This window comes from Pseudomonas sp. PDM16 (assembly GCF_014851865.1).
Lineage (GTDB): Bacteria > Pseudomonadota > Gammaproteobacteria > Pseudomonadales > Pseudomonadaceae > Aquipseudomonas.
Genome location: NZ_JACVAM010000005.1, coordinates 393,848 through 449,597, shown reverse-complemented (window position 1 = coordinate 449,597; position 55,750 = coordinate 393,848). Strand labels below are relative to the sequence as shown.

Annotated in this window: 55 protein-coding genes, 2 tRNA genes and 1 pseudogene (2 of these 58 cut by a window edge); 18 read left to right on the top strand and 40 right to left on the bottom strand. The window is 62.6% G+C overall.

The features are described 5' to 3' along the window. The 3 genes in view from IB234_RS19285 to IB234_RS19275 are tightly spaced (at most 54 nt apart) and all read left to right on the top strand, a layout consistent with a single transcriptional unit that may run on beyond the window. Window positions 1-305 carry the 3' portion of a triacylglycerol lipase gene (locus IB234_RS19285; RefSeq protein WP_192320941.1) on the top strand. It extends 634 nt beyond the left edge of the window, so only the last 305 of its 939 coding nucleotides appear in the window; its start codon lies beyond the left edge, outside the window; it ends in the stop codon at window positions 303-305. Window positions 306-359: 54 nt separating this feature from the next. Further along, window positions 360-1,382, top strand: a complete 1,023-nt coding sequence (locus IB234_RS19280) for a lipase secretion chaperone (RefSeq protein WP_192320939.1) — start codon at window positions 360-362, stop codon at window positions 1,380-1,382. A 40-nt stretch (window positions 1,383-1,422) separates the two neighbouring features. Then, window positions 1,423-1,647, top strand: coding sequence for a DUF2970 domain-containing protein (locus tag IB234_RS19275; RefSeq protein WP_192320937.1), 225 nt, complete (start codon window positions 1,423-1,425; stop codon window positions 1,645-1,647). A gap of 3 nt (window positions 1,648-1,650) precedes the next feature. On the opposite strand, the gene IB234_RS19270 is transcribed toward IB234_RS19275, so the two are convergent. Further along, complete coding sequence (locus tag IB234_RS19270) at window positions 1,651-2,739, bottom strand: ABC transporter substrate-binding protein (protein ID WP_192320935.1); 1,089 nt, start codon at window positions 2,737-2,739, stop codon at window positions 1,651-1,653. Window positions 2,740-3,190: 451 nt separating this feature from the next. Between IB234_RS19270 and IB234_RS19265 the strand changes: the two genes are divergently transcribed. Together IB234_RS19265 and IB234_RS19260 are read left to right on the top strand one after the other, a co-directional pair. Beyond that, window positions 3,191-4,849 carry a nitrite/sulfite reductase gene (locus tag IB234_RS19265; RefSeq protein WP_192320932.1) on the top strand — a complete coding sequence of 553 codons (1,659 nt, stop codon included), beginning with the start codon at window positions 3,191-3,193 and terminating at the stop codon, window positions 4,847-4,849. Beyond that, a complete protein-coding gene (locus IB234_RS19260; RefSeq protein WP_192320930.1) occupies window positions 4,833-5,330 on the top strand; it encodes a DUF934 domain-containing protein in 498 nt (165 codons plus the stop codon). Before IB234_RS19265 ends, IB234_RS19260 begins: the two co-directional genes overlap by 17 nt. Window positions 5,331-5,384: 54 nt before the next feature. On the opposite strand, the gene pabB is transcribed toward IB234_RS19260, so the two are convergent. Beyond that, complete coding sequence (pabB, locus tag IB234_RS19255; RefSeq protein ID WP_192320928.1) at window positions 5,385-6,728, bottom strand: aminodeoxychorismate synthase component I; 1,344 nt, start codon at window positions 6,726-6,728, stop codon at window positions 5,385-5,387. A 269-nt stretch (window positions 6,729-6,997) separates the two neighbouring features. On the opposite strand from pabB, the gene IB234_RS19250 reads away from it, so the two are divergent. The 3 genes from IB234_RS19250 to IB234_RS19240 all read left to right on the top strand — a co-directional run bounded on the left by IB234_RS19250 (window position 6,998) and on the right by IB234_RS19240 (window position 8,666). Continuing rightward, window positions 6,998-7,732, top strand: a complete 735-nt coding sequence (locus IB234_RS19250) for a hypothetical protein (RefSeq protein WP_192320926.1) — start codon at window positions 6,998-7,000, stop codon at window positions 7,730-7,732. A gap of 14 nt (window positions 7,733-7,746) precedes the next feature. Next, on the top strand, window positions 7,747-8,304 hold the full coding sequence (locus IB234_RS19245; protein ID WP_192320924.1) for a hypothetical protein: 558 nt from the start codon (window positions 7,747-7,749) through the stop codon (window positions 8,302-8,304). Window positions 8,305-8,459: 155 nt separating this feature from the next. Then, entirely contained in the window at window positions 8,460-8,666 is a 207-nt protein-coding gene (locus IB234_RS19240) for a hypothetical protein (protein ID WP_192320922.1), read from the top strand. A 72-nt stretch (window positions 8,667-8,738) separates the two neighbouring features. Here IB234_RS19240 and IB234_RS19235 read toward each other — a convergent pair whose 3' ends face one another. The 8 genes from IB234_RS19235 to IB234_RS19200 all read right to left on the bottom strand — a co-directional run bounded on the left by IB234_RS19235 (window position 8,739) and on the right by IB234_RS19200 (window position 15,678). Beyond that, a complete protein-coding gene (locus IB234_RS19235; RefSeq protein WP_192320920.1) occupies window positions 8,739-9,572 on the bottom strand; it encodes a hypothetical protein in 834 nt (277 codons plus the stop codon). Window positions 9,573-10,310: 738 nt separating this feature from the next. Then, complete coding sequence (locus IB234_RS19230) at window positions 10,311-11,060, bottom strand: hypothetical protein (RefSeq protein WP_192320918.1); 750 nt, start codon at window positions 11,058-11,060, stop codon at window positions 10,311-10,313. Window positions 11,061-11,586: 526 nt separating this feature from the next. After that, a tRNA-Cys gene (locus IB234_RS19225) sits at window positions 11,587-11,660 on the bottom strand. A 43-nt stretch (window positions 11,661-11,703) separates the two neighbouring features. Further along, window positions 11,704-11,779 (bottom strand) — tRNA-Gly (locus tag IB234_RS19220). Between the two features lie 65 nt (window positions 11,780-11,844). Further along, window positions 11,845-12,405 (bottom strand): CDP-diacylglycerol--glycerol-3-phosphate 3-phosphatidyltransferase, encoded by a 561-nt coding sequence (pgsA, locus tag IB234_RS19215; RefSeq protein WP_192320916.1) that lies wholly within the window; start codon window positions 12,403-12,405, stop codon window positions 11,845-11,847. A 33-nt stretch (window positions 12,406-12,438) separates the two neighbouring features. Beyond that, on the bottom strand, window positions 12,439-14,274 hold the full coding sequence (gene uvrC / locus IB234_RS19210) for an excinuclease ABC subunit UvrC (protein WP_192320914.1): 1,836 nt from the start codon (window positions 14,272-14,274) through the stop codon (window positions 12,439-12,441). A 69-nt stretch (window positions 14,275-14,343) separates the two neighbouring features. Beyond that, the gene (uvrY, locus tag IB234_RS19205) at window positions 14,344-14,988 is read right to left on the bottom strand and encodes a UvrY/SirA/GacA family response regulator transcription factor (protein WP_192320912.1); all 645 of its coding nucleotides are present in this window, start codon (window positions 14,986-14,988) and stop codon (window positions 14,344-14,346) included. A 411-nt stretch (window positions 14,989-15,399) separates the two neighbouring features. Next, entirely contained in the window at window positions 15,400-15,678 is a 279-nt protein-coding gene (locus tag IB234_RS19200) for a lipoprotein (RefSeq protein WP_192320910.1), read from the bottom strand. A 132-nt stretch (window positions 15,679-15,810) separates the two neighbouring features. Here IB234_RS19200 and IB234_RS19195 point away from each other — a divergent pair, with 132 nt between their 5' ends. Both IB234_RS19195 and IB234_RS24000 read left to right on the top strand, forming a co-directional pair. Further along, the gene (locus IB234_RS19195; RefSeq protein ID WP_192320908.1) at window positions 15,811-16,806 is read left to right on the top strand and encodes a patatin-like phospholipase family protein; all 996 of its coding nucleotides are present in this window, start codon (window positions 15,811-15,813) and stop codon (window positions 16,804-16,806) included. A 175-nt stretch (window positions 16,807-16,981) separates the two neighbouring features. Continuing rightward, window positions 16,982-17,398, top strand: a pseudogene (locus IB234_RS24000) (response regulator); the annotation flags it as partial. A 110-nt stretch (window positions 17,399-17,508) separates the two neighbouring features. Here IB234_RS24000 and IB234_RS19185 read toward each other — a convergent pair. From IB234_RS19185 to sdhC, 16 genes are all read right to left on the bottom strand, one after another. Then, window positions 17,509-19,077 (bottom strand): YdgA family protein, encoded by a 1,569-nt coding sequence (locus tag IB234_RS19185; RefSeq protein WP_192320906.1) that lies wholly within the window; start codon window positions 19,075-19,077, stop codon window positions 17,509-17,511. A gap of 193 nt (window positions 19,078-19,270) precedes the next feature. Continuing rightward, entirely contained in the window at window positions 19,271-20,344 is a 1,074-nt protein-coding gene (locus IB234_RS19180; RefSeq protein ID WP_192320904.1) for an AI-2E family transporter, read from the bottom strand. A gap of 53 nt (window positions 20,345-20,397) precedes the next feature. After that, window positions 20,398-21,198 carry a DUF4892 domain-containing protein gene (locus IB234_RS19175; protein ID WP_192320902.1) on the bottom strand — a complete coding sequence of 267 codons (801 nt, stop codon included), beginning with the start codon at window positions 21,196-21,198 and terminating at the stop codon, window positions 20,398-20,400. Window positions 21,199-21,206: 8 nt separating this feature from the next. Next, complete coding sequence (locus tag IB234_RS19170) at window positions 21,207-21,860, bottom strand: glutathione S-transferase family protein (protein ID WP_192320900.1); 654 nt, start codon at window positions 21,858-21,860, stop codon at window positions 21,207-21,209. 49 nt (window positions 21,861-21,909) lie between these two features. Continuing rightward, the gene (locus IB234_RS19165) at window positions 21,910-22,773 is read right to left on the bottom strand and encodes an alpha/beta hydrolase (protein ID WP_192320898.1); all 864 of its coding nucleotides are present in this window, start codon (window positions 22,771-22,773) and stop codon (window positions 21,910-21,912) included. Beyond that, window positions 22,770-23,588, bottom strand: a complete 819-nt coding sequence (locus IB234_RS19160; protein WP_021699804.1) for an alpha/beta fold hydrolase — start codon at window positions 23,586-23,588, stop codon at window positions 22,770-22,772. Before IB234_RS19160 ends, IB234_RS19165 begins: the two co-directional genes overlap by 4 nt. Window positions 23,589-23,744: 156 nt before the next feature. Then, window positions 23,745-25,058, bottom strand: a complete 1,314-nt coding sequence (gene brnQ / locus IB234_RS19155) for a branched-chain amino acid transport system II carrier protein (protein ID WP_192320896.1) — start codon at window positions 25,056-25,058, stop codon at window positions 23,745-23,747. A 286-nt stretch (window positions 25,059-25,344) separates the two neighbouring features. After that, window positions 25,345-26,232, bottom strand: coding sequence for a succinate--CoA ligase subunit alpha (gene sucD, locus IB234_RS19150; protein WP_021699802.1), 888 nt, complete (start codon window positions 26,230-26,232; stop codon window positions 25,345-25,347). Next, complete coding sequence (gene sucC / locus IB234_RS19145; protein ID WP_192320894.1) at window positions 26,232-27,398, bottom strand: ADP-forming succinate--CoA ligase subunit beta; 1,167 nt, start codon at window positions 27,396-27,398, stop codon at window positions 26,232-26,234. Before sucC ends, sucD begins: the two co-directional genes overlap by 1 nt. A 188-nt stretch (window positions 27,399-27,586) precedes the next feature. Continuing rightward, a complete protein-coding gene (lpdA, locus tag IB234_RS19140; protein WP_192320892.1) occupies window positions 27,587-29,023 on the bottom strand; it encodes a dihydrolipoyl dehydrogenase in 1,437 nt (478 codons plus the stop codon). A gap of 69 nt (window positions 29,024-29,092) precedes the next feature. Further along, the gene (gene odhB, locus IB234_RS19135; protein ID WP_192320890.1) at window positions 29,093-30,313 is read right to left on the bottom strand and encodes a 2-oxoglutarate dehydrogenase complex dihydrolipoyllysine-residue succinyltransferase; all 1,221 of its coding nucleotides are present in this window, start codon (window positions 30,311-30,313) and stop codon (window positions 29,093-29,095) included. Between the two features lie 73 nt (window positions 30,314-30,386). Next, entirely contained in the window at window positions 30,387-33,218 is a 2,832-nt protein-coding gene (locus tag IB234_RS19130; protein WP_192320888.1) for a 2-oxoglutarate dehydrogenase E1 component, read from the bottom strand. A gap of 245 nt (window positions 33,219-33,463) precedes the next feature. Continuing rightward, the gene (locus IB234_RS19125; RefSeq protein ID WP_192320886.1) at window positions 33,464-34,183 is read right to left on the bottom strand and encodes a succinate dehydrogenase iron-sulfur subunit; all 720 of its coding nucleotides are present in this window, start codon (window positions 34,181-34,183) and stop codon (window positions 33,464-33,466) included. 11 nt (window positions 34,184-34,194) lie between these two features. Further along, window positions 34,195-35,970, bottom strand: coding sequence for a succinate dehydrogenase flavoprotein subunit (gene sdhA, locus IB234_RS19120; protein WP_192320884.1), 1,776 nt, complete (start codon window positions 35,968-35,970; stop codon window positions 34,195-34,197). A 3-nt stretch (window positions 35,971-35,973) separates the two neighbouring features. Next, window positions 35,974-36,342, bottom strand: a complete 369-nt coding sequence (sdhD, locus tag IB234_RS19115) for a succinate dehydrogenase, hydrophobic membrane anchor protein (RefSeq protein ID WP_192320882.1) — start codon at window positions 36,340-36,342, stop codon at window positions 35,974-35,976. Next, entirely contained in the window at window positions 36,336-36,722 is a 387-nt protein-coding gene (gene sdhC, locus IB234_RS19110) for a succinate dehydrogenase, cytochrome b556 subunit (RefSeq protein ID WP_192320880.1), read from the bottom strand. The genes sdhD and sdhC overlap by 7 nt, the downstream gene beginning before the upstream one ends. A 348-nt stretch (window positions 36,723-37,070) precedes the next feature. Here sdhC and gltA point away from each other — a divergent pair, with 348 nt between their 5' ends. Next, window positions 37,071-38,360, top strand: a complete 1,290-nt coding sequence (gene gltA, locus IB234_RS19105; protein WP_192320878.1) for a citrate synthase — start codon at window positions 37,071-37,073, stop codon at window positions 38,358-38,360. Between the two features lie 53 nt (window positions 38,361-38,413). On the opposite strand, the gene IB234_RS19100 is transcribed toward gltA, so the two are convergent. The 3 genes from IB234_RS19100 to IB234_RS19090 are packed head-to-tail and all read right to left on the bottom strand — an operon-like array spanning window position 38,414 to window position 41,608. Next, entirely contained in the window at window positions 38,414-39,019 is a 606-nt protein-coding gene (locus IB234_RS19100) for an START domain-containing protein (RefSeq protein WP_192320876.1), read from the bottom strand. Window positions 39,020-39,078: 59 nt separating this feature from the next. Beyond that, window positions 39,079-39,330 carry a YkgJ family cysteine cluster protein gene (locus IB234_RS19095; RefSeq protein ID WP_192320874.1) on the bottom strand — a complete coding sequence of 84 codons (252 nt, stop codon included), beginning with the start codon at window positions 39,328-39,330 and terminating at the stop codon, window positions 39,079-39,081. Between the two features lie 58 nt (window positions 39,331-39,388). Continuing rightward, window positions 39,389-41,608 carry an alpha-glucosidase gene (locus IB234_RS19090; protein ID WP_192320872.1) on the bottom strand — a complete coding sequence of 740 codons (2,220 nt, stop codon included), beginning with the start codon at window positions 41,606-41,608 and terminating at the stop codon, window positions 39,389-39,391. Between the two features lie 95 nt (window positions 41,609-41,703). Here IB234_RS19090 and IB234_RS19085 point away from each other — a divergent pair, with 95 nt between their 5' ends. Then, window positions 41,704-42,045 carry a DMT family protein gene (locus tag IB234_RS19085; protein WP_192320870.1) on the top strand — a complete coding sequence of 114 codons (342 nt, stop codon included), beginning with the start codon at window positions 41,704-41,706 and terminating at the stop codon, window positions 42,043-42,045. An 81-nt stretch (window positions 42,046-42,126) separates the two neighbouring features. Here the strand turns inward: IB234_RS19085 and IB234_RS19080 are convergent, their stop codons facing one another. Then, the gene (locus IB234_RS19080; protein WP_192320868.1) at window positions 42,127-42,999 is read right to left on the bottom strand and encodes an NAD(P)-dependent oxidoreductase; all 873 of its coding nucleotides are present in this window, start codon (window positions 42,997-42,999) and stop codon (window positions 42,127-42,129) included. A gap of 145 nt (window positions 43,000-43,144) precedes the next feature. Between IB234_RS19080 and IB234_RS19075 the strand changes: the two genes are divergently transcribed. The 3 genes from IB234_RS19075 (at window position 43,145) to rhtA (ending at window position 44,976) form a co-directional block, all read left to right on the top strand. Continuing rightward, the gene (locus IB234_RS19075) at window positions 43,145-43,687 is read left to right on the top strand and encodes an exonuclease domain-containing protein (protein WP_192320866.1); all 543 of its coding nucleotides are present in this window, start codon (window positions 43,145-43,147) and stop codon (window positions 43,685-43,687) included. Between the two features lie 68 nt (window positions 43,688-43,755). Further along, complete coding sequence (locus IB234_RS19070; protein WP_192320863.1) at window positions 43,756-44,037, top strand: pyrimidine/purine nucleoside phosphorylase; 282 nt, start codon at window positions 43,756-43,758, stop codon at window positions 44,035-44,037. A gap of 81 nt (window positions 44,038-44,118) precedes the next feature. After that, window positions 44,119-44,976 carry a threonine/homoserine exporter RhtA gene (gene rhtA / locus IB234_RS19065; RefSeq protein WP_192320861.1) on the top strand — a complete coding sequence of 286 codons (858 nt, stop codon included), beginning with the start codon at window positions 44,119-44,121 and terminating at the stop codon, window positions 44,974-44,976. Here rhtA and IB234_RS19060 read toward each other — a convergent pair whose 3' ends face one another. Genes IB234_RS19060 through IB234_RS19035 form a run of 6 tightly spaced genes read right to left on the bottom strand, consistent with a single transcriptional unit; the run spans window position 44,977 to window position 50,453 of the window. Further along, window positions 44,977-46,083 (bottom strand): saccharopine dehydrogenase family protein, encoded by a 1,107-nt coding sequence (locus tag IB234_RS19060; RefSeq protein WP_318652054.1) that lies wholly within the window; start codon window positions 46,081-46,083, stop codon window positions 44,977-44,979. It lies immediately after the preceding gene. A 10-nt stretch (window positions 46,084-46,093) separates the two neighbouring features. Further along, window positions 46,094-47,860: an ABC transporter transmembrane domain-containing protein gene (locus IB234_RS19055; RefSeq protein ID WP_192320857.1), complete on the bottom strand. Its 1,767-nt coding sequence runs from the start codon at window positions 47,858-47,860 to the stop codon at window positions 46,094-46,096. Continuing rightward, window positions 47,857-48,297 (bottom strand): thiol-disulfide oxidoreductase DCC family protein, encoded by a 441-nt coding sequence (locus tag IB234_RS19050; protein ID WP_192320854.1) that lies wholly within the window; start codon window positions 48,295-48,297, stop codon window positions 47,857-47,859. Before IB234_RS19050 ends, IB234_RS19055 begins: the two co-directional genes overlap by 4 nt. Window positions 48,298-48,352: 55 nt before the next feature. Next, entirely contained in the window at window positions 48,353-48,925 is a 573-nt protein-coding gene (locus IB234_RS19045; protein ID WP_192320852.1) for a DUF1287 domain-containing protein, read from the bottom strand. 2 nt (window positions 48,926-48,927) lie between these two features. Next, the gene (locus IB234_RS19040; protein WP_192320850.1) at window positions 48,928-49,326 is read right to left on the bottom strand and encodes a GFA family protein; all 399 of its coding nucleotides are present in this window, start codon (window positions 49,324-49,326) and stop codon (window positions 48,928-48,930) included. 14 nt (window positions 49,327-49,340) lie between these two features. After that, window positions 49,341-50,453: an ATP-NAD kinase family protein gene (locus tag IB234_RS19035; protein WP_192320848.1), complete on the bottom strand. Its 1,113-nt coding sequence runs from the start codon at window positions 50,451-50,453 to the stop codon at window positions 49,341-49,343. A 116-nt stretch (window positions 50,454-50,569) separates the two neighbouring features. On the opposite strand from IB234_RS19035, the gene IB234_RS19030 reads away from it, so the two are divergent. Continuing rightward, a complete protein-coding gene (locus IB234_RS19030; RefSeq protein ID WP_192320846.1) occupies window positions 50,570-50,746 on the top strand; it encodes a PA1571 family protein in 177 nt (58 codons plus the stop codon). Between the two features lie 23 nt (window positions 50,747-50,769). Here IB234_RS19030 and pdxB read toward each other — a convergent pair whose 3' ends face one another. Next, complete coding sequence (gene pdxB / locus IB234_RS19025) at window positions 50,770-51,900, bottom strand: 4-phosphoerythronate dehydrogenase PdxB (protein WP_192320844.1); 1,131 nt, start codon at window positions 51,898-51,900, stop codon at window positions 50,770-50,772. 127 nt (window positions 51,901-52,027) lie between these two features. On the opposite strand from pdxB, the gene IB234_RS19020 reads away from it, so the two are divergent. Further along, on the top strand, window positions 52,028-53,434 hold the full coding sequence (locus IB234_RS19020; RefSeq protein ID WP_192320842.1) for an MATE family efflux transporter: 1,407 nt from the start codon (window positions 52,028-52,030) through the stop codon (window positions 53,432-53,434). Here IB234_RS19020 and IB234_RS19015 read toward each other — a convergent pair. The 3 genes from IB234_RS19015 to rlmM all read right to left on the bottom strand — a co-directional run bounded on the left by IB234_RS19015 (window position 53,392) and on the right by rlmM (window position 55,337). Then, a complete protein-coding gene (locus IB234_RS19015; RefSeq protein WP_192320840.1) occupies window positions 53,392-53,844 on the bottom strand; it encodes a gamma-glutamylcyclotransferase family protein in 453 nt (150 codons plus the stop codon). The two genes, IB234_RS19020 and IB234_RS19015, sit on opposite strands and share 43 nt — an antisense overlap. A 36-nt stretch (window positions 53,845-53,880) precedes the next feature. Next, complete coding sequence (gene tusA / locus IB234_RS19010; RefSeq protein WP_192320838.1) at window positions 53,881-54,120, bottom strand: sulfurtransferase TusA; 240 nt, start codon at window positions 54,118-54,120, stop codon at window positions 53,881-53,883. Between the two features lie 167 nt (window positions 54,121-54,287). Next, the gene (gene rlmM / locus IB234_RS19005; protein ID WP_192320836.1) at window positions 54,288-55,337 is read right to left on the bottom strand and encodes a 23S rRNA (cytidine(2498)-2'-O)-methyltransferase RlmM; all 1,050 of its coding nucleotides are present in this window, start codon (window positions 55,335-55,337) and stop codon (window positions 54,288-54,290) included. Window positions 55,338-55,467: 130 nt separating this feature from the next. On the opposite strand from rlmM, the gene acnA reads away from it, so the two are divergent. After that, window positions 55,468-55,750, top strand: the 5' end (the start) of a protein-coding gene (gene acnA / locus IB234_RS19000) for an aconitate hydratase AcnA (protein WP_192320834.1). Its footprint extends 2,459 nt past the window's final position; the window shows 283 of its 2,742 coding nt (coding positions 1-283); the start codon lies at window positions 55,468-55,470; its stop codon lies off the right edge, out of view.

The following is a 55,750-nucleotide window of genomic DNA, read 5'->3' as shown; positions in this document are numbered from 1 at the left end:
CGGAGACGGTCAACCTGAACGGCAACAGCATCCGCCTCTACTCCATGAGCGGCACTTCCCCGCTGACCAACGTGCTGGACATCTCCGACCCGCTGTTCACCGTCACGTCGCTGGCCTTCACCGAGTCCAATGACGGCGTCACTGGCCGCTGCTCCAGCCACTTCGGCAAGGTCCTGAAAGACAACTACACCATGAACCACCTGGACGTGACCAACCAGGTCCTGGGTCTGGTGTCGCTGTTCGAGACCAACCCGAAGACGCTGTTCCAGAGCCAGGCCAACCGCCTGAAGAACCTCGGTCTGTAGTCGTACGCGGGCATGGCGCCCCTCCCACGCCATGCCCGTCTCGAGGAACCCTCCATGTCCAGCAAGCTCATCCTGGCCGCACTGGCCGCGGGCACGATGGTGGTCGGCGGTACGCTGCTGCTCTATCGCCCACAGCCACTTCCCACCCCGACTTCTGAATCCGCCCCCCTCATCGCCAGCCTGCCGAGCGATGAACGCAGCCGCGAGGCCAGCGCCCTCAACCAGCAACTGCGAGCGGCACCGACCACAACCCTGGTTGATCCAGGCCCGCTACCGCCATCGCTACAAGGTGCCAGTCACGGCGTGACCCTGGCCACGGATGAGCTGGGCAACCTTGTACTGCAATCCGACCTGCTGCACCTGTTCGATTTCTACCTGGCCGGTCGCGAGGAAGAAGGCCTGGACAAGGTGCTGACCCGCATCCACCAGGACCTGGCCGCCCAGCTGAAGGGGCCAGCATTGGATCAGGCGCGCAACCTGCTGCGACGCTACGTGGACTACCGCATCGCCCTGCAAAACCTGCCGGAAGCCGATGGAGCCCTGGAGCCCGCGGCTCTGCGCCAGCGCCTGGACGCGCTCAATGCCGTTCGTCAGCAGTATTTCAGCGCCGAGGAATACGCGGTGTTCTTCGCCCGCGACAACGCCGAGGACGAGTACATGGTGCAGCGCCTGGCACTGGGCCAGCAGAGTCTCAGCGAGGAACAGCGGCAGCAGGCCGTAGACGAACTGGATCTGCAACTTCCGGACGAAATCCGCGATGCCCGCGCCGCCAGCACCCGCCATGGCGATCTGTATGCAACCACCCAGACCATGCAGGCACGCGGCGCCAGTGCCGAGGAGATTCGCCAGCTACGTGAACAGGAACTGGGCAGCGAGGCCGCCGATGCCCTGGCCGAACTGGATCGCCAGCAGGCCGCCTGGAAACAACGCCTCGCCGACTACGCCAGCGAGCGCAATCGCCTGCGCGCCACCGGACTCAGCGACACCGACCTGCAGGCAGCGGTCGCCGAGCTGCAGGCCAGTCGCTTCGATGAACTGGAACGCAAACGGGTGCAGGCACTAGATGCGGAGCTGTGAATCCCACCGCCTGGGCTAAGCTCAGCGCAGGAGGTGTCCAATGGACCTACAGAACGATGACGACGAAAAGCCGCTGACCTTCCGCGAGATGCTGCAGAGCGTCCTGGCAGCAGCCTTCGGTGTGCAGAGCGGTAAGAACAGGGCACGCGACTTCAGCCGCGGCAAGCCGAGCCACTTCATCCTGCTCGGCGTGCTGTTCACTTCGATGTTCGTGGTGGTGCTGTTCGCTCTGGTCAGGCTGGTGCTGCACCTGGCCGGAGTCTGAGGCTCAGCGCAGCAAGGCATCGATGGAGCAGGAGTACGCCTTCATCGCCGGATGGCGGGTGGCGCTGAAACGACGGAAGTCCAGGTGCAGGTCAGGCTTGGACAGACGGGCCCTCAGCACCTTGGCCTCGCGCGCGTCGACCAGCCGGAAAAGGCGCGCTACCTGCGCCGCTCCGCCCCGTTTAGCAAAGTCTTGACCCGCCTCGTAGTCGAACAGCATCACCAGCGCACAACCGCCGAGAATGAAGTGCCCGGTTGCCAGCGCCGCCAGCTTGCCCTCGGCCTGCGCCTGAAGAATCTGAGTGGAGTTGTTCAGCGCCGTGTAACGCAGATGCCGATTCTGCTCCTGAGCCGCCTGCATGGCACCGAGAGCCATCTCGTCATTGGCCGACCAGACCATCGTCACCGCGGGATAACGCGGCAGCAGCGCACGCGCCTGCTCATAAGCCCGCTGGTGCTTCCACTCGCCATAGAGCAGTTGGCGCAGCCTCACCTGAGGGTGTTCGCCCAACGCCCGCAGCAGGCCTGCCTCGCGCAGCGACGCCGAAGGGGTGTTCTTCACACCAGAGAACGCCAGCAGCTCCTCGCCAGGCTTGGCCTGCGCCAACAGCGCACTGCCCATCAGGTAGCCAGCCTCCTCGTCATTGGTTACCAGGCTACCGATCCAGTTGCCGTACTTCTCCCGCGGGCCACCCACCAGGCGCTGCTGCTCTTCGGTCAACGTGCTATGGAGAGCGAATAGGCGGATGCCGGTATCGCCCAGTTGACGCAGGATCTCCGGCCCCAGGTACTGCTCGTTGGCGAACAACAGATAGTCAGGCCTGGTCGGTCGCTGCAGCACGTCATGCACATTGCGCATGATGGTGTGGTTGTCGCGCTCGCCGTAGAGCACTTCCAGGTCCATGCCTAGATCGCTGGCGGCATCTTTCATGTAGTCGCTGTAGGCAACCCAGAACGGCTCGCTGGAGAAGCCGGGATTGAGGAAAACCACTGACGTGGCCTGAGTGCCAGCGCAGAAAAGGCAGAGAAAGAAGAACAGGAAGAAACGCGAAAACACGTTGAAGAGTCCAGGCTCGGCATGATCGCGGCGCATTATATAGCGCATCGACGGACCAAGCGGCCCCCTCCTCCCGCGTCAGCCTGCAAGAAAGGCCGGTTCCGGTCACCCGTGCCAGGCCTTTCTCGACTTATGAATCGGCTACTGATGGCTGACCCAGAAGACAGCTGTGCTGACCACCAGCAAGATCAGCATGAATATGGCCCAAGCGTCGACGACGCTGTCCTTGTCATCCGAAGTACTCGGCTCGGTCATGGCGGTCCCCTTTGTTGTGGTTATGGGTGCCACCAGAGTTAAGACCAGCCTCGCCCCAGGCTCAAGTCAGTCCGCTTATCTACTTTAGCTATGTACTTATATGGAAACTTCATTTTTTCGAATATTCACGAACTGATATCTTTGCCCGGCCCTGATAAAGAGCGCGTTTACCGTGCGCGCGAAAAAGCCAATTTCTGCCTGATGAAGCAGTAGCCTGACCCACAGGACCCCTATGTACGTATACGACGACTACGATCAGCGGATCGTCGAGGACCGCGTCAAGCAGTTCCGCGACCAGACCCGCCGCTACCTGGCCGGCGAACTCTCCGGTGAGGAGTTCCGCCCCCTGCGCCTGCAGAACGGCCTTTATATCCAGCGTTACGCGCCCATGCTGCGCGTTGCCGTGCCTTATGGACTGCTGTCGTCCAAGCAGGTGCGCATGATGGCCAAGATCGCTCGTGACTACGACAAGGGCTACGCCCACATCAGCACCCGCCAGAACGTGCAGTTCAACTGGCCGGAGCTGGAAGATGTACCGGACATCCTGGCGGAGCTGGCGACCGTGCAGATGCACGCGATCCAGACCAGCGGCAACTGCATCCGCAACACCACCACCGACCAGTTCGCCGGCGTGGCCAAGGACGAGATCCTCGACCCGCGCCCCTGGTGCGAAATCATCCGCCAGTGGTCGACCTTCCACCCCGAGTTCACCCACCTGCCTCGCAAGTTCAAGATCGCCGTCAACGGCGCCGTGAGCGACCGCGCCGCCATCGAGGTGCACGACATCGGTCTGGAAGCGGTGAAGAACGACGCCGGCGAGCTGGGCTTCCGCGTCTCCGTCGGCGGCGGCCTGGGCCGCACCCCGATCGTTGGCAGCTTCATCAACGAGTTCCTGCCGTGGCAGCACCTGCTCGGCTACCTCGACGCCATCCTACGCGTGTACAACCGCTATGGCCGTCGTGACAACAAGTACAAGGCGCGCATCAAGATCCTGGTCAAGGCGCTGACTCCGGAAGTCTTCGCCGAGAAGGTGAATGCCGAGTTCGCTCACCTCAAGGATGGCCCGACCACCCTGACCGAGACCGAAGTCGCCCGCGTCGCTGCTCATTTCGTCGACCCGGCCTACGTCGCCCTGGCCGACCAGGATGCCGAGCTGGCCGCCCTGGACGCTGAACACCCTGGGTTCGCTCGCTGGCGGCAACGCAACACCTTCGCCCACAAGAAGCCGGGCTACATCGCCGTCACCCTGTCGCTGAAGCCCACCGGCGTAGCGCCAGGCGATGTCACCGACAAGCAGCTGGACGCCATCGCCGACCTGGCCGATCGCTACAGCTTCGGTGAGGTGCGCAACAGCCACAACCAGAACATCATCCTCGCCGACGTCGAGCAGCAGCAGCTGTTCACCCTGTGGGGCGAGCTGCGCGAGCAGGGCTTCGCCACGCCAAACGTGGGCCTGCTGACCGACATCATCTGCTGCCCGGGCGGCGATTTCTGCTCGCTGGCCAACGCCAAGTCGATCCCGGTGGCCGAAGCCATCCAGCGCCGCTTCGACGACCTGGACTACCTGTTCGACATCGGTGACATCGACCTGAACATCTCCGGCTGCATGAACGCCTGTGGTCACCACCACGTCGGCCACATCGGCATCCTCGGCGTGGACAAGAAGGGCCAGGAGTTCTACCAGGTGTCCCTCGGCGGCAGCGCCGGCCGCGAGGCCAGCCTGGCGCAGATTCTCGGTCCATCCTTCGCCCAGGACGACATGGCCGACGTGATCGACAAGCTGATCAAGGTCTACGTCGAAACCCGCACCGAAGAAGAAACCTTCCTCGATACCTTCCGCCGCGTCGGAATCGACCCGTTCAAGGAGCGCGTCTATGCAGCGAATCATTAAGAACGGTCAGGTGATCGATGAAACCTGGCACCTGCTGCCGCAGGACGCCACACTCGATACCATCAGCAACTGCGACGACCTGATCGTGCCGCTGGCCCTGTGGCGCGAGCACGCTCACGCCCTCAAAGCCCGCGACGGAGGTCTGGGCGTATGGCTGGAGGCCGGCGAGGAAATCGAGGAAATCGCCGATCAGTTGGACAGCTTCCAGGTCATCGCACTGAACTTCCCCGCCTTCACGGACGGCCGCCACTGCTCCAGCGCCTACCTGTTGCGCAACCGCTATGGCTACAAGGGTGAAGTGCGCGCCATCGGTGACGTGCTGCGCGACCAGTTGTTCTCCTACCAGCGAGTTGGCTTCGACGCCTTCGCCCTGCGTGCGGACAAGGACCCGATCGATGCGCTGAAGGCCTTCGAGGAGTTCGGCGAGGTCTACCAGGCCTCCACCGACCAGCCACTGCCGCTGTTCCGCCGCCGCGCCTGAGTCTGATTCGGTCCGCCGGATGCCCTCCGGCGGGCTGGACCGAGCCCCTCCGCATTACAGTGACTCCAGCGCCTCCAGCAGAACCCTCACCTTGGTGATGGACTCCTGGTACTCCAGGTACCATTCCGAGTCGGCGACAATACCTCCACCTCCCCAGCAGCTGACGACGCCTTCGCTGATCAACAGGCTGCGAATGGCAATCGAGCTGTCCAGCTCACCTCGTACGTCCAGATAGAGCAGCGATCCGCAGTAGACCGCTCGGCGCGTCGGCTCCAATTCGTCAATGATCTGCATCGCGCGAATCTTCGGCGCACCGGTAATGGAGCCACCAGGAAAGCTGCTGGCGACCAGATCCAGAGCGTCCCTGTCCGGACTCAGCTCCCCCGTCACGGCACTGACCAGGTGGTGCACATTGGGATAGCTCTCAAGCACGAACAGCTCAGGCACTCGCACCGAGCCGGTGCTGCAGCTGCGCCCCAGATCATTTCGCAACAGATCGACAATCATCAGATTCTCGGCACGGTCCTTGGCACTGGCCAGCAGCTCCTCCGCGTTTGCCCGATCCTCCACAGGGTCGCCCCCACGCGGGCGCGTACCCTTGATAGGCCGAGTCTCCACCCGCCCCTGGCTGACTCGAAGGAACCGCTCCGGAGACAGGCTGAGAATCGCCCCGCCCCCCTCCAGCGCTTGATAGCCCGAAAAGGGCGTTGGACAGGCCAGCCTGAGCGCCAGGTAGGCACTCCAGGCATCCCCTTCGCACGCAGCCTGAAAGCGCTGGGCGAAATTCACCTGGTAGCAGTCGCCAGCGGCTATGTATGCCTGGATACGCTCTATGGCATTTCGATACTCATCCTGATCGAGGTCGGCGCGAAAGCCATGCTTCAGCGAGAACGCCGCTGCCGTTGGCGCCGCTCCTGACTCGAACAGCCCGATCAGGCGTTCTCGCTCGGAAGGCTCCAAGCGCGGGTGGAAAACCAGCTGGCTGGTCCGACGCTCATGATCGCTGACCAAAGCCCAGCCATAGAGACCAAAGCGCGCGTCGGGCAGACTCAGGTCATCGATTGCTTTCCCCGGCATTTGCTCGAGACGGCGACCAAAGTCATAGGCCAGGTAACCAATCAATCCACCGGTGAAGGGCAACTCGATATCGGTGGGCGCATCGGCCCGCTCCAAGGCAATCAGACCGTCGCGCAGGCGCTGAAAGAACAACTGCCCACTCTCCCCTTGCTCGGGCGCATATACCTCGATAGGCCAGGCACTGAGCAGGTCATACCGCCCTCTTTCCGCCTGCGGGCGACCGGCATCGAGCAGCACCGCACCTGGCTCGTCGCGAACAAGGGAAAAGTAGGCGGCGGGATTGGCCTGATAAGCCAGGGGATGAACGCGGCAGATGCTCATGCTGAAGAGTCGAAAGCTGGGGTCGCGATTGTAGAAGCACGAGCTCCCATGAAAAAGCCCCGCCGAAATTTTCAACTGGAGGCTAGGCAGAGCTGCATTGAGCCTGGCACGCCCGTGCCTGCCACTATCAGCTAAGACGCTGGCATCGCTCAGCCGCCGCCACCCTGGAACATGTGAGTAGCGATACTGCGGAGGCGCTGTCACATTTTTACCGCATGCCCGCTCGCCACACGTAGAATCATGGCATTTCACCATCACAGGAATCAGTCGTGAGCCGGTTTGTTACAGGGATAGTACTTGTCTTCTCCATATTCCTTGGCGGCTGCGCCGCTGGCAACAGGATCGACTACCGAGCATCGGTGCCGTCCATATCGCTCCCCCCTTCCGTAGAAAAGAAAGGAATCGAGGTACTGGTACTCGACCAACGCCCCTATGTGATCTCGGGAAACAAGAAACCGAACTTCGTAGGCGTGATGCGAGCGCTGGCCTATGTCCCATACAACATCACCACCGTCAGTGGATTCGACCTGGCCAGCGATCTCGAACAGGCAACGATGACGGCACTAAGGCGAGACTATCTCACCGCCAAAGCCGTGCTCCCAGGCACCTATAAAGCCAGCAGCCCTGACCACCTGATGCTGCGCATGACCTTGAGAGACTGGAAGAGCGATGCCTACATGCGCGTCCGCTTCGACTATGACGTAACCGCCGAGGTGATCGATCATAGCGGCGCCGTTCTGGCCTCGAAGACCGCCAAACATCGTGGTGCCATCAACCACGTCATCGTGGCCGGCACCGCGGTGCTCCAGGAGCTTCTGAGCGATGAGCAGATGGCTGCTGCGCTAGCTGGCAGACGCCCCATCGAGCCGACAACGCCAGCAGCCCATGCGACTACCCCACAAAAAACCCGCCCCAGCTATGACGAGTGCATGCGGCGCGTGCTGAAGATCACCGACAAACAGCTTCGCTTGCAGTCCATGAGTACCTGCGACGCAGCCATTTGACCTGGAAGGAATTCATGAAACTGATACGAATCGGGGTTGCGGCCGCAGCGGCATTCACCCTTGCAGGCTGCGCCCCCAAAGCCAGCGTACAGAAATGGGAAGGCTCCATGCCTGCATTACCGCCCTATATGGGGCCCGTATGCCTTCTGCCCGGACCGCTGCCTGAAGGGACCGAGTACACCTTTCTGGGGCGGGCCGTTGGCAACATGTACACATACGGCAGCTTTGCAACAGTGGAAAACACCCTGGCGGACAAAGTTCGTACGGTGGGTGCCGACACGGTGTACGACAAACGGATGAAGATGAAAATAGCCCCAATACCGTGGGGGGCCGCAAGACCGCAGATATGGGGAATGGCTGTTCGCCTCAAGGCCCCCGAGAAATTCGATTGCGTCGCAAGCGGTGGCCGGCTATTTGGAAACGGTCAGCGTTTACCTGTGCAGAAACCAGCCGACGTCGCAACGCCAGTTCTCTCTGGCTCCAGCTATGACGACTGCATGAGGCGGGTTCTACGAATATCTGACAGTGATCTGCGTCTGCAGGCCATTGAGGCCTGCGACGCTGCACAATAGACAACTCGATCAAAAGCCCGCGGAATGCGGGCTTTTGATGATAGCGGCATCGAGATATGAATGACTGCGAGACGGATCGGATATCACGCATAAATGGGGACGGTGTAAGCGTCCACTAGCGAAATGGACGATTAAGACAACATAGGCAAGGACGCATGAAACTGATCATAAAAACACTCGGCTATGTAGGTGCTGCAGCATTCCTCATAGTTATCCTGGGCTTTGCCTTCGGCATGGGCCCCAAGTGCCCTGATGGAACTACATATAACTCTTTTCCAGCGGTCGTCATTGCTTTCCAAGCAAGCAGCGGCAACATCTGCGGTCACCGTACCAAGGCGCTACGACTCCCCCATAAGGCCTGATAAACAAAGGAATCATTAGGCAGCCTAAGTATCTCGCGCTCCAAACATCGACGCCCAACAGTTGGACACAGATTAATAACGGGCTCTTTCGCCATTATTAGCCAGCTGTTGTCGCCAGTGATCCTGAACATTAACAGGTGCTGGCGGAATGTAATCGGCACCACGAGGGAGTGTCTTGGCCGCGCGCCTGTAGGAAAGGTCCGCTCCGATATCAATGGTCTTTGCGTAGTTGTCACGATTGAAGACAAGCCCTCTGCTCCACCACTCGGCCTCTGTCAGCGAGATATGAGCATTGGCAATATCAATAGCGCCGCTTACCAACGCATTTGAGCCGTTAAGAACTTTCTCCAAGTAGTCAGCTTGCTCGGCATTCAAACTATCGCCATCTAGAAGAACGATCCTGCTCTCGGCATTGATACTGAAGCCAAATGACTTGCTCGCGATGTCAGGCCGGTGCTGACCAATTCGCTCCATAAGGCCGTCATAGGCATGATCCAGCTTCTCTGTGGTAGTGCGCAGCTCAGCGGTAGCCCCATCTATAACCTGAAGGCGCTCATCTATTTCCCGGTACATCCTAGTTAGAGGGTCCTCATTGAGGCTATCCAGCAATGCTTTGCTTTCTTCCTCGCTGAGTACATTCGGGTTATCGATCTTCACACCCTGTGAGATGACCAAGCTCTCAGAGTTGGCTTTCTGACTTTTTATGAGCTCTGCTTGTCTCTCGAATTTTAATTTATCGTAAGCCTCTTCACTAATTCGAACATTGCTGGTTTCTATTGTTACCTCTTCCTTTGTAACCTCGTCCACACCAACAGTTCTCTCTACATCTATCTCAGTCGCTCGCAGCAACTTATTTGACGCGGGGTCAACTACAGAGAAGGAGGTGAACTTGGGTATGCTTACCATACAACGGATCTTCCCCTGATCGCCTTACAGTTGTGCAGGCTGTATTTGGATTTCGGCCAGCTAACAGGCATCGCGCTTACGATGCTACGAATCAAGCCATCTAACACTTCGCTTGTTGTTTAGCGGCGCCAGCCTCGTAACCTTTAGCGGTACAGCTCAATAAATAGCCTTGGCGATCATGCCTGTGCTCGTCCCGATGGTGGTGCGGCGAAGGTGAGGATCGCCGTCACGATGCCGAGGATGACTCCCCACTCGGTCAGCGTCGAAGGAAACCTTACTATCCGGCGACGAGTTCCGTTTTTACGTTCAGAACTGAGGATGTCCAGAAAGACACTCAGAGAGTTTTTGGGCCTTTCAGACGAAACCATAAAAAATGGGAGTCTGAAGAGAACGCCGTACATAAGGCCTCTGATGAGGCTATACGGAGCTTATTTTTAGAAATCATGAAAGAGTCAAGCACCATTAAGGATCTACTTGTCCTGATCAATCACATTGAAAAAACGCAGTAAGAATTACGATTTAAAGATACAAATAGAGGCTGAAAGGAAGATAAGCAGTGCGCTTAGGCCTCCGAAGCCAGGATTGAAGCCCCGCCCTCCGCGGGGCTTTTCATTTCTGCCGTGCAACCGTGTGCACCGGCTTTACCGAAACGCCACCTGCCACAGCTCATCGAGCCGCCAACAAAAAGCCCGACACTGCGGCCGGGCTTCGATCTGGGCGGTCAGGATGGTCTGATACTCAGTTCTTCACCATCTCCTGGCCGGTAGCCGTCATGGTGTATCGGGCGGCGGAGGCAATGCCCTCAAATAGCTCGACCTTAAAGGTAAAGGTGGCGCCCTGCTTCGCCTGAGCCAGGAAGTCTGGACCAAGCTCGCCGATAGTGTAGTTCTTGCTGGCAGTCAGCGCATTCTTGATGATAGTCGTCGTGCCGCCGTGCAGGCTCGATGTGGTGGTGATCGTATAGTTGCGGCCTACGCCAACGTAGTTGCTGTTCAGCTTCACCCGCAGCTCGCCCGGCTTACCAGCGGGTCGCGCCAGCTCTACCCATACGTGCTGGTAGTAGGTAACCGAGTCGGGCACCGTGCCACTCTGATTGCAAATGTTGAGGCGACCATAGGGCTTAGTGAAGAAGCCGGCGGGGCGAACCACCGGCGCCGAGCATGCGACAAGGCCATCCACTACCTGCTTGATAGTGACCTTGCTTTGCTTCCCCGGAACGGCTTGTACCTTCACGCCGGCATAAGGCGGGATGAGTCCTTCCAGCTGGTGGGCGGCAATAATCACAAGGCCGTTGTAAGGCGTAGACCACCTTGCGTACTTGCCATTGGGGCATGAAGACCCGGCAATGATCCCATCCTCAATCAGCAGGTAGCCCTGGCCTCGAAGGTTCAGGTTCTCGCACACGACCTTCGTATCCGCAGACGCGTGTCCAGATCCGAGTAAAACACCCACGGCGGCAGCAAGCATGGGAAGAAAACGGAATTTCATAAACGCTCCTTGTAAAAAATGGCATCGGCATCCGATGCCGGCGAAAAAATGTAACAGCGCGTGAAGCAGCGAACTAGAGCTTTCGCACAGTCAGGCTGCGGTCTTCTCATTGATGGGCGCCGGTTCACGATCGCGCACGTCAGAAATCGTTAGCACGAGGTCACCGGGGCATGTGCCAGCCAGCGGATGATTACCCTGAACTCACTTCATGGCTGCCCTCCCTGCGTGGCACTGACCTAAAGTCCGCTTTTGGGAGCTCTTTCGGTTCTTAGAACAGCACCTCCTCCTCTGCCGCCCGTAGCGCCCCTCTTCCACCACCTGCTCTCCATCCACCGAAGCCCCCACCTCAGCGTCACAGACTCTTCGTCGTTGAACTCCATCTCGATACCGGCGCATCGGCGAGGTCATGAACCCGACGAAGTAGCCGGGCAGTTGCGGAAACGATCCAGATAGTTGCGGAAACTGGGGGCTTTTCTAGAGGCAAAGAAAAAGCCCCGCAGACTAGAGTCTGCGGGGCTTTTCATAGTGGAGGCCGATACCGGAATCGAACCGATGTACGCGGATTTGCAATCCGCTGCATAACCACTCTGCTAATCGGCCTCAAACGAAGACGCCGCTTACCGCGGCGTCAACGTCAACAAATTGGAGCGGGAAACGAGACTCGAACTCGCGACCCCGACCTTGGCAAGGTCGTGCTCTACCAACTGAGCTATTCCCGCGTCTTGGTGACGGGCGCCATTCTATAGAATCGTAACGCCGCGTCAACCCCTTGATTCAAAAAAGCTTATTTCTTTTCAGTATGAATGCTCAGGTGCGGCCAGGCGGCCAACAGATACTGCAGCATCGACCAAAGTGTCAGACCGGCGGCGATGATCAACAGAACGTAGCCAGCGCCCACCCACATGGTCAACTGCGGTGGATTACCGAGCAATATGACCAACGCAACCATCTGCGCTGCGGTTTTCCATTTACCCAGGTTGGATACAGCTACATGGGCGCGCGCACCGAGCTCCGCCATCCACTCCCTCAACGCGGAGACGACGATCTCGCGCCCGATGATGATGACCGCCGGTAGGGTCAGCCAGAGGTTGGCGTGCTCTTCCACCAACAGCACCAACGCCACCGCTACCATCAGTTTGTCTGCCACCGGATCGAGGAAGGCGCCAAAGGGGGTGCTCTGCTCCCAGCGCCGAGCCAGATAGCCATCGAACCAGTCGGTGACAGCAGCCAGGGCGAATACCGCACTTGCCGCCCAGTAGCTCCAGGAAAAGGGCAGATAGAAGAACAGAATGAAGACGGGAATCAGAGCGACGCGCAGCAAGGTGAGCAGATTGGGGATATTCATCAGGACCACTGGCCAGCGAGTTGAGCGCGCATTCTACTCGCTGTGCAGGGCAGCATAAATCGACTCGGCGAGCTTTTTGCTGATGCCAGGTGCCTTGGCAATCTCGTCGATGCTGGCGCGATTGAGCTCCTGCAGTCCACCGAAGTGCTTGAGCAGCTCTCGTCTTCGTTTCGGACCGATGCCTGCCACATCCTCTAGGCTCGACGTGCGCCGCGCCTTGCCTCGACGAGCCCTATGCCCGGTGATGGCGAAGCGATGCGCCTCATCGCGGATCTGCTGAATCAGGTGCAGCGCAGGCGAATCGGCAGGCAGTGTGAACTCATGGTCGGCATCATTGAGATACAACGTCTCAAGCCCCGGCTTGCGCGTCACACCCTTGGCCACTCCCAGGAGGATCAGCTCCGGCACCGCCAGCTCCTGCAGCACCTCGCGCGCCATGGCCAGCTGCCCCTTACCGCCGTCGACCAGGAGGATGTCAGGCAGTTTGCCATCGCCGTCCTTCAGCTTGCTGAAGCGTCGGGTCAGAGCCTGGTGCATGGCCGCGTAGTCATCGCCGGCGGTGACACCTTCGATGTTGTAGCGACGGTAATCGGACTTTAGCGGCCCCTCCGGCCCGAATACCACGCAGGAAGCGACCGTAGCCTCGCCGCTGGAATGGCTGATGTCGTAGCACTCCAGACGCTGTAGCGGTTCGTCCAGATCCAGAGCCTCGGCAAGCGCATCGAAACGGGCGGCGACATGCTGCCGATTGACCAGGCGCGCGCCCAGCGCCTGCTCCGCATTGGTTACAGCCAGCTGCTGCCAGCGCGCACGGGTGCCACGCACTCGATGGCTGATGGCGATCTCGCGGCCTCGCAGCTCGGCGATCGCTGTGGCCACCGTCGGTAGATCATCGTGGGTGGTATTGACGATAAGCTCGCCGGGCAGGTCGCGCTCGTGACTGGAGAGGTAGTACTGGGCAAGAAAGGCCGATAGCACCGCGCCGCCCTCCTCCTCGATTCCCACCTGAGGGAAGAAGTTCTTGCTGCCCAGCACCCGCCCGCCTCGTACACTGATGAGGTGCACGCAGGCGCCCCCCGGATTGACGATGGCGGCCACCACATCCACGTCCCCACTTCCGCCTTCCATGCTCTGCTGATCCTGCACTCGGCGCAGCAGTGAAATTTGGTCTCGCAGCTCGGCAGCTCGCTCGAACTCGAGGTCCATCGCCGCCTTCTCCATGGCACTGGACAGCTCATCGGTCAGCGCATTGCTGCGCCCCTCGAGGAACATCACCGAATGGCGCACGTCATCGGCATATTCCTGCGGCTCGACCAGACCGACGCAGGGCGCCTTGCATCGCTTGATCTGGTACTGCAGGCATGGACGAGTGCGGTTCTTGAAGTAGCTGTCCTCGCACTGGCGCACCAGAAACGTCTTCTGCAGTAGGGCGAGACTTTCTCGAATGGCCCCCGCGCTGGGATAAGGGCCGAAGTAGCGCCCCTTGGATGACTTCGCCCCCCGGTGAATTCCCAGGCGCGGGTAGTCGCCGTCGGACAGCAATACGTAGGGATAGGATTTGTCGTCGCGCAGCAGGATGTTGTACGGCGGTCGCCACTGCTTGATCAGCGTTTGCTCCAGCAGCAGCGCCTCGGTCTCGTTGGCAACGATGGTGGTTTCGAGCTGAGCGATGCGCGCCACCAGAGCGGCGGTCTTGGGCGCCAGCCCGGTCTTGCGGAAGTAGCTGGCCAAGCGCTTCTTGAGGTTTGACGCTTTCCCTACGTAGAGCAGCTTGCCGGTCTCGTCGAACATCCGATACACGCCTGGACGCCCGCTGCAGGTAGCGAGGAAGGCGCTAGGATCGAAAGGGGCGACTGGCAAAGTGTTCATTGATGTGGACAGGCTAAAAAGACGAAGAGGACGCAGTTTACGTCCTCTTATTGGGCTTGCCTAAGGCTCTCAGCTGACGGCATCCACCATGCCGTGTCGCACAGCCAGCAGTGCCAGTTCGACATCACTGGTGATCGAAAGCTTCTCGTAGATGCGATAGCGGTAGGTATTGACCGTTTTCGGCGAGAGGCAGAGCTTGTCCGAGATGGTCTGTACTTTCTGGCAGTTGGCGATCATCAGGGCAATTTGGATTTCACGCTCGGACAGCAGATCGAACGGAGTACCTCCGTTATTGGGCTGAAATGACTTCAGCGCCAATTGCTGAGCTATCTGGGGGCTAAGGTAGCGCTGACCTGCGAACGCCATACGAATGGCCTGAACCATTTCCTCCAGCGCTGCTCCCTTGGTCAGGTAGCCGGCCGCGCCGGCCTGCAGCAACCGAGTGGGAAAAAGATCATCCTCACAGGCGGTCACCGCAATGACCTTAAGGTCGGGATGGCTGCGCAACAGCTTGCGAGTGGCCTCCAGACCGCCGATGCCAGGCATCTTGACGTCCATCAGCACCACGTCAGGCTGCATCTCGCGCACTTTCTTTAGCGCCTGCTCACCGGAATCGGCCTGCCCGATAACCTGCAGGCCCTCTATATCGGCCAGCATACGGGTAATACCCGTCCGGACCAGATCGTGGTCGTCGACCACCAGCACCTTAATCAAGCGACACCTCGCTGCACCACACTGCGCGATTCAGCAACTCACAAAAACTAGCCTGGCGCATTTGCGCCAAAAAGCAAACGTCAATAAATCATGCTTAAAAGGCAGTCGGACTGGGGCTGGCGCCAAGACAACCGCTGGCGCGCAGCCTGTCGCGGATTCTACATGAAGTGGTAATCCCCAGAAGTGACATGCACCCCAACGGTGCCTCGCCACTCTCCTTCAGACGCGTTTAGCGGTGGCTCGTCGACTCTCGTCGCAACCCGAACCCCGCAGCGGGCGCGGGTGCGGTGCCAGGCTCGGCCGTTCGCCCCAGCGAAATGCCCGCCTGTCAGCAGCACCCTGGGAGACACTCCGACGACAGTACCCGATGCCTAGAAAAGGTGGCTGAAGCTATCCCCATTAGGAAGAGGATCAACGCCCCGCGCGTGACTCACGAATGTAAAAGCGTGCCTTCTCTGTGTTGCGGGTGCAGCTTTCGTAGCCCTCGAACTGTTGGGATGTCTTGGCACCAGTCAGCAGGGTAAGCGCCTTCGAGTAGCTGACGGTGCCAGCGAACCCCTCGGCCTTAGCAATATCGAGCTCTCGCCAGGCAATATCCAACTGGTCGGCGCAGCTCGTGCGGTAAGCGGTCTTGGCCGCACACCCGGTCAGCGTTAACAGCAAGGTGGCAAAAAGGACAGCTTTCTTCATCTTTGTTACCTCCAAAATTCCGGACCTTTTGGACGTCAGCGTAGCGGCAAAGTGCCCGTTGCACAGCATCTTCCCCGCTTGGCTGAACAGCCCTGGGCGGGTATGTTCGAAAGTTGTCGGGGGAGAATATCGATGAGAAAGAAGGTCGCCCTGGTGCTGGGGTCGGGTGGGGCACGCGGATACGCGCACATAGGCGTGATCGAAGAGTTGGAAGCACGAGGCTACGAGATAGGCTGTATCGCCGGCTGTTCGATGGGGGCCGTGATCGGCGGCATCTACGCGGCTGGAAAACTGGCCGAGTATCGCGAATGGACGGAGAGCCTCGACTACCTCGATGTGCTGCGCCTGCTCGATGTCAGCTTCCGCCTCGGTGCGATTCGTGGCGAGAGGGTCTTCGGCAAGATCCACGAGATTGTTGGCGAGATCGAGATCGAGCAGTTGGCGATTCCCTATACCGCCGTCGCCACGGACCTGACCAACCAGCAGGAAATCTGGTTCCAGGAAGGCTGCCTGCACAAGGCCATGCGCGCCTCGGCCGCCATCCCCAGCCTGTTCACCCCCGTGACCCAGGGATCACGCATGCTGGTCGATGGCGGCTTGCTCAATCCGCTGCCGATCGTGCCGGTGGTGTCGAGCCACTGTGATCTGATCGTGGCGGTGAACCTCAATGCCTTGAACCAGAAGCAGTACCAGCTTCCGGTGATCGAACGCCCCGCCGCCATCAAGGGCAAGATCGACCAACTGATGGGCTCACTCGGGGCCAAGCTCTCCTTCCTGCGCCGAGAAGACAACGATCTGGAGTCGCAGGACGAGACTCCCAACCCCTGGCTGGATACCGACCGTGAAGCCACGGCCTCGGAGGAGGCGGCCCCTAAGTCAGCGAGCGATTCCCGAGTCGTCGGCAACGTCGGTCCCGCCTCGCTGCTGGAGCTGGTCAACCAGAGCTTCGAGACCATGCAGACCTCGCTCGCGCAGTACAAGATCGCCGGCTATCCACCGGATGTCCTCATCAACGTCCCCAAGCGGGTATGCCGCTTCTTCGACTTCCACAAGGCTCCCGAGCTAATCCAGCTCGGCCGCCAGATCGCATCGGACACCCTGGACCGCTACGAGCGCGATCACGCCTGAACCCGTGCAGCGGTCCCGGACATGCCGAGGGCTCTGAGCTTGTGATCGGCACTTTTGTATCTGCACCGATGCATAGCCGACTGCTGCCGACACCGAGCCTCAAGAATGCTAACGGGCGGCGCTTGCCACCCTTCTCGACCGGCTACCATCGCTCCGCTCGATACCGCATCCGTATCTGGAGTCCGTTACGGTGCAAGCAATACCCTCACGAACAGTACGCACCCGCACCACACGCGTCCTGATCGTCGACGATGACTTGGAACTGCGCGAGCTTCTTGGTCGCTTCAGCGTCGACAGCGAAGCCGTGTGCGACGGCAATGACATGCGACACGCCCTCTGGCAACCGGCCACTTCGATGTGATCACCCTCGACCTGATGCTGCCCGGAGAAGACGGACCGGCCCTGTGTCAGCCCCGATATCCCGATCCTGATGCTGACCGCCCGCTGCGAGCCGACCGACCGCATAGTCGGTCCGGAGCTGGGAGCCAGCGACTACATTGCCAAGCCGTTCGAACCGCGCGAGCTGGTTGCTCGCATCCGGAGCGTCCTGCGCCGGGTTCGGACCGTAGCGAGTGCCGCGAGAAACCACGTGCCAGTGGGCGATTCGGCGAGCATGGTCAGCCAATTGAGCATTTCCACCTGAACGAAAAAGGCCCGCATCTCCTCGCAGGGAAATGCGGGCCTTTTCAGGGGGGATGAGCGTTACTCGGCGTAGGCCTCGTCGCTCTCTTCCTCCAGCTCCAAGCCTTCGATCGACTGTTCTTCGTCACCCATGCCACCCAGGCCGGCACCGCTGGCGAAGGCCATCGCGACGAACTCCTCGACGGTCATCTGCTTGCCATTGAAGTCAACCTTGTCGTCAGCGTAATGCAGAGTGGAGACGATGCTGTCGCCTTCCAGCTTGGCCAGCTCGGTAGACAGTGCCATGCCGCTGGCCATCTCGGTCATCATCGACGCCTGCTGGGCCACGGCTTCCTTGTCGGTTTCGCCGCCCAGAGTGGCCTGAAGCCCGATCACATCACCGATCATGGCCTTGGACACTGAAACCTTGGCATCCAACTGAGTGATCATCTGCTTGGCCAGCTCAGGCGGCGGCAGCTCGAAGGACTCCGGCTTGTTCAGGTCCACCGAAAGGCTCAGGCTGCTTTCGCCATTGGCGGTCTTGAACGCCAGCTTCTCTAGGGCAATGCCTGGCTTGCCAGCCAGCAGCTTCTCCACATCCACCATCAGCTGAGCCTGCTGCGCCTCGCTCAACTCCGGCAGCTCGCTCTCGCCCTCCAGGCTGGCCTGCTGCAGCTGACCGGTGCTCTTGATGATGTCGCTATAGACGCCGATCAGCGACTGCAGTGCACCGGCATCCAGGTTCTTCAGGGTCCAGACCAGCTGCGAGCCGCCGATATCGTGGCCCTGGTAGCTGATCATGCCGATATCGTAGCTGTAACGAGCGGCCAGCTTGCCATCGGCCTCGCTGGTGTCATCGCGCTGGACGAAGTCCTTGAGCAGGACCGGTGCACCCTCGCCAACCTGGATCTGCACGGTCTGCAGCTTGACCACGTTGGTGCCCAGATAGAGTTCGCTGGCCCCCTTGGCAGTCTTGCTGTCCAGGGTCAGCCCCTGGAACTCGATGACCATGGGCTCGCCGCTCTGCGGCAGCTTGGTGCTGAGCTTGAAGCTGTTCATCAGGCCGGTGGCATCGACGGCCTTGCCACCAGCAGCGGTGTCGAAATCGACGACCAGACCGGAGAAGTCGACGCTGGTGTCGTCATCCAGAGCAGTCTGCAGTGGATTGATGCGCAGAGTGCCTTCGACCGACTGGTCGTAGCCCAGGCTGGCCTGGCCTTCCAGCGGCGATACACCCTTGCTGGCGGCGAACCATTTTTCCAGAAGCGGATTCTGTTCCAGGCTGTAGTTGCTGGTGGCCATGACCGGCATCAGCTTGAAGGCTTTTAGGCGGGACACCGGGAACGGGCCGTGCTCGATGCGGTCGTTGACCACCCACTCCAGCTTCTGCGGAGCTTCGCCATCGAGGGAGCCGTTGAATGTGACGCGGTAGCGGGCGTTGCTACTGAAGAACTCGCGGTCCAGTGAGAGCAGCTCGACGGAGACATCCAGGCCCATGGCCGGCAGGCTCTTGGACATCTCGGTGTTGGCCTGCTTGATGGCGTTGTCCAGGACCGAGGGCAACTGGTTGCCGGTGTACCAGGCACCGACCGTGCCAACGGCAGCAACGGCCACAATAGTACCTACTGCGATACCTGCAATCTTCTTCATGGGGCGTATATCCATTTGATAGTGTTGGTCATTCTTCCCTGAACCACGCGTGGCCTCTGCGGACCGGTCATCGCGGCTTGAGGCGGGGCTGTCACCCTGCTTCGGCTGATGCAGCCAAAAAGTCGCGCAAGGCTATCACCGCCCCATCGTAGTCACCAAGAGGGGGTGAGCAGAATTCTGCACAGGATGCCAACTACTCCCCGTCCTTGCGTTCCGTCTCCACTGCAATGACCCTCGGCGTGTTCGCAACCCAGTCGCCGAGCAGGCTGTAGGCCACGGCCAGCAGGGTCGGGCCGAGGAACAGGCCCATGAACCCGAAGGCCAGGATGCCGCCGAATACGCCAAGCAGCACCACCACCAGCGGCAGGTTGCCGCCGCGACTGATCAGGTAGGGCTTGAGCACGTTGTCTACGCCACTGATGACGAACGTGCCCCAGATGCCGAGGAATACGGCCATACCGTACTGCTCCTGACTGACCAGCCAGGCGGTGGCTGGAATCCACACCAGCGGCGGTCCCATGGGAATCAGACTGAGGATGAAGGTCAGGATGCCCAGAACCAGGGCGCCCGGAACACCTGCGATGTAGAAACCGATCAGAGCCAGTAGCGCCTGGGCCGCCGCAGTACCGATCACCCCATTGACCACCCGCTGCACGGTACCAGCCACCAGGTCCAGGTAATGTTCAGCGCGATCACCGATCAGGCGCTCCAACAAGCTGTGGGCGAAGGCGGCCATGCGCGGCCCGTCGCGGTAGAAGAAGAACACCAGCACCAGGCTCAGCGCCAGCTCCAGCATTCCGCCGCCGATCTGCGCGCTGCGTGCCAACAGCCAGTTACCGACTTGCCCCAGGTAGGGACGCACGGTGGCGAGCAGAGCGGCGCCCTCCTCATCGATGCGATTCCAGAGGCCGACAAGTCGATCCCCCACCAGCGGCAGCTCCGCCATCCAGTTGGGCGGATCTGGCAAACCATCGCCCTGCAGGTCCTTGAACAGCTCGGTGGCATCGCGAATGTGGTCGGCCAGGTTGAAGCCCAGCCAAACCAACGGCACGGCAACCAGCACCATCCAGCCGGCGGTGAGGATGGCAGCAGAAGTGTTCTCCCGGCCATCCAGTGCACGCGTCAACAGACGCATCAGCGGCCAGCTCGCGAAAGCCAGCACACCGGCCCAGAACAGCGCCGAGAAGAACGGCGCCAGCACCCACGCGCAGGCGCCGAGCAGCGCCAGAAGCAGGATCTGCACCAGCAGGCGATCATTGTTCAACATGTTTTCGACATTCCCAGAACCCGAGCGGAAAGCGGCCCGGCACGCATCATTGTTCAGCGTAGTTGTTGCAGACGCATGCCTTGGCCTTCGGGGTCACTGATTTGCAGGCGGTTACCACGCACACCGCGCCGCTCCAACTCGGCCCGCCAGACTTCGGCGCTGGCACCGCTCAGGCCGACCCGCAGGGTGCTGTCCAGGCTCAGAGTACGCGCCAGCAGATCGCCCCACTGCTCATCCGGCTCACCCAGCTGCGGCAGGCTCAGCTCACCGCTACTCCTAAGCTGGCGCAACAGCGTCGCCGGGGTAGGCAACAAAGCCGGTAATGCGGCGCTGGCATCAAGCTGTTCCGCATGCAGGTAGGACCGGCGGTTGCCCCGGGTGATGCCATACAGCGCCACCAGGCTATCCTGCTGCGGCTCGGCCAGTTGCAGCAGCAAGTAGCTCTGCCGCTCTTCGGGACCATACAGTTTGGCATTGCCGAAGATCTGGTTGGCCCACAGACTGGAAGAGCCACAGTCGCGGCCCTCGCACCAGAACAGCAACTGAGCGCCCTGCCCCAGCAGATGGCTGCGAGCCGCATCCATGGCCTCACGAGGTGAATGCTCATCCGGCAGACGATAGGTCACGGCACGCAGATGCCCTTCGGCGAGCACCTCTGCCGAGGCGCGTAACTGGCCACTGATCCGGCGCAGACCGTCCTGTGGGTAGCGTTTCTCCTCGGTTGCAGCATCGCGGTAGTCGACGATCTCGGCGCGCGGAAAACGTGGCAGGGTGTCCAGATCTTGACTGCCAGCCACATCAGCGGCCAGCAACGGTGTACAGAAAAGACTCAGGCAGAAAGCGAAATAACGCATGCGGCTCCTCAGCGTGTCAGCATGCTCTGCGCGGTCTTCACCACGCGATCATCATCGTTGGTACGCACCGGAATCAGCAGGCCACGCTGAACCGCCGGACGAGCAGCAAGTGCCTCCATCCAGCGCCGTAAGTGGTCGAGTCCTTCTACCGAGACACCTGCCCAGTCGTGGATACGCACCCACGGATAGGTGGCGATATCGGCAATGCTGTAGTCGCCGGCCAGGTACTCGGCCTCGCCCAGGCGACTGTCGAGCACCTCGTACAGGCGGCGGGTCTCGTGCTGGTAGCGGTCAATGGCGCCCTGCAGCTTCTCCGGGAAATAGCGGAAGAACACGTTGGCCTGCCCCTGCATGGGCCCTACTCCGCCCATCTGGAACATCAGCCACTGGATGGCCAGGGAACGGCCCTTGGCGTCGCTCGGCAGCAGCTTGCCGGTCTTCTCCGCCAGGTAGATGAGGATGGCGCCGGACTCGAACACGGCAAAGCCGTCGTCGACGATGGCCGGAATCCGCCCGTTGGGGTTGATGCGCAGGAACTCGGGGGTCTTCTGCTCCTTCTTGTCGAAGGACAACGCGTGCACCTGGTAAGGCAGGCCCAGTTCTTCGAGAGCAATGGAAATCTTGTGCCCGTTGGGCGTGGCGGCGGTGTACAGATCGATCATGGCAATCTCCGATACGACCTGCACAGCCTCGGCAGTTGCCGGGGCCGCGTCAAGCGCGGCGGAAGAATGGATTGAAACAGTCTGCAACCTGCTGTGCGCCGGCCTCGTCGTTGAGATGCAGGTGATGGCCACCAGGCAGCACGTGAGCCTCGAACGAGGTACCGGCAACCAGCGCCTGCAGGCGCGGCTCGACGTTCATCTGCCCACCCTCGGCGAGGACCAGGCTGACCGGGCACTGCACAGCATGGATGAACTGCTCGACATGGGCGAAGGTCAGGCGCATCACCGACGGCAGGGTCAGGCGGATATCGGTGCGCCAGGTGTAACCACCCGGCACCGGTTCCAGGCCACGCTGGGCCAGCAGCTCGGCAGCCTCGCGGCTGACCGCGACAACGCCACGCATGCGTGCCTGCACGGCCGTATCCAGGTCCGGGTAGACCGGTTTCTGCTTGTCACGTACCGCCAGGCGCGCGCGCAGCGCCTCACCCAGGCGCTTGGGCGCGCTGTCGGCCTCGGCCGTGTAGGGCACCAGGCCGTCGATCAGCGCCAGACGTTCGATCCGCTCCGGCACCGCAGCCGCCAGCAAGGTGGAGATGATGCCGCCGAGGGAATGACCGAGCAGGGAAAAGCGCTGCCAGCCGAGCTGTTCGGCCACCAGCAGCACGTCCTCCAGATACTCCCACATGCTGTAGCTGGAGTTGCCGGCGTAGTGCCCGGAATGGCCATGGCCGGGGAAATCCAGGGCAACGATGCGTAGCCCTTCCAGCTTCGGCGCCAGGCGGGCGAAGGTCATGGCATTGTCCAGCCAGCCATGCAGGGCAATGACCGGCATGCCATCTTCCGGACCGAACAGATGTGCCGCCAGTTCCACGTGTGGCAGGCTGAAACGGGTTTCTTCCACCTTGAACGTCATGCCGAGTGCTCCTTGCCCTGCCCCTGCCAGCGACCGAACAGCTCACGCAGCAGATGGGCCGTATCCTGCGGACGCTCCAGCGGAAACATGTGGCCACCGGGCAGGCTCAGATACTCACCCTTGGGCACACGACTGACCTGCCGTGCATGATGCGGCAACACCACCTTGCTGTGCCGGCCACGCACCACGGCGAGTGGTACGGCCAGTTGTTGTGGCCGGCCCGGCACGGTATGCGGCACGCTGCGGTAGATGCTGATCTCGGTGGCCGGATCGAAGCGCAGGCGCAGACGCCTCTCCTGCCCCTGGCCCTCCTCGCGCAAGCCATGACGCACGTAGGCGTCCAGGCATTCGGGGTCGAAACGGCTGAACAGCGTCTTGCCGGCGAAATAGTCACGCGCCTCGCGAACGTCACCGAATGCCTCGCGACGCCCGACCGTTCGGCCCGCCGGGGTGATCCGGTCGATAAAGCCGAAGCGCTTGGCGGCGCGGATCACCAGGCGGTCGACACCGGTGAGCAGCGGCGAGTCGAGCATCACCACACCGCGATACAGCTCGGGGCGACGCAGCGCCGCGTGGTAATGCAGCACGCCGCCGAGCGAATGGCCGACACCCCAGACCGGCTCGCTACCCTGCTCCACGTGCAGGATCAGCTCGTCCACCAGGTTGTTCCAGTTGTCGTCCACCGGGAAGCGCGGGTCATGACCGTGCTGTTCCAGGTGCCGTATCCGGTAATCCGGCTCCAGCGCACTGAACAGCTTGCCGTAGGTGGCCGAGGGGAAGCCATTGGCATGGGCGAAGAAAATGGTTTGCGACATGGCGAGCGGACTGCTGAAAGATTCCCGCAGATTGTCCGGCACGTCAGGTTGGGCGGCAATCGGCAGAAGGTGCCAGATGCGCCAAAGAACAGGTGCAGCGCGCCAAAAGGCGCGTTGCAGAGGCTCCGGGGCCGCCTTGCACGGCCCCGAACCAAATCACGCGGTCTGAATCGCCGGCGCGCCGCGCAGCCGGTCGAAAACCACCGCGACCAGCAGGGTCAGCGCCACCGGCAGCAACCAGCCAAGGCCTTCGGCAGCCAGCGGCAGGTGGGCAAACACGCCCGGCACCAGGCCCTTGAAACCGGCGGCATTGAACGCATCGACCAGGCCGAACACCAGCGTCACCGCCATCACCGGGACGAACACGCGCGGCGACGAGCGCCACAACCCGTCCAGCAGGCTCAGCGCGACCAGCACGATGGCCAGCGGATAGAGACCGACCAGCACCGGCACCGACACGCTGATCAGCTGGGTCAGGCCCTGGTTGGCCACCAGCAGGCTGAACACACCGAAGGTCAGCACCACGGCGCGATAGGACACCGGCAGCAGCTTGCTGAAGTACTCGCCACAGGCGGTCAGCAGCCCCACCGCCGTGGTAAGGCAGGCCAGGGTGATGACCACCGCCAGCAGCAGGCTGCCGTAGACGCCGAAGGTGTGCTCGACGTAGGTGGTGAGGATCTGCACGCCGTTCTGCGCATCACCGGCGATGCCCTGGCTGGTGGCACCGAGGTAGAACAGCGCCAGATAGACCAGCGACAGGCCAATCGCGGCGATGATGCCGGCGATCACCGAATAGCGGGTAATCAGTGCACTGTCACGCACGCCACGATCCTTGATCGCGGTGGCGATGACGATGCCGAATACCAGTGCGCCCAGGGTATCCATGGTCAGGTAGCCCTGCAGGAAACCCTGCACGAAAGGCATTGCCTCATAGGCCTCGGTGCTCTGGCCGATCTCGCCGGCCGGAGCCAGCAGGGCTGCGCCACCAAGCACCAGCAGCGCCGCCAGCAGCACCGGGGTGATGAACTTGCCGATGCTGTCGACCAGCTTGCCCGGATTCAGGGCGAGGAACAGCACGGCGGCAAAGTAGGCCAGCGTGTACAGGCCCAGCGCCAGCGGCTCGTTGCCGGCAAAAGGCGCCACGCCCATTTCGAAGGACACCACGGCGGTACGCGGGGTGGCGAACAGCGGGCCGATGGCCAGGTACACGGCCACCGCCAGCAGCGTGCCGGCACGCCGACCGAGCGGTGCGGTCAGTTCGGGCATGCCGCCACCGACACGCGCCAGCGCGACCACGGTAAGCAGCGGCAGGCCGACACCGGTGATCAGGAAACCGAACGCGGCGGACCAGACATTGGCTCCGGCGGCCATGCCGGCGCTGGGTGGGAAGATGATGTTACCGGCGCCCAGGAACAGGGCAAAAGTCATGAAGCCAAGGGCCAGGAGGTCGAGGCTTTTAAGGCGAGTCATAGCAGGAAGTACCACAGGCAGAAATTCATAGAAAACGGCAGGGTTTCCGCTGGATTGGGAAACGTCGCCGTCCGCGATTGGCGAACGACCACTAGACCCCGGCCCTACCCTTGTGGGGTGTGGCGGGAGATAGTTGCAATACTAACGATTTGTCCGACACACCGCTTCGAACGATGGTCGGCGCGTCGATTGGACAGAACAAAGTGTCGCCAGGACACAACTTTCTGACTGTCCGGGCAGAAATGAAAAGGCCGCCCGAAGGCGGCCTTTTCGTATCAAGTCAGCCTCAGGCCTTCTTGACTTCCCAACCGGTCAGCTCGGCCAGGGCCTTGCCGATGTCGGCCAGGGAACGCACGGTTTTCACACCAGCGTCCTGCAGGGCGGCGAACTTCTCGTCCGCAGTGCCCTTGCCGCCGGAGATGATGGCACCGGCGTGGCCCATGCGCTTGCCGGGCGGTGCGGTGACACCAGCGATGTAGGACACCACCGGCTTGGTCACGTTGGCCTTGATGTAGGCTGCGGCTTCTTCTTCAGCGCTGCCGCCGATCTCACCGATCATGACGATCGCTTCGGTCTTCGGGTCTTCCTGGAACAGCTTCAGGATGTCGATGAAGTTGGAGCCCGGGATCGGGTCGCCACCGATGCCCACGCAGGTGGACTGGCCAAAGCCGGCGTCGGTGGTCTGCTTCACGGCTTCATAGGTCAGGGTGCCGGAACGCGACACGATGCCTACCTTGCCCGGCAGGTGGATGTGACCCGGCATGATGCCGATCTTGCACTCGCCGGGAGTGATCACGCCCGGGCAGTTCGGGCCGATCAGGCGTACGCCCAGCTCGTCGCACTTGACCTTGGCGTCCAGCATGTCGAGGGTCGGGATGCCTTCGGTGATGCACACGATCAGCTTGATGCCGCCGTTGGCCGCTTCCAGGATCGAGTCCTTGCAGAACGGAGCCGGAACGTAGATCACGGACGCATCGGCGCCGGTGGCTTCGACAGCTTCCTTGACGGTGTTGAACACCGGCAGGCCCAGGTGGGTGGTGCCACCCTTGCCCGGAGTCACGCCGCCAACCATCTTGGTGCCGTAGGCAATGGCTTGTTCGCTGTGGAAAGTACCCTGCGAGCCGGTGAAGCCCTGGCAGATGACTTTGGTGTCTTTATTGATCAGGACGCTCATTACTTGCCCTCCGCGGCTTTGACGACCTGCTGGGCAGCGTCGGTGAGGCTGGTAGCCGCGATGATGTTCAGACCGCTGTCGGCCAGGACCTTGGCGCCCAGCTCGGCATTGTTACCTTCCAGACGGACCACGACCGGCACTTTCACGCCGACTTCTTTCACGGCACCGATGATGCCTTCGGCGATCATGTCGCAGCGCACGATGCCGCCGAAGATGTTCACCAGTACGGCAGCGACGTTGCTGTCGGACAGGATGATCTTGAAGGCTTCGGTCACGCGCTCTTTGGTCGCGCCACCGCCGACGTCGAGGAAGTTGGCCGGCTTGCCGCCGTGCAGGTTGACGATGTCCATGGTGCCCATGGCCAGGCCAGCACCGTTGACCATGCAACCGATGTTGCCTTCCAGCGCGACGTAGTTCAGTTCCCACTTCTGCGCATGGGCTTCACGCGCGTCGTCCTGGGACGGGTCGTGCATGGCGCGCAGCTTGGGCTGACGGTACATGGCGTTGGAGTCGATGTTGATCTTGGCATCCAGGCAGTGCAGGTTGCCGTCCTTCTTGATCACCAGCGGGTTCACTTCCAGCAGGGCCAGGTCGTAGTCCTGGAACAGCTTGGCCAGGCCCACGAAGATGTGGGTGAACTGCTTGATCTGGTCGCCCTGCAGGCCCAGCTGGAAGGCCAGTTCGCGGCCCTGGTACGGCTGCGCACCGACCAGCGGGTCGATGGTGGCCTTGAGGATCTTCTCGGGAGTTTCGTGAGCGACTTTCTCGATGTCCACGCCACCTTCGGTGGAAGCCATGAACACGATACGGCGGCTGGAACGGTCGACAACGGCGCCGAGGTACAGCTCCTTGTCGATGTCGGTGCAGGACTCAACCAGGATCTTGCTGACCGGCTGACCGTTGGCGTCTGTCTGGTAGGTCACCAGACGCTTGCCCAGCCAGTTGGCGGCGAACGCCTTGGCGTCTTCCTTGTTCTTGACCAGCTTGACGCCGCCCGCTTTACCGCGGCCACCGGCGTGCACCTGCGCTTTGACAACCCACTCGCTGCCACCGATCTTTTCGCAGGCCGCAGCCGCTTCTTCCGGGGTGTCAACAGCGTAGCCAGTGGAAACCGGCAGGCCGTATTCAGCGAACAGCTGCTTACCCTGATACTCGTGAAGATTCATGCTTATCTACCGTTCTTCGTTTAGGTATTGCGCATTTCGGCGCTGCGCTCGAGGCGCCGCACCACCTGTGACTGCACTGGTTAGCAGTCCGACGGACATTCCTGCGACTGGTTCTCGCGAACCGCTACGGGCCGCCCGCCGTGGTTTTTCTGGTTTGGGCGCCCCGGATTTCGAGGCGCCGGCACGCATCAGCGCTTCTTGCGATTGGCGATGTGGATGGCGTGGCCATTCACCGCCAGGGCCGCTTCGTGAAGCGCTTCAGACAGGGTCGGGTGCGAGAACACCATCATGCCCAGGTCCTCGGAGCTGGTGCCGAATTCCATGCCGATGGCACCCTGCTGGACCAGCTCGGCGGCGCTCGGGCCGATCACATGCACACCCAGCACACGATCGGTCTTGGCATCGGCGATGACCTTGACCAGACCGGCGGTGTCGTTGGCAGCCATAGCGCGGCCGCTGGCAGCGAACGGGAAGGTACCGACGTTGATCTCGACACCCTCGGCCTTGAGCTGCTGCTCGGTCTTGCCAACCCAGGCGATTTCCGGGTGGGTGTAGATGACCGACGGGATCAGGTCGTAGTTCATCTGGGCTTTGTGGCCCTTGATGCGCTCGGCAACCATCACGCCCTCTTCCGACGCCTTGTGTGCGAGCATCGCACCACGTACCACGTCACCGATGGCGTAGACGCCCGGAACGCTGGTTTCGCACTGGTCGTTGACGAAGATGAAGCCACGCTCGTCCAGGGTCACGCCACTGTCGGCGGCCAGCAGGTCGGTGGTCACCGGGCGACGGCCAACAGCCACGATCAGCTTGTCGAAGGTCAGCTTCTGCTCGCCGGTGGCGTCGGTGAAGGTCACGGTGACCTGCTTCTTCTTCACTTCGCTGCCGGTAACGCGGGCGCCCAGACGGATGTCCAGCCCCTGCTTGCCGAGGATCTTCAGGGCTTCCTTGGAGATCTGTTCGTCGGCGGAAGCGAGGAACTTGTCCATGGCCTCCAGCACGGTCACTTCGGCGCCCAGGCGGGCCCAGACGGAGCCCAGCTCCAGACCGATGACGCCAGCGCCGATCACGCCCAGCTTCTTCGGCACAGCCTGGAATTCCAGGGCGCCAGTGGAGTCGACGATCACGTCCTGATCGACCGGTGCCGGCGGGATGTCGACCGGCTTGGAGCCGGAGGCGAGGATCACGTTCTCGGCTTCGACGATCTGGGTTTTGCCGTCCAGACCGGTGACTTCAACCTTCTTGCCAGCCAGCAGCTTGCCGTGGCCTTCCAGCAGGGTCACACCGTTGGACTTGAACAGGCCGGCGACGCCGCCAGTCAGGTTCTTGATGATGGTGTTCTTGCGCGCGACCATCTGCGGTACGTCGATGGTGACGCCCTTGGCCTCGATGCCGTGAATTTTGAAGCCTTCGTGGGCCTCATGGTACTTGTAGGAGCTGTCCAGCAGCGCCTTGGATGGAATGCAGCCGACGTTCAGGCAGGTACCGCCGAGGGCGACCTTGCCATCCTTGTCCTGGTACTTCTCGATGCAGGCGGTCTTCAGACCAAGTTGCGCGGCCTTGATGGCGGCCACATAGCCCCCTGGGCCAGCGCCAATCACTACCACGTCGAATTTCTGGGTCATAACTCATTCCTTCTCGAATAAAACCGGGTGGTTCCTTGTGGGAACCACCGCGTAGCACAGCAGCGGAAATCAGATATCCAGCAGCAGGCGAGCCGGGTCTTCCAGCAGATTCTTGATGGTCACTAGGAAGCTGACCGCTTCCTTGCCATCGATCAGGCGGTGATCGTAGGACAGCGCCAGGTACATCATCGGACGAATCACGACCTGGCCATTGATGGCCACCGGACGCTGGATGATGTTGTGCATGCCCAGGATCGCGGCCTGCGGCGGGTTGACGATCGGGGTCGACATCATCGAACCGAAGGTACCACCGTTGGTGATGGTGAAGGTGCCGCCGGTCATTTCTTCGATCGACAGCTTGCCGTCACGGGCCTTCTTGCCGAAGGTGGCGATGCCGTTTTCGACTTCGGCCAGGCTCATCAGCTCGGCGTTGCGCAGCACCGGAACCACCAGGCCACGGTCGCTGGATACGGCTACGCCGATGTCCTGGTAGCCGTGGTAGACGATGTCGTTGCCATCGATCGAGGCGTTGACAGCCGGGAAACGCTTCAGCGCCTCGACGGCTGCCTTGACGAAGAAGGACATGAAGCCCAGGCGCACGCCGTTGTGGGTCTTCTCGAACAGGTCCTTGTACTTCGAACGCAGCGCCATGACTTCATGCATGTCGACTTCGTTGAAGGTGGTCAGCATGGCCATGGTGGACTGGGCTTCGACCAGACGCTCGGCAACCTTGGCGCGCAGGCGGGTCATCGGCACGCGCTTCTCGACGCGGTCACCAGCGGCGAACACCGGAGCCTCGGCAGCCGGAGCGGCCGGCTTGGCGGCAGCGGCCGGAGCGGATTTCTTGGCGGCGACGGCAGCGACGGCGTCTTCCTTGGTCACGCGACCACCTTTGCCGGTACCGACGATGGAGTTCGGGTCGATACCGCCCTCTTCGGCGATCTTGCGTGCAGCTGGCGACAGGATAGCGTCGTCATCGCTGGCGGCAGCCGGAGCGGCAGCAGCGGCCGGGGCGGCGGCAGGAGCAGCGGCCGGGGCGGCAGCGGCTGCGCCCGGAGCACCGAGTTTGCCCAGCAGCTCGCCGGAGAGGACGGTGTCGCCCTCGTTCTTGACGATTTCGGCGAGAACGCCGTCGGCTTCGGCGAGGACTTCCATCACCACCTTGTCGGTTTCGATGTCGACGATCAGCTCATCGCGCTTGACCGCATCGCCCGGCTTCTTGTGCCAGGTAGCCACGGTGCCGTCGGCAACCGATTCCGGGAAGGTTGGGGCTTTGATCTCGATAGCCATTGTGTGTGTTTCCTTAAATTCGGTTTCTTCTTAGAGGCGGCGACCCGTGCCGCCGCCTCCGTGCGCGAAGGCGTTAAACAGTAAAGGCGTCGTTCAGCAGTTTTTCCTGCTGTTCGGCGTGCATCGAAGCGTAACCACAGGCCGGAGCGGCCGAGGCATCGCGGCCGGCGTACTGAAGGAACAGTTCCTTCTTGTGCGCGGAAGCGACACGACGCATGTGGTGCTGGCTGCAGTACCAGGCGCCCTGGTTCATCGGCTCTTCCTGACACCAGACGATGTGCTTGAGGTTCTTGTACGGCGCCAGAGCCTCGGTCAGATCGTCTTCCGGGAACGGATAGAGCTGCTCGATACGCACGATGGCGATGTCCTCGCGACCTTCCGCACGGCGCTTGGCCAGCAGGTCGTAGTACACCTTGCCGCTGCACAGCACGACGCGCTCGACCTTCTTCGGATCGATCGGATCGATCTCGGGGATGACGGTCTGGAACGAGCCTTCGGCCAGTTCTTCCAGAGTCGAGATGGCCAGCGGGTGGCGCAGCAGCGACTTCGGCGTCAGCACCACCAGCGGCTTGCGCAGCGGACGGATCACCTGGCGACGCAGCATGTGGTAGACCTGCGCCGGGGTGGTCGGCACGCAGACCTGCATGTTGTGCTCGGCGCACAGTTGCAGGTAGCGCTCCAGACGCGCGGAGCTGTGCTCCGGACCCTGGCCTTCATAGCCGTGCGGCAGCAGCATGGTCAGACCGCACAGACGGCCCCACTTGTGCTCGCCACTAGAGATGAACTGGTCGAACACCACCTGGGCGCCGTTGGCGAAGTCGCCGAACTGGGCTTCCCAGATCACCAGCGCGTTCGGCATGGTGGTCGAGTAGCCGTATTCGAACGCCAGTACCGCTTCTTCTGAGAGGAAGGAGTCGTACAGCTGGAAGCGCGGCTGACCTTCGTACAGGTTCTGCAGCGGCAGGTAGGTGGTCGCGTCCTTCTGGTTGTGCAGCGCCGCGTGGCGGTGCGAGAAGGTGCCGCGGCCAACGTCCTGGCCGGTCATGCGTACCGGGTGGCCTTCGAACAGCAGGGTCGCGTATGCCAGGTTCTCGGCATAGCCCCAGTTGATCGGCATGGCGCCGGCGGTCATCTTGGCGCGGTCTTCCAGTACCTTGGAGACCTGACGCTGGAGGACGAAGCCTTCCGGGATTTCCAGCAGTTTGCCGGCCAGATCCTGCAGGGTCTTCAGCTCGAAGCGGGTGTCGTGACGCGCGGTCCAGGCGTGGCCCAGGTAGGGTTTCCAGTCGACGAACAGTTCCTTGTTCGGCTCCTTGACCAGGCTCTTGACCACGTGCTGGCCGTTATCCAGCGCGCTGCGGTATTCCTCGATACGTGCCTTGACCGCGTCTTCGGCAACACGGCCGGACTGCACCAGACTCTCGGCATACAGCTCACGGGTGGTGCGCTGCTTGGCGATCTGCTGGTACATCAGCGGCTGGGTGCCGCTCGGCTCGTCGGCCTCGTTGTGGCCACGACGGCGGTAGCAGACCAGGTCGATGACCACGTCACGCTTGAACTGCATGCGGTAGTCGACGGCCAGCTGGGTGACGAACAGCACGGCTTCCGGGTCGTCGCCATTCACGTGCAGGATCGGCGCCTGGATCATCTTCGCCACGTCGGTCGCGTACTCGGTGGAGCGCGAGTCGTCGGCACGGCTGGTAGTGAAGCCAACCTGGTTGTTGATCACCAGGTGGATGGTGCCGCCCGTCTTGTAGGCACGGGTCTGCGACATCTGGAAGGTTTCCATGACCACGCCCTGACCGGCGAACGCCGCGTCACCGTGGATGGAAATCGGCAGCACCTTGTCGCCGGTCGCGTCTTGACGACGGTCCTGACGGGCGCGCACCGAACCCTCGACCACTGGGGAGACAATCTCCAGGTGCGAAGGGTTGAACGCCAGCGCCAGGTGCACTTCGCCACCCGAGGTCATGACGTTGGAGGAGAAGCCCTGGTGGTACTTCACGTCACCCGAGGACAGGCCTTCTACCTGCTTGCCTTCGAACTCGTCGAACAGGTCGCGCGGGTTCTTGCCGAAGGTGTTGACCAGTACGTTCAGACGGCCACGGTGGGCCATGCCGATGACGATTTCCTGGGTACCGTAGGAGCCGCAGCGCTGGATGATCTCGTCCAGCAGCGGAATCAGGCTCTCGCCGCCTTCCAGACCGAAACGCTTGGTGCCCGGGTACTTGGTGCCCAGGTACTTTTCCAGACCCTCGGCAGCGGTCAGACGCTCGAGCAGGTGACCCTGCACCTCGGGCGAATAGGCCGGACGGCCGCGCACGCTTTCCAGACGCTGCTGGAACCACTTGCGCTGCTCGGAATCGACGATGTGGGTGAACTCGGCGCCGATGGTGCGACAATATGTCTGCTGCAGTGCCTCGTGGATTTCTCGTAGAGTCGCCTCCTCCTTGCCGATGTAAAGCTCACCGGTACGGAAGGTGGTGTCGAGGTCGGCGTTAGTCAGCCCATAGTGGTGGACGGCCAAATCGGCCGGCACAACACGCTGCCACAGACCCAGCGGGTCAAGCGTGGCGGCCTGATGGCCACGCATGCGATATGCCTGGATCAGGCGCAGCACTTCCACCTGCTTCTTCTCATGCTCGCTGCTCACGCTCCCGGCGGAAACCGGTTGAGCACGGCGCTGGTTCTTGGCCAGCAGCACGAAATGATCGCGGACAGTGGAGTGTGAAACGTCGGTGGCGGCATTACCGTCAGTCGGCAGTTTCTGGAAGTAGGTGCGCCACTCTTCGGGCACAGCGTTGGGATCGTGCAGGTAGAGCTCATAGAGCTCTTCCACGTAGGCCGCGTTTCCACCAGATAGGTGGGCGCTGTCCCACATGCGCTGCATCACGCTTTCTTGCATGCTTGGTCACCCTCGGTAAGGGGACACCACCGGCGTAGAAGCCGTAGCTGAGCCATTCATAGTCCTAAAGCAGCGACCTGGTAAGCCACTACGGATCCCGCAGATAGTCCGGGTACCAGCCCGGATGCCCCTGCTGGTCGTCATTTTTCTTTCAAAATAAGAACCCTGGCTTTGTGAGCTGGGGCTCTGGCTTTACTGCGCCGGCGAATCACTCCGCCGACGCAGGCACAACGTGAAACGGTGTATCAGGTACCGCTTTGCAGCAACATGTTACGTACATGACCGATAGCCTTGGTCGGGTTCAAACCCTTCGGGCACACGTTCACGCAATTCATGATGCCGCGGCAGCGGAACACGCTGAACGGGTCATCCAGAGACGCCAGACGCTCGGCGGTCTTGGTGTCGCGGCTGTCGGCCAGGAAACGATAGGCCTGCAGCAGCGCAGCGGGACCGAGGAACTTGTCCGGGTTCCACCAGAAGGACGGGCAGCTGGTGGAGCAGCACGCGCACAGGATGCACTCGTACAGACCGTCCAGCTTCTCGCGCTCTTCCGGAGACTGCAGACGCTCGATGGCCGGCGACGGCGTATCGTTCTGCAGGTAAGGCTGCACCTTCTCGTACTGCTTGTAGAAGATGCTCATATCGACGACCAGGTCACGAATGACCGGCAGGCCAGGCAGCGGGCGAATTACCAGCTTGTTGCCCTTAACCACGGTGGAGATCGGCGTGACACAGGCCAGGCCGTTCTTGCCACTGATGTTCATGCCGTCAGAACCGCACACGCCTTCACGGCAAGAGCGACGGTAGGAGAAGCCTTCGTCCTGCTCCTTGATCAGGGCCAGCACGTCGAGAACCATCAGGTCCTTGCCGTCGATCTGAACCTGGAAGTCCTGCATGAACGGCGAGGAATCCTTTTCCGGGTTGTAGCGATAAACGCTGACTTGCAAAGTGTTACCAAGAGACATGGTGGCCACCCTTAATAAGTACGTACTTTGGGTTCGAACGCCGGAACAGTCTTCGGCGCGAAGTTGACGGCGCGTTTGGCAACACGCTTCTCACCCGGGAAGTACAGGGAGTGGCACAGCCAATCGGTATCATCGCGATCCTCGTAGTCTTCACGGGCATGCGCGCCACGGGACTCGGTACGGGTATCAGCAGCGATAGCAGTGGCCTCGGCCACTTCCAACAGGTTCTGCAACTCCAGCGCCTCGATGCGCGCGGTGTTGAAGGCCTGGCTCTTATCGGAGATCTTGACGTTGGCGATACGCTCGCGCAGATCGGCCAGTTGGGTAATGCCCTTCTTCATGTATTCGCCGGTACGGAATACACCAAAGTAGTTCTGCATGCAGGCCTGCAGCTCTTTACGCAGAGGAGCCACGTCTTCGCCGGTGCTGCGCTCGTTGACGCCGGACAGACGCTTGAGCGACTGCTCGATGTCGGTCTCGCTGGCACCACGAACTTCAACACCTTCTTTCAGCGCTTTTTCCAGGTGTAGACCAGCAGCACGGCCGAATACCACCAGGTCGAGCAGCGAGTTACCACCCAGACGGTTGGCACCGTGTACCGATACGCAAGCCACTTCACCTACAGCGAACAGACCTTCGATGATCTTGTCGTTACCGTTGGCATCCTGGGTAATGGCCTGGCCATGAATGTTGGTGGCAACGCCGCCCATCATGTAGTGGCAGGTCGGGATCACCGGAACCGGAGCGACAACCGGGTCAACATGGGCGAAGGTCTTCGACAGCTCACAGATGCCGGGCAGGCGGCTGTGCAGCACTTCTTCGCCGAGGTGATCGAGCTTCAGCAGTACGTGATCCTTGTCAGGGCCACAGCCGTTACCGGCGATGACTTCCTTGACCATGGAGCGAGCCACAACATCACGACCAGCGAGGTCTTTGGCGTTCGGAGCGTAACGCTCCATGAAGCGCTCGCCATGGGCGTTGATCAGGTAACCACCTTCACCACGGCAACCTTCGGTGACCAGTACACCAGCGCCGGCGATGCCGGTCGGATGGAACTGCCACATCTCGATGTCCTGCACCGGCACGCCGGCACGCAGGGCCATGCCCACGCCGTCGCCGGTGTTAATCAGGGCGTTGGTGGTCGAGGAGTAGATGCGACCGGCACCGCCGGTGGCCAGAACCACGGCCTTGGAGCGGATGTAGACGGTTTCGCCGGTCTCGATGCAGATGGCGATGACGCCGACTACCGCGCCGTCCTGGTTCTTCACCAGGTCAACGGCGTACCACTCGTTGAGGAACGAGGTGCCAGCCTTCAGGTTGGCCTGGTACAGGGTGTGCAACAGGGCGTGACCGGTACGGTCGGCCGCGGCGCAGGTACGGGCAGCCTGGACAGACGGATTATCCGGCCCCTTGGACTGGCCACCGAACGGACGCTGGTAGATGCGGCCTTGTTCGGTACGGGAGAACGGCAGCCCCATGTGCTCGAGCTCGAACACGGCTTCCGGGCCGACGGAACACATGTATTCGATCGCGTCCTGGTCACCGATGTAGTCGGAGCCCTTGACGGTGTCGTACATGTGCCAGCGCCAATCGTCGTTCGGGTCGGCCGACGCGATGGCGCAGGTGATGCCGCCCTGAGCAGAAACAGTGTGCGAACGGGTCGGAAAGACCTTGGTCACCACGGCGGTCTTGTGACCACCCTGTGCCAGTTGCAGTGCGGCACGCATGCCTGCACCACCGCCACCGACGATGATGGCGTCATAAGGAAGAGTACGAATACTAGACATGGATCAGAAACCCCACAGGATCTGCACACCCCAGACGAACACGACGAACTGAAGCACGCCGCAAACCGCCTGGACGAGAAAACGCACACCGGTCGCCCAGCGGCCGATAGCCATGGGCGTCAGGTAATCGGTCGTGATGGTCCACATACCGACCCAGGCGTGCACGATAAGAGCAACCAGAGCCAGCAGGCTGAAGATGCGCATCGCAGTGTGGGAGAACAGGCCATGCCAGTCGGCGTAGGTGAGACCCGAATGAGTCACCACGAAACCGATCAGGAACAGGAAATAAGCCGCGAGAACGACCGCAGAGACACGTTGAACCATCCAGTCATAGAGGCCCGAACGCGAGAAATTGGTTACGTTGGTTACCATACCCAGACCCCCGCCAGAACGATGATCACAACCGACACGGCGATGACGATCTTCGAGCCCAGCTTGCCGCCTTCCAGCGACTCGCCGACACCCAAGTCCATGATCAGGTGGCGTACACCGGCCACCAGGTGATACAGCAGAGCGGACAGCAAGCCCCAGATGATCAGCTTGGCCAGCGGACTGGCAAGACACGCCTTAACTTCTGCAAAGCCTTCCTCGGAGGCCAGGGATTTGTCGAGTGCGAACAGCACGATGACGATACCCAGGAAGAGGATGACACCGGAAACACGGTGCAGAATGGACGTATAAGCTGTGATCGGGAGTTTGATTGTCCTGAGATCTAGGTTTACAGGTCGTTGGCTATTCACGGCTTTTTTCACACTAGAGGCCCCTAACAAGCAGGGCAAGTTGTCGGGAAGTGCACTGGTCAGGTACCCCTCACCAAGGGAGTGCCAGCCGTCTAATTGTAGGCCTTTAAGCCCCTGACGGCCGGGCGCAGAGTATAGACAGTTAGGTAACTAATGACAACGCAATGCCCCACCCCGAAAAGCGGATTGCGCGCCACTAATAAATGACGTATTAGGCCTTTCCCCAAGTCCTAAAAAGGCGCTGAAACCCCTCTGCTGTCTGGGTTCCAGTAAATTGACATTCAGATTTATGTCTCTATAGTGTCCCGGGCCCTGCGTGGGGGGCTTCTGATGATTTCAAGCATAAACAGGAGGCCAAACATGGCTGACAAAAAAGCGCAGTTGATCATCGAGGGCAATGCCCCCGTAGAGCTGCCCGTATTGACCGGCACCGTAGGTCCCGATGTTGTCGACGTGAGGGGCCTGACCGCCACGGGTCGCTTCACCTTTGATCCTGGCTTTATGTCGACCGCCTCCTGCGAGTCGAAGATCACCTATATCGACGGCGACGCAGGCGTCCTGCTGCACCGCGGCTATCCCATCGAACAGCTGGCCGAGAAGTCCGACTACCTGGAAACCTGCTACCTGCTGCTGAACGGCGAACTGCCAACTGCCGAGCAGAAGGCCACATTCGTCAGCACCATCAAGAACCACACCATGGTGCACGAGCAGCTGAAGAGCTTCTTCAACGGCTTCCGTCGCGACGCGCACCCGATGGCCATCATGTGTGGCGTGGTCGGCGCCCTCTCCGCCTTCTACCACGACTCGCTGGACATCAATAATCCGCGTCACCGCGAGATCTCGGCCATGCGCCTGATCGCCAAGATGCCGACCATCGCGGCCATGACCTACAAGTACTCCATGGGCCAGCCCATGATGTACCCGCGCAACGACCTGAACTACGCGGAAAACTTCCTGCACATGATGTTCAACACCCCGTGCGAGATCAAACCGATCAGCCCGGTACTGGCCAAGGCGATGGACCGCATCTTCATCCTGCACGCCGACCATGAGCAGAACGCCTCGACTTCCACCGTGCGCCTGGCCGGCTCCTCGGGTGCCAACCCGTTCGCCTGTATCGCCGCCGGCATCGCCGCACTCTGGGGCCCGGCCCACGGCGGCGCCAACGAAGCCGTGCTGACCATGCTGGACGAGATCGGCAGCGTCGAGAACATCGACACGTTCATTGCCAAGGCGAAGGACAAGAACGATCCGTTCAAGCTGATGGGCTTCGGTCACCGCGTGTACAAGAACCGCGACCCGCGCGCTACCGTGATGAAGCAGACCTGCGACGAAGTCCTGAGCGAGCTGGGCATCACCAACGACCCGCAGCTGGAACTGGCCATGCGTCTGGAAGAGATCGCCCTGACCGATCCGTACTTCAAAGAGCGCAACCTGTACCCGAACGTGGACTTCTACTCGGGCATCATCCTCAAGGCCATCGGCATCCCGACCAGCATGTTCACTGTGATCTTCGCCCTGTCGCGTACTGTCGGCTGGATCTCGCACTGGAAGGAAATGCTGTCCAGCCCGTACAAGATCGGCCGTCCGCGCCAGCTGTACACCGGCTACACCCAGCGTGACTACATCAAGCTGGACGACCGTAAGTAAGCCTTGCGGACAAAGAAAAGGCTGCCAATTGGCAGCCTTTTTTCATTTCGGCCTCAGCGCTTCTCGGCCAGGTCGCGCAACCCCTTCAGGGTATTGAACGGCGCATCCACCACGAAGCTGTTGGCCAGCCAGGATGGCACACTGCCGCCCGGCTCGGTGTGCACCTGGTAGGTCACCTCGACCTTGCCGTCCTTCGGCACCAGGCTCCAATAGCCCTCCAGGCTCGCCACCCGAGTATGGTCCTTGTCGTCCGGAATGTACTTGGGCTGGCCATCCATCTTGCGGGTCAGGCTGCCGTCGACTCCCTCCTCCGACACCACATGCAGCACTGAGTCACGGGCATCCACGGGCCAGGGCATCTGGAAGCGAGTGTAGACCCAGCTCTCGGCGCCTTCATGCTTGAGCAGGCTCTGCTCGGCACAGGCGTGAATCCAGGCGCAGGAGCCTTTCACGTCCTCCTGCAGCTTACGCAGGGTAGCCACATTGCTGGCGATGGTGGTCACACCGCGGTAGGCCTTGTACTTGGAGCCCGGTACCTCACTCAGGTAGACCTTGATGCCATCCTCGTCCTTGGCCAGCTTCCAGTCTTCGGCATGGGCCAGGCCACTCGCCAACAGGCTCAGGCCACAAACGGTGGCCACTCGACTCAATGCAATCATCATTGCTCCTTGGGGATATTGGCCCGCTGGCAGCCAAGCCGGGCATGGGTTCGACTCGCTCAGGCGGTGGCTTGTTCCAGCCAGCCAATCAGACGAACCGCCTCTTCGCGACTGTCACCACACACGTAGTCCGCAGCGGAGAAGGCCGAGCAGACATCCGGGCGCTCGGGACGGCCGAAGATGGCGCAGAGAAACTCGGCGGTGAGGTGCAGGCAGCGCTCGCCCGCGGCCTTGCCATTGGGCAGACCGGGAATCGGTGAGCTGATGGAAGGCGCGATGCAACAGGCACCGCAGCCGGCACGACACTCCATGAAGACCTCTCATGCACTGAGCGGCGGCGATCTTAACGCCTGCGCGCCACCTCTTCCATCACCTGATGTCACGCAATTTCGCCAGGCTGGCCGCCATCGCGGCGCCTTCGGGATAGAACACCGCAGGCTGCCCCACGGGCACCGGTACCTTCACCGGGTCGCCAGCACGCACTTGCAAGACTTTGCCCGACCACAGATGCACCCAGTTGCCGGCCGGCAGCAACACCTCCAGCTCGCCGACGCCCGGCTCCAGCACCGGCGCCACCAGCAGCTGGTCGCCAAGTAGGAAGCTGCGCGGCAGCGCCTGCTGCCCGGCCGGATCATTCGGATACTGCAGCCACAGCGGTCGCATCAGCGGCATGCCGGTGCGCGCGGCCTCTTCCATCAATTGCTGCCGATAGGGCGCCAATGCAGCGAAGACCTGCGCGCTACAGGCGAACTGGGCCAGCAGCTTTGGCGAGCTGTAGACCTGCTGGTTGGCATCCGGGCGGTTACCCTCGTGGCTGCGCAGCAGACTGGTAAAGGCGGAAAACTCCATCCAGCGCAGCAACAGCTCCTCGTCGCGGTGATAGTCCTTCAATGGATGGCTGATGGTGGTGTAGCCGCCGGTATCACTATGGTTGAGGCTGAAACCGGACAGGCCGCCGGAAAGCATGCCCAGCAGCGCGCTGTGCAGACCATCATCGGCGTCCCAGGTCACCAGTTGATCGCCAGCCCACAGGCTGGTGGTCATTCCAGGACTGCGACTGAAGGCCGAGCGCATGAAGAAGAACAGCTCGCCCTGGCCGTCCGCCTCGTCCAGCAGCTCACGATTGAGTCGCGCCCATTCCTCGGGATAGCGGTTGTGCGCCAGCGCCGCCGGCTCGCCGCTGGCCAGCTGCGCCTCGTAGGGCAGCGCTTCGCCAAAATCGGCCATCCAGCCGGAGAAACCCATGGCCAGCATTTCCTCACGCAGCACCTGCTTCAGCCATTGGCGCGCCTCAGAATTGCTCAGATCGAGCATGCCGGCGCTGAAGCTGGTGTTGAGCAGCGACAGCGGTTGCCCTGTGCCGTCACGCAGCAGATAGCCACGCTCGCGGGCTTCGGCGTAGAGATTGCGCGCGACACCGGGCTTCTCGCTCACATCTACCAGAAACGGATTGACGTAAGCCAGGCTGCGCACACCGCGCGCCTGCAGTTCGGCATTGAGCGTCGCCCAGTTCGGGTAATGCTGCTCATCCAGGCTCCAGTTCCACCACAGCTGCTTGCCGAAACTAGTGGTGCGCTGGCCAACCCAATCCTGCAACCAGACGCCCGCCAGCGGCACGCCAGCCTGATCGAGCTGATCCAGAATGCCGCGCACCCGAGCGGTGCCGCCCTGCAGCCCGACTATGGCACCGCGCTGGGTCCAGGCCGGCAGCGGCGGCATGCGCCCGACCACTGCGGTGTGCTGGGCGATCTGCCCGGCGCTGTCGGCAGCGGTGTAGATGCGCGCCGCCAACTGGCCGGCATGCACCTCCAGCTGCACGCGGCGCTTATCGCGCAGATCGAATACCTGGTAAGCGCCGGATTCACTGAAGAAGCTGCGCCCTTTGCTACTCAGATAATGCGGCACCGGCGCATAACTGGTCCACCAGTCCCCGCCGGCGCGAGCAGTCAGGTTGGCGGCAAAGGTGATGGGCTGCAGGCCACGACCCACACCCTGCTCCTGCACCAGAATCGGCAGGCGCCGGCCGGTCAGGTCGAAGGCACTGAACTGTTCGCCGAAACCATGAAAACGCTCATCCGGCTCACGCTGCCAGCTGAGATAGATACGATTTAGGCGCTCGTCGTCCAGCGCCACGACCAGGCGTATGCCGCGCTCGCCATCGTCCTCAAGGATCAGCGCATAGCCGGTTTCGCTGCCGTCAGCACACCCCAGGCTACCGCGTAGCAACAAGCGCGCGCCGCGCTGCTCGATGGCCTCCAGGCTCTGGCGGCGGCAGAGCAGCTCGCGGCGCTCCTCGACGAACATCGCGCCGCGGTGCTCCTCCACGTCTTCATGACCGAAGCCGGCGGCAAGGAAGCCGCCCTCGCTGGCCCACAGCAGGCGCGCACCATCGACCAGTCGCAGGCGCTGGCCATCCCACTCCAAGCGATGGCGCCCCAGGTCGAAGCCCTGCTCCGTCACCAGTGCTGGCACCACCTCCAGCTCGGCCCAGACAGGGCGCTGCTGCCAGGCCTGCCAGCCACTCCAGGCCGCCAGCGCCGCGACACCAGTCACGCCCAACAACGCTCCACCCCGAATCCACTTGCCCACGCCCTTCCCCTTCGAATCGATCATTGGCAACCGAGGCTTGGCCGGTCGCGCTTAGCTATCTAGGCTTGTTGCTTTCCACTGACGAGAACATCGCCATGCCGGTCTGGATGCAAACCGCAGCCTTGCTCACCCTGTCCAACATTTTCATGACCTTCGCCTGGTACGGCCACCTGAAGACCATGAACAGCAAGCCGTGGCTGGTGGCGGCATTGGTCAGCTGGGGCATCGCGCTGTTCGAGTACCTGATCATGGTGCCGGCCAACCGCATCGGTTACACCGAGATGTCGGTCGGCCAGTTGAAGATCATGCAGGAGGTCATCACCCTGGCGGTATTCGTCCCCTTCAGCGTCTACGTGATGCAGCAGCCGCTGAAGCTGGACTACCTGTGGGCGGGCCTGTGCCTGCTCGGTGCGGTGTACTTTATCTTTCGCACCTGAGGGCAGCAGCGACCCAGCGCGTCGGGATGGGCGGCGAATGGCGCCAGGAAGCCCGTCCGCGGTCGGACGGACATAGCGGACTCAGGAGCGCTGCTTAAGGCGGGCGATCAGGCTGGATGTATCCCAGCGGCCACCACCAATGGCCTGTACGTCGGAGTAGAACTGGTCGACCAGTGCCGTCACCGGCAGTTGCGCACCATTGCGGCGGGCCTCTTCCAGCAGGATCGACAGATCCTTGCGCATCCAGTCCACGGCGAAACCGAAGTCATACTTGCCTTCCAGCATGGTCTGGTGGCGGTTCTCCAATTGCCAGGACTGGGCGGCGCCCTTGCTGATCACCTCCATCGCCGCGTGTCCATCCAGGCCGGCGCACTGGGCGAAGTGCAGTGCCTCTGCCAGCCCCTGGACCAGGCCACCGATGCAGATCTGGTTGACCATCTTGGTCAACTGACCGCTGCCCACCGGCCCCATCAGCTTGACCATCTTGGCGTAGGCCTCGATCACCGGCTCGGCGCGCTTATAAATAGCTTCCTCGCCACCGACCATCACCGTCAGCATGCCGTTCTCCGCACCGGCCTGGCCGCCGGACACCGGCGCATCGAGGAAGCCCAGTCCCTTCTCCGCTGCAATGGCGGCCAGCTCACGGGCGACGTTGGCCGAGGCAGTAGTGTGATCGACCAGCACGCTGCCAGGCGCCATGCCGGCGAAAGCGCCGTCCGGGCCGAGCAGCACGCTGCGCAGATCATCGTCGTTGCCGACACAGGTCATCACGAACTCGGCGCCCCGGGCCACCTCGCGCGGGGTCGGCGCCGATTCGCCGGCGAACTCGTCTTCCCACAGCTGCACCTTGGCTGCGGAACGGTTGTATACGCTGGTCTCATGCCCCTCGCAGGCCAGATGCCCGGCCATATGAAACCCCATCACACCCAAACCGATAAAAGCCACCTTCGCCATGCATCACCTCCTCGTTACCTGAGGTCCAAGCATAGCCCCTATGACTGGACGGCCCGCCAGCACAGCTGAACGACAAAACTGTGCGCACGGTTTTGCCCCGCGAGACGCTCCAACCCATACTCACGACAGGCAATGGAGGGAACCCATGCAGCACTGGCTGATCATCGACCTGGAAGCGACCACCGAAGAAGGCGGCTGGCCGGTGGAAGACATGGAAATCATCGAGATCGGCGCTAGCATCGTCGCCCCCGACGGTCATGAGCTGGAGCACTTCCAGCGCTTCGTCCGACCGCTGCGCCGCCCCTACCTGACCAGTTTCTGCCGCGAACTCACTCATATCACTCAAGCCCAGGTGGATGGCGCGCAGTCGCTCGGGCTGGTCTGGCCACAATTCGAGCGCTGGCTGGAGCCGCATTTGCCACATCTGGTGGGCTGGGGCAGCTGGGGCGACTACGATCGCCGCCAGTTGTACGTGGAATGGCAGCGCCACGATCTGTGCAGCAGCCTGCACGACATTCCTCACCACAACCTCAAGCAGAGCTTCGCCGAGAGCCGCCAACTCAGGCGCCCTGTGGGTCTGCACGGTGCGTTGCAGCTAACTGGCCTGCAGTTCCAGGGGCAGCAGCACCGCGCCCTCGAGGATGCACGCAACACCGCTCGGCTACTGCCGGTGATATTTGCCCCCTGAGGGCTGACTGGGCGGGGCTGGTTGGGCATACTGGCGGGCCCTTTTTTGACCCTTCCGAGGAGCCCGCCATGTTCAAGGTCAACGAATACTTCGACGGCACCGTCAAATCCATCGGCTTCGCCATGAGCGAAGGCCCGGCCACCATCGGCGTCATGGCTCCGGGCGAGTACGAGTTCGGCACCGCCCAGCTGGAAGTGATGCACGTGGTTGCGGGCGCCCTGACCGTCAAGCTGCCGGGCAACGAGAGCTGGGAAACCTTCGAGGCCGGCAGCAAGTTCACCGTACCGGGCAACAGCAAGTTCCAGCTGAAGGTCGCCGTGGACACCGCCTATCTCTGCGAATACCGCTGATATAGGCTAAGTTGAAAGAACCGGCCCGAGTGGCCGGTTTTTTATTGCAGCCCCGTTTGTCGTACCACCCCGGATATCGCCATGCCCCGCTCCACCCTGCTTCTGCCCATCACCCTGCTGGTGGTTGCCATGACTTCCATCCAGAGTGGCGCCTCCCTGGCCAAGAGCCTGTTCCCGCTGATCGGCCCCGAGGGCACCACCGCCCTGCGTCTGAGCCTGGCCGCGCTGATCCTGTGCGTCGTCATGCGCCCCTGGCGCACCCGCCCCAACTTCGCGGCCTGGCGCTCGTTGCTCGGCTACGGCCTGTCGCTGGGGGCGATGAACCTGCTGTTCTACATGTCGCTGAAGACCATTCCGCTGGGCATCGCCGTGGCCCTGGAGTTCACCGGCCCGCTGGCCCTGGCGCTATTCTCCTCGCGCCGTTTGCTGGACTTCGTATGGATCGCCCTGGCGGTGCTTGGCATCTGGCTGCTGTTGCCGGATACGGCTTCCGAGGATCATCTGGACCCGGTGGGCTTGGGGCTGGCACTGGCCGCTGGCGTGTGCTGGGCGCTGTATATCCTGTTCGGACAGAAGGCCGGCGCCGCCCACGGCGTGCAGACCGTGGCCTTCGGCACCGTAGTTGCCGCGCTGCTGGTGTTTCCGGTTGGGCTCTGGCAGGTCGGTGGCGGCCTGTTCTCGGTAGACCTGCTGCCGGTAGCACTGGCCGTGGCGGTGATGTCCTCGGCCCTGCCCTACAGCCTGGAGATGTTCGCCCTCACCCGCATGCCAGCACGCACCTTCAGTGTGTTCATGAGCCTGGAGCCAGCCATCGCCGCCCTCTCCGGCCTGATCTTCCTCAGCGAACGACTAAGCCCGATGCAGTGGCTGGCGATCGGCGCCATCATCCTCGCTTCGACGGGCGCGGCGGCAACCATTCGCCCACGCGGGCACGCCTGATCAGAGCTGACGCAGAGCACTGCTGATCGCCAGCCCGTCCAGCTCTGCCAGGTATTCCTCCACTGTCAGCAGCCCCAGGCACGGCATCGCGCCACGGGCCTCCAGGCTACCGGCAGCCAGCTTGCGAGCCAGGGCGACGGTGGCCATACAGGGGATGTTCGGCCCATCGTTGTTCTCGGCCAGCAGCTCCCAGCACAGTGTCAGCGGCTGGCCGCCCTGGTCGAGACCGCTCAGGCGTACGAACATGCCGCTGCGACCGTCGCCGAACGGTTCCACCGATACGGCACGGCGATGCAGGAAATGGGTCAGCGGCACCGCGCTGCGCAACAGGCCGGCGCGCACCAGCCAGGCCAGCACCCAGGTGCCGAACTGGGTCAGGCGCAGGCCGACACCAGCCGAGAAGCGCACGCTGCGCACGCCCGGATAACGGGCCGGGAACAGCTGCAGATCGGGGATATCGCAGTTGGCTACCCAGCGCGGGCCGAGCGGCGCGGGGAAGTCGTGACGCGCCAGGTCCTGCCAGCCGAACACCTCACGCCAGGCCCCATCGCGCCATTGCTGGAACGGCTTGCCGCAGTAGTCCAGCACCGCCGCCAGGGTCGAGGCGCCCGGGGTCTTCTCCGAGGAGCTGATGCCATGCCAGATCTCGTCGAGACGGGAGAAGCGCGGCAGCAGGCTGTCGATCACCCCGCCGGCCAGCGCCGGTACCGAGCTGGCGCCACCGCAGACCAGCACGCCGGCCGCCTTCGCCGCCGTATCCAGCTCGCCGATATCGCAGACGAAGGCGCGGGCATCGGCCAGGTCGGCGTAGTGCAGGCCGGCCTCGATGGCGGCGCGAGCCACCCGGTAGTCCTGGCGCTGGAAAGGCCCGGCGGTGGAAATCAGCAGTTGCGCGCTAAGGGTGCGCAGGCGCTCGGCCAGATCGGTGGCGTTCATGTCCAGTTGCAGCGCCTGGGTGCCGGTCTGCGCCGCCAGCGCTTCGGCCTTGGCCAGGTCGCGCCCGGCCACCCACACGCGCATGCCGGCGATAGCCGCCAGCTTGCGTACGATGACCTGACCGAAGTTGCCATAGCCGCCCAGCACCACCACGCCGAATTCCTTGTGCACCACCCTCTCCTTAACGACGCTCGGTGTTGAACTGCAGCTGCGCCAGCCGCGCATACAGTGGATTGCTCGCCACCAGCTCGGCATGGGTGCCGATGGCCTGCAGCCGACCGCGGTCGACCACCGCAATGCGGTCGGCGTTCTGCACGGTGGCCAGGCGGTGGGCGATGACCAGCGTGGTGCGCCCACGCATCAGCCCTGGCAGCGCCTGCTGGATCAGGTGCTCGCTCTCAGCATCCAGCGCGCTGGTGGCCTCGTCGAGCAACAGAATCGGTGCATCGGTGAGCAGCGCACGGGCAATCGCCAGACGCTGGCGCTGGCCGCCGGAGAGCCCCAGCCCAGCCTCGCCCAGATGGGTCTGGTAGCCCTGCGGCAGACGCTCGATAAATTCGTGGGCATGCGCCGCACGTGCCGCGGCCTCGACTTCGGCGGTACTGGCATCCGGGCGCCCGTAGCGCAGGTTGTCCTCCACCGAGCCGAAGAACAGTGCCGGGTTCTGCGACACCAGAGCGAAGCAGCGGCGCAGGTCGGCCGGATCGAGACGCTGGATCGGCACACCCTCGACCAGCACCTCGCCCTCCTGCGGATCGAAGAAGCGCAGCAACAGATCGAACAGGGTCGACTTGCCGGCGCCGGACGGGCCGACCAGGGCCAGGGTCTCGCCGGCACGTATCGCCAGGTCGATGCCATCGATGGCCGGCTGTTCCGGACGGGCCGGATAGAAGAAGCGCACGCCACGCAGCTCGACCTCGCCGCTGACCCGCTGCGGCAGTTGCAGCAGGCCTTCGCTCGGTGCGGTGATGGCGTTGCGCGTGCGCAGCAGTTCGGCGATGCGCTCGGCGGCACCGGCCGCGCTCTGCAGCTCGCCGATCACCTCGCTGATGGCGCCGAAGGACATGCCGACGATCAGGCTGTAGAACACGAAGGCCGCCAGGTCGCCGCCGCTGATACGCCCGGCGATCACGTCCATGCCGCCGACCCAGAGCATGGCGCCCACGGCGCCGAGCACCAGCACGATGACCACGGTGATCAGCCAGGCGCGCTGGCGAATGCGCTTGCCGGCGGTGACGAACGCGGCCTCCACGGTGCCGGCGAAACGCTGGCGGTCCTGGGCCTGGTGGTTGTAGGCCTGCACCGTCTTGATCTGGCCGAGGGTCTCGCCGATATAGCTGCCCACGTCGGCGACCCGGTCCTGGGTCTGTCTGGACAGCGCGCGCACGCGGCGGCCGAAGATCAGGATCGGCGCCACCACCAGTGGCAGCACCGCCACCACTATGGCGCTGAGCTTGGGATTGGTGAAGAACAGCAGGCCGATGCCACCGAGCATCATGATCAGGTTACGCAGGGCCATGGACAGCGACGAGCCGATCACCGTCTGCAGCAGCGTGGTGTCGGCGGTCAGCCGCGTCTGAATCTCCGAGGCGCGGTTGCTCTCGTAGAAGCCCGGATGCAGGTCGATCAGGTGGTCGAACACCTTGCGCCGGATATCGGCGACGAAGCGCTCACCGATCCAGCTGACCAGGTAGAAACGGGTGAAGGTGCCGACCGCCAGGGCCAGCACCAGCACGAAGAACAGCGCGATGGACTGGTTCAGCGCGCTCTGCGACTGGGTCGCCAGGCCTTGGTCCACCAGCAGGCGGATGCCTTGGCCCATGGACAGGGTGATGGCGGCGGTGAACATCAGCGCAGCCAGGGCGCCGACCAGGCGCCAGCGGTACGGCGCAACGAAGCGCCAGGCCATACCCAGCGCTTCGCGCCGGCTGGTGGAGAACAGGCTCATGGGCGCGGCTCGACGGAGTCGAGGAAGCGTTGCTGGTGGTCGGCGTCGGGCAGCAGGCAAGTGTCGTAGCGGCCGAACAGGCGGTAGCGGTTCAGGGCGATGCGGTCGTAGCACCAGTCGCGCAACACTCGCGGCAGGAAGCGCAGGACTGCCAGCAGGCTCCAGGCGCCTGGCAGTTGGGCGACGATGCGCAGCACGGCGTCGGAACGCACGAACAGCGTCTCGCCTTCCACGTAGGCCATGGTTTCGAAAGCATCGGTAGGCAGACCGAACCAGGCCAGGATCGCCTGGCCTTCGTCCGACTGCACCGAACAGAGGCGGAAACGCCGCTGGTGGTCATGGCGGATCAGGAACTTCGCCCAGCCGTTGCACAGCCGGCATACGCCGTCGAACAGCACGACGCGGTCGCCGGCCTGGATATGGGGTGGTAATGCCATCGAGGCCTCCGAAAATCCTGCGGCGGATGCTAACTCATTGAGCCCGGCGCTGGCCTCAATCAACGAAGCGATAGTGGCCGGTGATGGCGAAGCCGAACAGGATGTCCTCCTCCTGCGTACCGCGGCCGATGTTGTGCAGCACCAGCGGCACGCCGGCTGGGCTGCTGCGGTCGGAGACGATGCCGATGTGGGTCAGGCCACGCCCCAGGTCCCAGGTGACGATGTCGCCGGCCCGGTAGTCCGCCGGCTTGTCGCTCACCTCAAGTGCCATGCCCTGGCGCTTGAACCAGGTCATCAGGTTGGGCACGCGGCGGTGGTCGATATTGCGGTCGGTGCTTTTCAGTCCCCAGTTCTTCGGGTATCGCGCGAAGTGCGCGCGCATGTCCTCATGCACACTCTTCTGCAGGTCCAGATCCTGCTCGCGCAAGGCGCGGATCACCACGTCGGTGCACACGCCGGTGCTCAGCGGAACGTCGCCGCCGGGGTAGTCCAGCTGGCGGTAGACCGGGTCGTAGCTCAGCGTCACGCCGACCTGGCTGCGGGCGTCACGTACCAGTTGCTGCCTGTCGATACCATTCGCCCAGGCGGGTGATGACAGGAGGAGTAACAGAACCAGAAGGTGCCGCACCGTCACTCCTTGCGTTCGGCGTGTCGGGGCAAGTCATCGTCAAGGCTCCACCAGTTGGCCTTGGATTCCGCGTAGATGTGCCAACCGGGCTGGCTGGAGACTTCGCCTTCCAGGCTGCCGGCACGGATGCGCAGCACGCCAGGCAGCTTACTGGTACGACTGTATATAGGCGATCCGCAGCGCGAGCAGAACACGCGTTGCTTGCCCGGTGAGGACTCGAATGCCTGCAGGCGTTCAGCACCGCAGAGCAGTTGGAAGGAAGACTCGTTGATCGGGATGTTGCTGGCGAACGGCGTGCCTTGCGCTCTCCGGCATTGGCTGCAGTGACACAGCTGGATAGGCGGCAGTTCGCCATCGACTCGGTAGCGGACATCGCCACACAGGCAGCTTCCTTGATGCATGATGTTCTCCAGGCTCAATGCAATGGGTACAGCAGTTCTTCCCGGTAACCCGCCCACACCCGCACGGCATCAGGGAAAGCCTCGTCCAGCGCCGGATCACCGCTGTCGACCAGCAGCGGACGACCTTCCAGAGTGCCAAGCTTGCGTTTGGTGGCGATCACCCGCAGGTGATCCAGGCCGATGGCGCGCAACACACGTGGGCTGATCTGCTGGTTGCCGCGGCCGATGATATGGCCCTGGCCGCCGATGGCGGTAACCAGCAGTCGTGCTGGATAGCCGTCGATCAACTCGAACAGCTGCGCCTCGGTCACATCGCGGGCGATCACCGCGCCGTTCTCGATCACGTCGACACCCAGCAGCGTGGTCTCGAGGTTGAGGTTCTGCGCCAGGCCATGCAGGGTCGAGCCAGGGCCGAACACATAGCGCACGCCCTCTTCCCAGCTCTCGGCCAGCCAGTCAGCCAGGTCCACCAGCACCAGTTCTTCGGACTCCATGCCGCCCTGTTTGACGTGCTGCATGAATTCGCCTTCCACCGGCACGCACATCTCGCCGTAGTGGCGCGCGCCGACCTTGCCCTCGCGCAGGGCCGTTTCGTCGATGTCGCGCACTTCGCCGCTGGACAGACGCACCAGGCCGCCCTCAATCAGGCGCAGGGCCATCTGCCCGGCGGCACGTGGGCTGATGGCGTAGACCGCGGAGTGGATCTTCACCCCGGCAGGAATGCCCAGCACCGGTTGGTCTTCGCGCACGGCCGAACACACATCACGCGCGGTGCCATCGCCACCGGCGAACAGGATCAGCGCGCAACCGGCGTCCTGCAGCGAACGCACCGCGGCCTGGGTGTCCTCGGCCGTGGTCGGGCCCTCGCCCAGGCTGCCAAGCACCCGATGGGCGTAGCCCAGCTCGCTCAATAGATCAGCCCCCATCGCGCCGGGAAAGGTGACGAACTGGAGGCGCTCAGCCACCGGCCGCAAGCACTCCAAGGTAATGCGTGTACGCTCGGCGGCACGCGGCTCGGCGCCACGGGCCAGGGCCTCGGCAGCCACGCCGTCGCTGCCCTTGAGCGCGGCCGGGCCGCCGAGGCCGGCCAGCGGGTTGATGATCAGGCCCAGATGGAAAACGCTCATAACCACTCCAAGGGGCCGCCGCACCGGCAGCGCCCATCAATCGATACCGCGGGGCTGTCACCGCGCGTTCATCTGCCCGTCCTAGACTGCGCCCATCGTCAGCCAAGGAGCGGGTCATGCACCCCATTCAGCAAGCCAGCCAACACCCCGTCACGCCACACCACTCACAACATCTGGTCGGAGGCTCGATCATCGACGCCGAGGGTCGTGAGATCCCAATTACCGAGCAAATGATCCAACAGGCCTGCCGCGAACTGGAACAACGCTGGCAGGCCGCTCGACAGGCGCCCTGACTTCCTCGCGCCTCGCACAGTGCTCATGACAGGTGACAACCCAGCGCTCTGATCAGTGGCACCAGCGCCACTGCATCTTCCTCCAGTCGAATCTCCAGACCGTCGATCTCGCGGCGGTAGGGGTAGTGCTTGCGCAAGGCATCGAAGGCGGCCTTGCGCTGCACGGCATCGCCTATCAGCGAACGGCGGAAATCGGCATCGTCGCGGCGCGGGTCATATACCGCACGGCACAGGCTGGCCAGCGTCCACTCGCGGCTCGCCTCGGCGTGCAGGGTCATCGCGCCGAGCCAGGCCGGAGGCAGCAGGTCGCTCAGTTGCACCTGCTCCTCGACGCCCACGGCCTTGCAGTAAGCCTGATAGATCTGCGCCGTACCGCGCAGCTTGCCGTCCAGGCTGTAGCCGGCGATATGCGGAGTGGCGATCTGGCACAGCGCGGCCAGTTCAGGATCGGCTACGGGTTCGCCTTCCCAGACGTCCAGTGCCACTCGCAAGTCAGCACCACCCTGCAGGTGCGCCTTGAGTGCCGCATTGTCCACCACCGGCCCCCGACTGGCATTGATCAGCCAGGCGCCCGGCTTGAGCGCACACAGCTGCTCGGCACTCAGCAAATGGCGCGTTCCGGCATCCAGCGGGGTGTGCAGGCTGATCACATCGCACTCGCGCAGGATGGTCGCCAGATCGACGAAATCACCGCCCTCGGCCGCCTGGCGTGGTGGATCGCAGACCGACACCTGCCAGCCCAGGCCACGCAGTACCGCCACCAGTCGACTACCCACCTGACCGGCGCCCACCACGCCGTAGCGGCGTTCGCTCAAGGGTTTACCCGTGGTCTCGGCCATCGCCAACAGACAGCCGAGCACGTAGTCCACTACGCCACGGGCGTTGCAGCCGGGAGCACTGGACCAGGCAATGCCGGCCTCGGCGAAGTAGTCGAGGTCGAGATGGTCGGTGCCAATGGTGCAGGTGCCGACAAAACGCACCTGGCTGCCTTCCAGCAGCGCGCGGTCGACCCTGGTCACCGAGCGCACCAGCAGTACCTCGGCATCACCCAGGGCTGCTCGGTCGATAGCACGACCGGGATACCGGCTTATCGGGCCGAAAGTGGCGAAGAACTCGTCGAGCAGCGGGATGTTTTCGTCGGCGACTATCTGCATGGGGCACTCCAATCACAAGGCGCCATTCTAGGCGTTTGGCGAGCGACACGGTAAGCCGCGCTTTTCTGACCTGGGGGACAGGGCTAAACTGGCGTGCCTCTTCGCTCTTCCCGCCGGACCACCTTTCATGCCCGCCCTCTCCCACCCCGCACGCGCCCTGGCCGAACTGCGCGCCCTGCTGTCCCTCGCCACCCCGATCATCATCGCCCAGTTGGCCCACACCGCCATGGGCTTCGTCGATGCCGTGATGGCGGGCCGCGTCAGCCCACGGGATCTCGCCGCCGTAGCGCTGGGCAACTCGCTGTGGGTGCCGGTGTACCTGCTGATGACCGGCCTGCTGCTGGCGACCACGCCCAAGGTGGCGCAGCGCTTCGGCGGTGGAAAACAGGAAGAGATCGGCCCGCTGGTGCGCCAAGCGTTGTGGCTGGGCCTGGTGATCGGCTGCATCGCCTCCGTGCTGTTGTGGAACGCCAGGCCCGTGCTGCAGCTGATGCAGGTCGAGCCGGAGCTGACCGACATGTCCATGCGCTACCTGCAAGGCATCGCCTTCGGCTTCCCGGCGGTCGCCATCTACCAAGTGCTGCGCTGCTTCAGCGACGGCCTGGGTCGCACCCGTCCGAGCATGATCATCGGCATCTGCGGGCTGCTGCTGAACATCCCGCTCAACTATGTGCTGATCTATGGTCACTTCGGCATGCCGGCGCTGGGCGGCGTGGGCTGCGGCTGGGCCAGCGGCATCGTCATGTGGATGATGCTGCTGGCCCTGCTCTGGTGGGTACACCGCGCCCCTTACTACCAGGCCAGCCACCTGTTCCGCCGCTTCGACCGGCCACAGTGGCCGGTGATCCAGCGCCTGCTCTCGATTGGCGTACCAATCGGCATCTCGATCTTCGCCGAGGCGAGCATCTTCTCGGTGATCGCCCTGCTGATCGGCGGCCTGGGCGCCACCGTGGTGGCCGGCCACCAGATCGCCCTGAATTTCAGCTCGCTGGTGTTCATGATTCCCTATTCGCTGGGCATGGCCGCCACCGTGCGGGTTGGCCAGGCGCTGGGCCGCGGCCAGCCACGCGAGGCGCGCTTCTCTGCCGGCGTGGCGATGGGCACGGCGCTGGGTTACGCCTGCCTGTCTGCGAGCCTGATGTTCCTGCTGCGTCACGAGATCGCACAGATCTACACCTCGGCACCGGAGGTGATCGTCATCGCCGGCGGGTTGATCGTCTATTCGGCGCTGTTCCAGTTTTCCGACGCCATCCAGGTCACCGCGGCCGGCGCCCTGCGTGGCTACCAGGACACCCGCGCGACCATGGTCTTCACCCTGTTCGCTTACTGGGGCATCGGCCTGCCGGTCGGTTATGCACTGGGCCTGAGCGACCTGTTCGGCGAGCCCTCCGGACCCAAGGGGCTGTGGCAGGGTCTGGTGGTGGGCCTGACCTGCGCCGCCGTGCTGCTCGGCATTCGTCTGCAGCGCAGCGCGCGCCGGCACATTCGCGTTCAGTCGGCCAGCGAGACGGTGGCGGCCAGCGCCGCCCAGTAACCCACCGAGAGCAGCTCCCGCCCGGCCAGCAAATGGGCCAGGTAGCTGCTGCTCGGCGCCAGCCCTTCGCTGCGCCAGGCCGGGTTGGCGATGTAGATCCAGGCGGAGATAGCGCCGCGCTCAGTCTCGACTCGCATGCGCTCACGGCTGTAGTTGATGGGCGTACCTTCGAACACGTCCAGTTTGAGGATTTCACGCTCATCCGCCAGGCGATACAGCACGCCCTCCAACACGCCACCGGCCTGATGGCGGATATTGGCGTAGGCGCGGCCGGGCTGGTCGAGGGCGCGTTTGTTGAAGCTCAGGGCATAGCCCGGCAGGCGAGCCGCCATCATCTCCTCCACGATCAGCCCACGGGCCTGCATGCGCGCGGGATTCATGTTGGAGCCATAGGCGAAGTAGTAAGGCATGGGCGGAACCCTGGGTGCCGACGCGGCATCGATGGATCAATCGAGCTTCTTGCGAATCCAGTAGAGATAGGTGCCGGCATCCTCGCCCTGCTCCAGCAGCTCGTGGCCGAGAAACACGCAGAACTTGGGGATGTCGCGTTTGGTCGAGGGGTCGGTGGCCAGCACCTTGAGCAGGCCGCCAGCCGGCAGGTCGCGCACCTTGTTGTGCAGCATCATCACCGGCTCCGGGCAGTAGAGGCCGCAGGCGTCGAGAATGGCGTCGGGTTGCAGGGACATGGGCTACTCCAAAAAACTGGCGGCTATTGTGGCGCAAAGGGCAAGACGCGCCCAGCACGGGTAGCCAGACGGCGGACCAACAGCACGACTGGCCCGCAAAGCAGCGGAACAGCTAGCTTGGAAACCCTGAGCGCGGGGAACTAGCAACGCTGCTGGCCTGCCGGCCGCTACAGCCGGCGCAGGTGGCAGGTAACTTCCTCGCGGTCGTGGTAAAGCTGCTTGCAGGCGATGGAAACCTTGATCTTGCGCTCGGCGAAGGCGTCTTCCAGGCGCTGCAGCAGTTTGCACACCTCGGCGTAGCGCTGCTTCATCGGCAGCTTGAGGTTGACCACCGCCTCGCGGCAGTGGCCGCCACCGATCCACTCCTCGACCATTGCCGTGGTGCGCGCCGGTTTCTCGACGATGTCGCAGACCATCCAGTTCACCGGCTGCTTGGGCTTCCAGGTGAAACCGTCGGCCATCAGATGGGTGACCAGACCGGTGTCCATCAGGCTCTCGGCCATGGGGCCGTTGTCGATGGCGGTCACCAGCATGCCGCGCCGAACCAGCTGGTAGGTCCAACCGCCGGGCGCAGCACCCAGGTCGACACCGGTCATCTCGCCCGACAGGCGCGTGTCCCATTGCTCGCGCGGGATGAAGGTATGCCAGGCCTCCTCCAGCTTGAGGGTGGAGCGACTCGGCGCTTCGCGCGGAAATTTCAGCCTTGGGATGCCCATCGGCCAGACCGCCTGATTGGCGGCCTCGGCAATGCCGAGAAACACCTCGCGGCCGCTCTTGAAGGTCAGCAGCAGACGCGGCTTGCCGGAATCCTCGACCAGCTTGCCGGCCTTCTCCAGCGCCTTGCGCAGCGGACCCTCGAACTTCTTGCAGAAGTTCGACAACTCCTTGCCCTCGTTGGTATCGAACACTTCCAGCCACAGGTTGCCGCACACCGGGTAATCGGCCAGCGCCTGCAGCAGCACGCTGATACGGTCGGTCTCCGGCAACGGCAGGTAGTCGCCGCGCGCCCACTGGCGCGGGAAGATCAGCTTGCTGAAGCGCAGGGCCTGCATCAGGCGCTCGGCGCCACCGGGCTCGAGGCAGGTGAACTCGGCATGGGCGCTGTTCGGTTTGGCCTTGGCGTAGCCGGCCACACCCAGCCGCGCGGCATGGTCGCTGATCTCGGAGCAGACTTCGCCTTCGAAACCGGGGCGGCAGTGCAGTAATACAACGTTCATCGGTGGTTCTCCTCAAGCCGCGCATGATAGCGAAGTCGGGAACCCCAGGCGCGCCCTACCGGTCCAGACCAGTGGCAGGAGCTGGCCCGACGGTCTAGTTTCAGAAGTTCAACCGAGCAGGAGTTGTCTCATGCCCTCCCTGGATAGCCTGAATTGCCGACGTGAACTGAAGGTGGGCGCAAAGACCTACCACTATTACAGCCTGCCGGAGGCCGCCAAGAGCCTCGGCGACATCGACCGACTGCCCATGTCCCTCAAGGTGCTGCTGGAAAACCTGCTGCGCTTCGAGGACAACGTCACCGTCAGCCCCGCCGACATCCAGGCCATGGTCGCCTGGCTTGGCCAGCGCGCTTCCGAGCACGAGATCCAGTACCGCCCGGCGCGGGTGCTGATGCAGGACTTCACCGGCGTGC

What these genes read in the sequence shown, in the direction of transcription:
- IB234_RS19175 (WP_192320902.1), bottom strand. Translation starts at nt 21,198, where the DNA reads ATGCGTTATTTCGCTTTCTGCCTGAGTCTTTTCTGTACACCGTTGCTG.
- IB234_RS19170 (WP_192320900.1), bottom strand. Translation starts at nt 21,860, where the DNA reads ATGATCGATCTGTACACCGCCGCCACGCCCAACGGGCACAAGATTTCC.
- IB234_RS19240 (WP_192320922.1), top strand. Translation starts at nt 8,460, where the DNA reads ATGAAACTGATCATAAAAACACTCGGCTATGTAGGTGCTGCAGCATTC.
- IB234_RS19230 (WP_192320918.1), bottom strand. Translation starts at nt 11,060, where the DNA reads ATGAAATTCCGTTTTCTTCCCATGCTTGCTGCCGCCGTGGGTGTTTTA.
- IB234_RS19070 (WP_192320863.1), top strand. Translation starts at nt 43,756, where the DNA reads ATGTTCAAGGTCAACGAATACTTCGACGGCACCGTCAAATCCATCGGC.
- IB234_RS19035 (WP_192320848.1), bottom strand. Translation starts at nt 50,453, where the DNA reads ATGAGCGTTTTCCATCTGGGCCTGATCATCAACCCGCTGGCCGGCCTC.
- IB234_RS19235 (WP_192320920.1), bottom strand. Translation starts at nt 9,572, where the DNA reads ATGGTAAGCATACCCAAGTTCACCTCCTTCTCTGTAGTTGACCCCGCG.
- IB234_RS19085 (WP_192320870.1), top strand. Translation starts at nt 41,704, where the DNA reads ATGCCGGTCTGGATGCAAACCGCAGCCTTGCTCACCCTGTCCAACATT.
- IB234_RS19080 (WP_192320868.1), bottom strand. Translation starts at nt 42,999, where the DNA reads ATGGCGAAGGTGGCTTTTATCGGTTTGGGTGTGATGGGGTTTCATATG.
- brnQ (WP_192320896.1), bottom strand. Translation starts at nt 25,058, where the DNA reads ATGACTCGCCTTAAAAGCCTCGACCTCCTGGCCCTTGGCTTCATGACT.
- rlmM (WP_192320836.1), bottom strand. Translation starts at nt 55,337, where the DNA reads ATGAACGTTGTATTACTGCACTGCCGCCCCGGTTTCGAAGGCGAAGTC.
- IB234_RS19050 (WP_192320854.1), bottom strand. Translation starts at nt 48,297, where the DNA reads ATGGCATTACCACCCCATATCCAGGCCGGCGACCGCGTCGTGCTGTTC.
- IB234_RS19280 (WP_192320939.1), top strand. Translation starts at nt 360, where the DNA reads ATGTCCAGCAAGCTCATCCTGGCCGCACTGGCCGCGGGCACGATGGTG.
- IB234_RS19195 (WP_192320908.1), top strand. Translation starts at nt 15,811, where the DNA reads ATGAGAAAGAAGGTCGCCCTGGTGCTGGGGTCGGGTGGGGCACGCGGA.
- tusA (WP_192320838.1), bottom strand. Translation starts at nt 54,120, where the DNA reads ATGTCCCTGCAACCCGACGCCATTCTCGACGCCTGCGGCCTCTACTGC.
- IB234_RS19275 (WP_192320937.1), top strand. Translation starts at nt 1,423, where the DNA reads ATGGACCTACAGAACGATGACGACGAAAAGCCGCTGACCTTCCGCGAG.
- IB234_RS19075 (WP_192320866.1), top strand. Translation starts at nt 43,145, where the DNA reads ATGCAGCACTGGCTGATCATCGACCTGGAAGCGACCACCGAAGAAGGC.
- IB234_RS19030 (WP_192320846.1), top strand. Translation starts at nt 50,570, where the DNA reads ATGCACCCCATTCAGCAAGCCAGCCAACACCCCGTCACGCCACACCAC.
- IB234_RS19100 (WP_192320876.1), bottom strand. Translation starts at nt 39,019, where the DNA reads ATGATTGCATTGAGTCGAGTGGCCACCGTTTGTGGCCTGAGCCTGTTG.
- IB234_RS19185 (WP_192320906.1), bottom strand. Translation starts at nt 19,077, where the DNA reads ATGAAGAAGATTGCAGGTATCGCAGTAGGTACTATTGTGGCCGTTGCT.
- IB234_RS19270 (WP_192320935.1), bottom strand. Translation starts at nt 2,739, where the DNA reads ATGCGCCGCGATCATGCCGAGCCTGGACTCTTCAACGTGTTTTCGCGT.
- sdhA (WP_192320884.1), bottom strand. Translation starts at nt 35,970, where the DNA reads ATGTCTAGTATTCGTACTCTTCCTTATGACGCCATCATCGTCGGTGGC.
- pabB (WP_192320928.1), bottom strand. Translation starts at nt 6,728, where the DNA reads ATGAGCATCTGCCGCGTTCATCCCCTGGCTTATCAGGCCAATCCCGCC.
- pgsA (WP_192320916.1), bottom strand. Translation starts at nt 12,405, where the DNA reads ATGAATATCCCCAATCTGCTCACCTTGCTGCGCGTCGCTCTGATTCCC.
- IB234_RS19095 (WP_192320874.1), bottom strand. Translation starts at nt 39,330, where the DNA reads ATGGAGTGTCGTGCCGGCTGCGGTGCCTGTTGCATCGCGCCTTCCATC.
- IB234_RS19130 (WP_192320888.1), bottom strand. Translation starts at nt 33,218, where the DNA reads ATGCAAGAAAGCGTGATGCAGCGCATGTGGGACAGCGCCCACCTATCT.
- IB234_RS19020 (WP_192320842.1), top strand. Translation starts at nt 52,028, where the DNA reads ATGCCCGCCCTCTCCCACCCCGCACGCGCCCTGGCCGAACTGCGCGCC.
- IB234_RS19125 (WP_192320886.1), bottom strand. Translation starts at nt 34,183, where the DNA reads ATGTCTCTTGGTAACACTTTGCAAGTCAGCGTTTATCGCTACAACCCG.
- lpdA (WP_192320892.1), bottom strand. Translation starts at nt 29,023, where the DNA reads ATGACCCAGAAATTCGACGTGGTAGTGATTGGCGCTGGCCCAGGGGGC.
- sucC (WP_192320894.1), bottom strand. Translation starts at nt 27,398, where the DNA reads ATGAATCTTCACGAGTATCAGGGTAAGCAGCTGTTCGCTGAATACGGC.
- IB234_RS19260 (WP_192320930.1), top strand. Translation starts at nt 4,833, where the DNA reads ATGCAGCGAATCATTAAGAACGGTCAGGTGATCGATGAAACCTGGCAC.
- uvrC (WP_192320914.1), bottom strand. Translation starts at nt 14,274, where the DNA reads ATGAACACTTTGCCAGTCGCCCCTTTCGATCCTAGCGCCTTCCTCGCT.
- rhtA (WP_192320861.1), top strand. Translation starts at nt 44,119, where the DNA reads ATGCCCCGCTCCACCCTGCTTCTGCCCATCACCCTGCTGGTGGTTGCC.
- IB234_RS19200 (WP_192320910.1), bottom strand. Translation starts at nt 15,678, where the DNA reads ATGAAGAAAGCTGTCCTTTTTGCCACCTTGCTGTTAACGCTGACCGGG.
- pdxB (WP_192320844.1), bottom strand. Translation starts at nt 51,900, where the DNA reads ATGCAGATAGTCGCCGACGAAAACATCCCGCTGCTCGACGAGTTCTTC.
- sucD (WP_021699802.1), bottom strand. Translation starts at nt 26,232, where the DNA reads ATGAGCGTCCTGATCAATAAAGACACCAAAGTCATCTGCCAGGGCTTC.
- IB234_RS19160 (WP_021699804.1), bottom strand. Translation starts at nt 23,588, where the DNA reads ATGTCGCAAACCATTTTCTTCGCCCATGCCAATGGCTTCCCCTCGGCC.
- IB234_RS19245 (WP_192320924.1), top strand. Translation starts at nt 7,747, where the DNA reads ATGAAACTGATACGAATCGGGGTTGCGGCCGCAGCGGCATTCACCCTT.
- IB234_RS19165 (WP_192320898.1), bottom strand. Translation starts at nt 22,773, where the DNA reads ATGACGTTCAAGGTGGAAGAAACCCGTTTCAGCCTGCCACACGTGGAA.
- IB234_RS19040 (WP_192320850.1), bottom strand. Translation starts at nt 49,326, where the DNA reads ATGCATCAAGGAAGCTGCCTGTGTGGCGATGTCCGCTACCGAGTCGAT.
- odhB (WP_192320890.1), bottom strand. Translation starts at nt 30,313, where the DNA reads ATGGCTATCGAGATCAAAGCCCCAACCTTCCCGGAATCGGTTGCCGAC.
- IB234_RS19265 (WP_192320932.1), top strand. Translation starts at nt 3,191, where the DNA reads ATGTACGTATACGACGACTACGATCAGCGGATCGTCGAGGACCGCGTC.
- sdhD (WP_192320882.1), bottom strand. Translation starts at nt 36,342, where the DNA reads ATGGTAACCAACGTAACCAATTTCTCGCGTTCGGGCCTCTATGACTGG.
- IB234_RS19055 (WP_192320857.1), bottom strand. Translation starts at nt 47,860, where the DNA reads ATGAGCCTGTTCTCCACCAGCCGGCGCGAAGCGCTGGGTATGGCCTGG.
- gltA (WP_192320878.1), top strand. Translation starts at nt 37,071, where the DNA reads ATGGCTGACAAAAAAGCGCAGTTGATCATCGAGGGCAATGCCCCCGTA.
- IB234_RS19180 (WP_192320904.1), bottom strand. Translation starts at nt 20,344, where the DNA reads ATGTTGAACAATGATCGCCTGCTGGTGCAGATCCTGCTTCTGGCGCTG.
- IB234_RS19015 (WP_192320840.1), bottom strand. Translation starts at nt 53,844, where the DNA reads ATGCCTTACTACTTCGCCTATGGCTCCAACATGAATCCCGCGCGCATG.